Origin of the sequence: Aquabacter sp. (assembly GCF_965279295.1) — a bacterium.
Taxonomy (GTDB): Bacteria; Pseudomonadota; Alphaproteobacteria; order Rhizobiales; family Xanthobacteraceae; genus Aquabacter.
Genome location: NZ_CBDIHQ010000017.1, coordinates 57,672 through 113,185, shown reverse-complemented (window position 1 = coordinate 113,185; position 55,514 = coordinate 57,672). Strand labels below are relative to the sequence as shown.

Sequence of the window (55,514 nt, the reverse complement as noted above, 5' to 3'; positions counted from 1 at the left end):
CCATCGACGTCGGCCTGTTCGTCCTGCGCGGATAGCGGGCGCTACTGCACCCGAGACCAGTCGGTTTCCTTGCAGATCATGCCGCTGATGACGCAGCCGCGCGTCTTGAGCCGGTCCTTCTCCACGGTCATTTCCATGGAATAGGTGAGGTTGCGCTTGGCATCGAAGGCGGTGCCGGTGAGCAGTCCGTAGGCCTTGGGCTTGATCTTCATCACCAGTTTGTCGCCCACAGCCTCGCTGCTGGAACTGTCCTTGATCCAGATGTTGGTGGCGCACACATCCGGACCGCAGGGGGCGATCAGGACGCGGGCGGTCCCGTCTCCGCGCATCCAGGTCCCGCTGGGATCGAGCGCGGCGACAGCGGTGGTGATGGTTGCGGTCATGGAAAGCGCAGACAGGGCGAAGATTGCCGGAAGCACGCGTCGCATGGGACACCTCGCAAATCTGAGACATATAAGGGGTCTACGGAGCCTACGCCGGTTTGGATCTGTATCACCGCGAAAGGGCGCCGTAGCGGAAGCGGGGCAGCGTGGAGCGCCGAAACTTGCCGCCCGCCGCCCGGTCCTCTAAGGGGTGCCGCTTGCAGAACGTGCAGACGCGACACAGGCGCAGCTTCGATATGGCCAACGAGAACAAACCCAAGGCTCGGCTCCCGCGTGGTCTCGCAGACCGCCACGGCGGCGAACTGGCCGCCACCCGCGCCATGTTGGAGAAGATCCGCGCCGTCTACGCGCTCTATGGGTTCGAGGCGCTGGAAACCCCGGCGTTCGAATATACCGACGCGCTGGGCAAGTTCCTGCCCGACCAGGACCGGCCGAACGAAGGCGTGTTTTCGTTCCAGGACGACGACGAGCAGTGGCTGTCGCTGCGCTATGACCTGACCGCGCCGCTCGCCCGCTATGTCGCCGAGCATTTCGACGCCCTACCCAAGCCGTATCGCTCGTATCGCTCGGGCTATGTGTTCCGCAATGAAAAGCCCGGCCCGGGCCGGTTCCGCCAGTTCATGCAGTTCGACGCCGACACGGTGGGCGCGCCCTCTGTCGCGGCCGATGCCGAGATCTGCATGATGGCCGCCGACACGCTGGAAGCGGTCGGCATCAAGCGCGGCGACTATGTGATCAAGGTCAACAACCGCAAGGTTTTGGACGGCATGTTGGAGGTCATCGGCCTCGGCGGTGCGGCCAATGCCGGGCGCCGCCTGACGGTGCTACGGGCCATCGATAAGTTGGATAAGGTCGGCGTCGAGGGGGTGCGTGATTTGCTGGGCAAGGGGCGTTGGGAAGACCCTGCTGCCAAAAGTGGAGATTTCACTAAGGGCGCAGACCTGGGAGTAGATGCCGTCAATCATCTCCTCCAATTCATTCAGTCTATGGAAAATGCGGGTAAATCGCACGATACGAATTTGGTTAATTCCATTTTTGACGGAATAAAGTATGAGACAGATATTAGAACTCATATGATATTTTGTTATTTCAATAATATTATTTCAACCGATCGACCAATATTAACTGACGGTGTTAGAGAATTATTCGATATAATGTTGCTTTGCCAATCAAATGGTTACGGTCCGGACCGCATCCAAATTGACCCATCCGTCGTCCGCGGCCTCGAATACTACACCGGCCCAGTCTATGAGGCCGAACTGACCTTCCAGGTGGAGGACGAAAAAGGGCGTCCGGTTCGCTTCGGCTCGGTGGCGGGCGGTGGGCGCTATGACGGCCTGGTGGCGCGTTTCCGCAATGAGCCGGTGCCGGCCACCGGCTTTTCCATCGGCGTCTCGCGCCTGCTCCATGCCCTGGCGCACCTCGGCAAGATGGAAAGCGAAGTCGAGATCGGCCCGGTGGTGGTGCTCGTCATGGACAAGCAGCCCGAGCGCATCGCCGACTACATGCGATTCGTGGACATGCTGCGAAAAGCAGAACCGCCAATCCGCGCCGAAATGTATCTCGGGGGCGCCGGCATGAAGGCGCAGATGAAATATGCCGACAAGCGCAATGCGCCGGCGGTCATCATCCAGGGCTCCAACGAGAAGGAGACCGGCGAGGTGCAGGTGAAGGATCTGGTCGAAGGCGCACGCATCGCCGCCGGCATCACCGACAATGCCGAATACCGCGCCGCCCGCCCCGCCCAGTTCGCGGTGAAGGAAAGCGAACTGGTGGACGCCATCCGCGGCATTCTGGAACGCCGCGCCGCGCCGAGCTTGGGGCTGGCGGACTGAGGCTGGGCATTCGGCTTGGGGAAGAGGGTGGATCTGGCATCGCCGCTGTGCCCTCGGCACGCGGCGGGCCTGTTCGCGGCTGCGGTCTACGCGCACCCACCGGCGGCGGAGCGAAATCGCAGGGAAGGGTCGGCCTTACGGAACCTTGCCCTGTGTCCGTCCGCTCAAAAGATAAAAGATTTCACCCGCAGCCGAAGCGTCCTCCCGAAACAACGCGCCCTTTATGTAGACGAGGCCATCGAAGTGACCGCTTCGATTGACCCTACGGCATGCCACGATATCTTCCCAATCCAACAGACCGGGTTGCGATAATTCCTGTTCGTTGAAGGCAATTTTTGCAGCTTTATTATCTCCAACCGTGAAGTTGTGGCGTCCCTTCGGCATGATGAAGGCGCCTTCGACATGGCATGCATACACCCATCCCGACCTCAACGGCGGCTCACCAGTCGTCCCTGAAGCAACAGTTCCATTGACGTTTGTCGCAAACGCCTTCGCGATGCTGTATGATTTCGATACAGAATTATACCCGCCATACTTCTGATCGCCGATGAATTTCACAAGGTCCAAAGCCTGATCGTCGCGAATAAGATCGCTCTCTTTGAAATTACTTTGCAGGCGGGCATTTGTGTTGAAATCTTCGACCTCCTTAATATGATCCGGTCGGGTATAGTTTGGAAGAAAGCCGCCCGCGTCCTTTATTTGGCTGGGCGGACGGGAATCGCCTCGGAATCCGTAACCGATCACACGCGGTAGCTTGATGTGCGCGGTCTCCTCCGCATAGGCGAACTTGCCGCTATGGCCGTGTTCCTTCCGGCTCTGGATATGCCTGAGATCGCGTCGGTCGCCGTTGCCGATTGACTTGACCGGCTTGTCTTCATCCTCCTGCCCTTGAGGATCCGCGCCGAACGCCAGGAACTCCTCGAGGCCGGAATCGGCGAAATATGCGGGCTTGATGTGCTTGCGCGCTTCGAGGTATCCGAGGATGTCGCCCACGGTAAACCCGTGCAGCCGCATCCCGTCGCCGGCCGGAGTGGAAACACCGACGGCGTCGAACCCCGTCTTCAGCGCCTTCATGACGAAGCTGGCGGACGACATGTCCCGTCCGAAACTCAATCCTTTCGCAAAGCGCTCTGCCGTACCCGGCGTGAAGCTCTGCCAATCGCTGCAGATCGCCCGCTGAAACCTCGGGACATTCTGGATCGTGTCGCCGAATGCCCTGCGCTCGAACCGCAGTGCATTCGCGAGGCGCTGATCGATCGCCTTCCATCCGGTCGGCGTTTTCACGGCACCGATGAAGGCCGTCACGAAACCCCTGTCGTGCCCGCCCACCATCCATTTGGTGTTGGTCAATTCGAGCCAGACGCTGGTTCGGGGCTGGTCGTAGCAGACCATCACGCGCTCTCTGGCTTCGACGAGATGGCCAAGCGGGCGCGTGAACGAATTATAAGGCATGACCGACCCTGTAGAAGCCTCGCTCAAGCAAAAAAAACAGAAGTCCTCTCCGACTGCAAATCTCTATCGAGGTGGGTACCGAAGCGCAGCCGCGATCAGGCGGCGGGTGCGGGCACCACCGCAACCTTGGCGCGCTGGCCGAGCGCAACCGTCGCCATCACCGCCGCCATGAAAAGGTAGGTCTCGGGGTCCGGGGCCTCGCCGTTGATCGGCCAGGACAGCGTCACGATCAGGAAGGTCTGGAGCAGTTGGATTTGCCCGACACGGGCAATGCCGCCCATGGCGAGGCCGGCGTTCCAGAAGAAAAAGCCGACAAGCTGGCTGAACACGGCGACATATCCGAGTGCCAGCCAGGCCCCGGTCGGTACCGCGCCGAGGCCGGAAGGCATCAGCAGCGCTGTCATCGGAAGCGCAAAAGGCAGCCCGAGGGTGAGCGCCCAGCAAATCACCTCCCAGCCGCCGATCTGCCGCGCCAGCCGCCCGCTCACGGCATAGCCGACGGAGCAGACCACCGCCGAGAGGCCCAGCAGCAGGTCCCCGGCACCGAACTCGGACGCGCCGCCGTTGCGCAGCGCGAATGCCACGACGAGGCCGCAGCCGAGGCACGACACGGCGAAGAAGGCGAGGCTCGGGCGCTCACCCGCCAGCAATGTCGCGGCAAAAGTGGTGGCCAGCGGCATGATGCCCAGCACCACCCCGGCGTGGGAGGAGGGAACGGTGACGGTGCCGTAGGCCATCAGCAGCGGGAAGCCCACCATCAGGCAGGCCGCGACCACAAGGAAATCCCAGGTCCGCAGCCCCCGGCGCCAGGGCGGCACGGAGCGCATCACCAGCAGGACGGCCGCCGCCAGCAGCCCCGCCACGCTGGCGCGGGCGAAGGTGAAGAAGGTCGGATCCAGCCAGTGGACTGCGTAGCGGGTGGCGGGGATCGTGGCGCCGAAAAACGTGACGCCGGTAAAGCCGAGCAACAAACCCAGAGACGTGCGGCGATTCATGAAACAAACTTTGCTGTGAAGCGGCCTGCTTAGACCTTCGGCGGCAAAGCGGGAAATAAAAGAAACGAATGGACGCCATCACTTTGCGTTGCAAAACTTGACCCGCGCGGCGCCGGGCACACGCCTGTGCGCGGCGAAATTGTCATGGACGTGTGTGCTCCAGGAGTTAAACTGGAACGCATCGCGCTAGGCGAAATTCAAACGCGGGCGTTTATGTCGGCGCCTGCGCCAGAGGACCGAGAAGATGACGCAGCCGAACCGGCCCGGCCACGAGGTCGATCCCAAGCTCCTCGAACTCCTGGTCTGCCCGCTCACCAAGGGGCCCCTGGTCTATGACAAGGGGCGCCAGGAACTGATATCGCGCGGCGCCCGGCTCGCCTTCCCGATCCGCGACGGCATCCCGATCATGCTGGCCGACGAAGCCCGCCGCCTGGACGACGCCGAACTGAATAGCTGAAGCGATCTGCCAGTCCTCGTCCGCATGATCGCCGCGTCGGGGTGAAGCGATATTGCTTGCAATAAATGCAAGCATATCTATTTTATCCTCATGAACAGCCGGCACCGGAAGACCCTCGCTGCCGTATTCAGGGAGCCTGCTGCAAGCACCTTGGAGTGGGCGGCGATAGAGGCGCTTCTTCTGGCGGCGGGGTGCGTCCTCGTCGAGGGCAGCGGCTCCCGCGTGAAATTCGCGAAGGACGGGGCGATCGCCACCTTCCATCGCCCACACCCGGCGAAAGAAGCGAAGAGATATCAGGTCCGCGACGCACGCGCGTTCCTGGTCCAGATCGGAGTGGTCCCGTGAGCGCGATGGATTACAGGGGCTATCATGCCCGCGTGGAATACGACGACGCGGATGAGATTTTCGTGGGGCGGATCGCGGGTGTCACCGACGTGGTGGGGTTTCACGCCGACAGCGTGGCGGAGTTGAAGAAGGCGTTTCATGAGGCCGTCGACGACTACATCGCCACCTGCGCGGCGATCGGGAAAACCCCGCAGAAGCCGTTCTCGGGCAAGATGATGTTCCGGGTCGACCCGGAGGTTCACCGCAAGGCGGCGCTCGCGGCGGAACTGGCCGGCAAGAGCCTGAACCAATGGGCCGAAGACGTCCTCGCCCTCGCCGCTGAACACCGCGACCGCTGACCGCCCTAAAGCGCCTCGCCCCGCAACAGACGGGGCACGGCGCCGGTGAGGCCGGCGGCGTCCTTGATGAACAGGCTTTTCAGGCGCGGCAGGCGATCGACCAGGCCGAGGCCGACATCGCGCACCAAGCGCAGGGCGTCGGAATGGTTTGAGAACAGCCGGTTCAGGCCATCGGTCGCGACACCCATGGCGAGGGTGTCGAAGCGGCGCCAGCGCTGGTAACGCTCCAGCACGTCCGGCCCGGCGAAATCGAGCCCGACCCGCGCCGCATCGGTGATCGCCTCGGACAGCGCCGCCACGTCGCGCAAGCCCATGTTGAGCCCCTGCCCGGCGATGGGATGGATCACATGCGCCGCATCCCCCACCAAGGCGAAACGTTCGGCGATGAAGCTACGCGCCATGGCGAAGCCGAGTGGGTGGACCTGCGGCTTCGACACCGCCCGCACCCAGCCATAGCCGAGCCCAAACCGCTTCTCCAATTCCTCCTGGAACAGGAAATCCGGCTGGGCGACCATGCGCTGCGCGTCCGCTGTCCGCTCTGTCCATACGATGGAGCAGCGGTTGCCCGGCAGCGGCAGGGTTGCGAACGGCCCGCCGGGGAGGAAATGCTCGTCCGCCCGCCCCTCGTGGGGGCGCTCGTGCTCCACCGTGAAGGTGATGGCGGATTGGTCATAGGTCCAGGCGACGTTGCGGATGCCGGCCATCTCGCGCAGGCGCGAGCGCGCCCCGTCACATGCCACCAGCAGCGATGCGCGCAGGTGCTCACCCGCGCCATAGGACACATCCACGCCGCTTCGGCTGGTGGTGAAGCCATCCACCGGCGCAGCCAGGAGCGTGACCCCGGCCCGCGCGGCGGCTTCCCCGAGGGCCGCCTGAAGCTTGGTATTGGGGACCATGTAGGCGAACGCCTCTCCCGGCTCCACTTCGCCGTCGAAGGTGAGGAACACCGGCCGCGCCACGTCGCGGGTGCGGCTGTCCGTCACCACCATGGAGCGGATCGGCTGCGCTTCCGCGCCAAGCCCGTCCCATACGCCGAGCACGGTGAGCAGGCGGCGGGCACCGGCGGCGATGGCCGAGGCGCGCCCGTCGGTGGAGGCATCGCGGGCAAGGCCCGGATCGAGCACGGCAATGCGTGCGCCTGCACCAAGACCGTCCTTCAGCGCCAGGGCGAGACTCAGCCCGGCAAGCCCGGCACCGGCGATCGCAACATCCACCTCCAGAGCGCGTGCGCCCGCAGGATTGGAATTCTGGTCCATCGCATCCTCCCGACGCGGTACCGCGCCACCTGATCTGGCGCGCCACCCGATCTTGACTGTGCTGCACCTGCGTGGCTCGTGTCTGGAAGGGGATGTTCCCGCCAGCTTGTCGAGCCTGCCGCATGAACAACGACGTCGCGAAACTTCTGGACATCCTCGACCTGGAGCCCCTCGAAATCAATTTGTTCCGGGGTCGCAGCATCGCCCCCACAGGTGGCAGGGTGTTTGGCGGGCAGGTGATCAGCCAAGCTTTGACGGCGGCGCGCCGCACCGTGCCGGCGGATCGCATAGCCCATTCCATGCACGCTTACTTCCTACTTCCTGGCGACCCCTCCATTCCCATCATCTATGAGGTGGAGCGCATCCGCGACGGCCGCAGCTTCACCACGCGCCGCGTGGTGGCGATCCAGCACGGCAAGGCGATCTTCTTCACCTCGGTGTCGTTTCAGGTTGAGGAAGAGGGCCTCGTCCATCAGGCCTCGATGCCCCATGTGCCCATGCCCGAGGATCTCCCCTCCGACGAGATGTGGCGGAACCGACTGGTGGAACGCTATCCCCGCGCCGCCGTCCGCGACTGGATGGCGCTGCGCCCGTTGGAGATAAAGCCGGCCGGCTTCGACAGCGCGTTCATCGGCGGCCAGGACAAGACACCGCTGCCGGCGTTGTGGCTGCGCACGCGTGACCGGCTGCCAGACGATTTGGCCGTTCATCAAGCGGTGGTGGCCTATGCCTCGGATTTGTCGCTGCTACAGGCGGCGCTCTTGCCCCACGGCAAAAGCGTGCTCGACCCCGACATGCAATGCGCCAGCCTGGACCACGGGCTGTGGTTTCATCGTCGCTTTCGCGCCGACGAATGGTTGCTCTATGTCCAGGACAGCCCGGCGGCGTTCGGCAGCCGCGGATTCTGCCGGGGTCAGTTGTTCACCCGCGATGGGGTGCTGGTCGCTTCCGCCACCCAGGAAGGCCTTATGCGGCAAATCTTGCCGACTTGATCGTTCAGCGAGCATTCCGCCTAAAAAACAGGCTGAAATTTCGGCAGACTTGCGACGCTGACGCGGCGGCAATAGTCATGGCGAGAAAATAAGCAGGCCAAACGCGGACTTTTCCGTCTGGCACGGTAATTGATTCCCCCTGTCGCAGGCATGGCAGCCGAAGCGTGGATTTCCCCGTCCCATTCGGCCCAGCCGCGATAAAACGCCCGCGATCCGCATCCAGCGGTGGGCCACACGGGGACAGGGACCGATCCATGAAGATCGTCATGGCGATTATCAAGCCGTTCAAGCTGGAAGAGGTGCGTGATGCCCTCACCGGTATCGGGGTCCACGGGCTGACCGTGACCGAAGTGAAGGGATACGGCCGGCAGAAAGGCCACACCGAAATCTATCGCGGCGCAGAATACGCCGTCAGCTTCCTGCCGAAGCTGAAGATCGAAGTGGCCGTGTCGACCGACCAGGTTACCAAGGTTGTGGAGGCGATTACCGGCGCCGCCAAGACCGGCCAGATCGGCGACGGCAAGATCTTTGTTTTCCAGATTGATCACGCCGTGCGCATCCGTACCGGCGAAACCGACGCCGACGCGCTTTGAGCTTTCCTCATTTGACGGAGCCTTCTTCCATGACGTTCAAGACTTGGTCCCGCGTGGGACTGCCTACCCTTCTGACGGCGGCGGCCTTCGCCCTGCCGGTATTGGCGCAGACCGCCACGCCAGCACCTGACGCGGCCCCGGCTGCTGCCGCCGCCGCCGCGGTGGTGATCAACAAGGGCGATACCGCCTGGATGCTGACGTCGGCCCTTCTGGTGCTGATGATGTCGGTGCCGGGCTTGGCCCTGTTCTACGGCGGCCTCGTCCGCGGCAAGAACATGCTCTCGGTTCTGATGCAGGTGTTCTACACCGTCTGCATCGTCGGCATCATCTGGGTGCTCTACGGCTACTCCCTCGCCTTCACCGGCGGCTCGGACTTCATCGGCGGCTTCTCCAAGGCCTTCATGAAGGGCATCACGACGGAATCCGCCGGCGGTACCTTCTCGGTTGGCGTTGCCATTCCCGAGCTGGCGTTCGTCGCCTTCCAGATGACCTTCGCCATGATTACGCCCGCGCTTATTTTCGGCGCGTTCGCGGAACGGGTGAAGTTCTCGGCCATCGTTCTGTTCGTCCCCCTATGGGTGACGCTCATCTATTTCCCGATGGCGCACATGGTGTGGTACTGGGCCGGCCCGGACGCGGTTGACGCTGCCGCCAAGGCTCTGGCCGCTGCCGCCGATGGCGCTGCCAAGACCGCCGCTCAGGAAGCGCTCGACGCGGTGCTCGCTGACGCCGGTTACATCTACAAGCTCGGCGCCCTCGACTTCGCCGGCGGCACCGTGGTGCACATCAACGCTGGTATCGCCGCTCTCGTGGGCTGCCTCATCATCGGCAAGCGCACCGGCTACGGCAAGGAAGCCTTCTCCCCCCACTCCCTGACGCTCACCCTGGTCGGCGCCGGTCTTCTGTGGGTCGGCTGGTTCGGCTTCAACGCCGGCTCCAACCTGGAAGCCAACGGCCTCACCGCTCTCGCCATGATGAACACCTTCATCGCGACCTGCGCGGCGGCTCTGTCCTGGATGATCATCGAGTGGCTCGCCAAGGGTAAGCCGTCCATGCTCGGTGTCGTCTCGGGCGCCATCGCCGGCCTCGTTGCCGTCACCCCGATGGCCGGCTTCGCCGGTATCATGGGCGCTCTCGTCTCCGGCCTCATCGTCGGCGTCATCTGCTACTTCTTCTGCACCACGGTGAAGAATGCGTTTGGCTATGACGACTCGCTCGATGTGTTCGGCGTCCACGGCGTCGGCGGCATCTTCGGCGCCATTGCCACCGGTATCGTCGTCAGCCCCGCCCTCGGCGGCACGGGCGTGTTCGACTACGTCACCGGCAAGGTTGCGGATTACGACATGGCGACCCAGGTGCTCGCGCAGCTCAAGGCTGTCGGCGTGACCCTGGTGCTCTCCGGCGTCGGCTCCGCGATCCTGTTCTTCATCGTCAACGCGGTCGTCGGGCTGCGGGTGTCGGTGGAGAAGGAGCGCGAAGGTCTCGACATCACCGAGCACGGCGAGCGCGCCTACCACAGCTGAGCCTGGTTTCTGGAGCAAGAGCGGGGGTTTTCGCTCCGGACACCGGCTTCTCAGGCGGGCTACGGCCCGCCTGACAGAACAAGCGTCGGACGCTGCGCCCCTCAGGGGCGGATATTCCGGCCCACCCGCCCGGCAACCCGCGCCGGACGTGAAAATAACAGAGGGGAAGATGAAGCCCTGGCCTCGCGGCCAGGGCTTCATTTGTTTTTGAGGAGGCTTGGCCCTAGCCGAAAAGGCCGGGGCTTCCTTTGTTTCAGGGGTTGGCGCCGCCGCAGACGATTGGGCGGCGTGCCGATGCTGCGGGCTTTTCGCCGCCGCCGCCGCCTGCTAGAAGCCGCCCATGGCATTCTCGCTCTCAATGGCGCGCGCCGCGGCGTCGCGAATTACCGGCCCGGCACCCCGCCGGCGCGCCTGAGCGCGCGGGGTTCACCGGGCATTGCGCGACAGCGACCAGCACCCCGACGAAATTCCCTTATCGAGCCTCAGATCCATGACCGACAAGACGCCGACCCAGAAGCCGCAGAGCGACGCCGTGGACTATTCCGCCACCCTGTTCCTGCCCCAGACCGCTTTCCCCATGCGGGGCGGCCTGCCGCAGAAGGAACCGGAGCTGCTGGAGCGTTGGGCGCGCCTCGACCTGTACAGCCGCCTGCGCGAGGCCGGGCGCGGCCGAGCGCGCTTCGTGCTGCACGACGGCCCGCCCTATGCCAACGGCAACATCCATATCGGCCACGCGCTCAACAAGATCCTGAAGGACGTGGTGACGCGCTCGCAGCAGATGCTGGGCTACGATTCCAACTACGTGCCCGGCTGGGACTGCCACGGCCTGCCCATCGAGTGGAAGATCGAGGAAGAGAACTACCGCAAGAAGGGCAAATCCAAGCCCGACCTCGCCGACAGCGCCGCCATGATCGCGTTCCGCCAGGAATGCCGCGCCTATGCCGAGCATTGGCTGGGCGAGCAGCGCCGCGAGTTCAAGCGGCTCGGCGTCGAGGGCGACTGGGACCACCCCTACACCACCATGAGCTTCCTCGGCGAGGCGCAGATCGCCCGCGAGATCATCAAGTTCGCCGAGAATGGCCTGCTCTATCGCGGCTCCAAGCCGGTCATGTGGTCGGTGGTGGAAAAGACCGCCTTGGCCGAAGCCGAGGTGGAATATCACGACCACACCTCGGATACGGTGTGGGTGAAGTTTCCGGTTAATCCGCAATTCCCTCCCGTTCCGGGTCCGGTTGTTTCTGGAACAGCGGCCGACGCCAAAGGTTTTCTGGACGGAATTTTATCTGCCTCCATTGTCATCTGGACCACCACCCCCTGGACCATGCCGGGCAACCGCGCGATCGCGTTCTCGGCCAAGATTTCCTACGGCCTGTATGAAGTGACCGAGGCGACCGACGCCTGGGCAAAGCCCGGCGACCGGGTGGTGCTCGCCGACAAGCTGGCGGAAGACGTGTTCAAGTCCGCCCGCGTGGCCGGCTTCACGCGGCTGGGGGACGTGCCGGCCTCGGTTCTCGCGGACGTGGTGTGCACCCACCCCCTCGCCGATCTTGGCTACGACTTCCTCGTCCCCCTGCTTGAAGGCGACCATGTCACCGACGAGGCGGGCACCGGCTTCGTGCACACCGCGCCGGGCCACGGCCGTGAGGATTTCGAGCTTTGGACCTCCAACCGCCGCTGGCTGGAAGAACACGGCATCAATCCCGCCATTCCCTACACGGTGGATGCCGACAGCTTCTATACCGTTCAGGCGCCCGGCTTCGCGGGCAAGCGGGTGATCACCGAAAAGGGAGAGAAGGGCGATGCCAACCAGGCCGTCATCGACGCCCTGGTGGCGGCCGGCAACCTCTTGGCGCGCGGCCGGGTGAAGCATCAATACCCGCATTCCTGGCGCTCCAAGAAGCCGGTGATCTTCCGCAACACCCCGCAATGGTTCATCGCCATGGACCAGGACATCCGCAACCCGGACGGCACCGCCGCCCCGCGTCCCGCAACGCTGGCGGGCAATGAGCCAGACACCCTGCGCGCGCGGGCGCTGGCGGGCATCAAAACCGTGGAATGGGTACCGGCGGCGGGTGAGAACCGCATCAACGGCATGATCGAGAGCCGCCCCGACTGGGTGGTCTCGCGCCAGCGCGCCTGGGGCGTGCCCATCGCCGTGTTCGTCAGGGAAAAGGGCGACGGCGAGGTCGAGATCCTCAAGGACGACGCGGTGAACGCCCGGATCACCGAGGCCTTCGAGGTGGAAGGCGCCGACGCCTGGTACAAGGAGGGGGCGCGGGAGCGGTTCCTCGGCGCGCGCGCGTCCGAGGATTGGAGCAAGGTGGGCGACATCCTCGACGTTTGGTTCGACTCTGGATCGACCCATGCATTCACGCTTGAAGTGCGTCCAGATCTTGCGACGAACAGGCCTCCATCGGGTCCAGATCGGGTGATGTATCTTGAAGGGTCGGACCAGCATCGCGGCTGGTTCCACTCCTCGCTGCTGGAGAGCTGCGGCACCCGCGGGCGCCCCCCCTATGACGCGGTGCTGACCCATGGCTTCGTGCTCGACGAGGACGGGCGCAAGATGTCCAAGTCGCTGGGAAATGTGGTTTCCCCGCAAGAGGTGATCAAGAATTCCGGCGCCGATATCCTGCGCTTGTGGGTGTGCGCCTCCGACTATGCGGACGACCTGCGCATCGGCCCGGAAATCCTCAAGACCACCGCCGATACCTACCGCAAGCTGCGCAACACCCTGCGCTGGCTGCTCGGTTCCCTGCACCACTACCACCCCGCCGACCGCATCCCATTCGCCGAGATGCCCGACCTGGAACGCTTGGTCCTGCACAAGCTTCAGGAATTGGACGTGCAGGTGCGCGCGGCCTATTCCGCCTTTGATTACAAGCGGGTAAACGCCCTGCTCACCGCCTTCATGACATCGGAGTTGTCGGCGTTCTATTTCGACGTGCGCAAGGATACGCTCTATTGCGATCCGATCTCCTCGCACACCCGCCGCGCCTGCCTCACCGTGCTGGACGAGACCTTCAACCGCCTCGTCACCTGGCTCGCTCCCATCCTGCCCTTCACCTCCGAGGAGGCGTACATCGCCCGGACGGGGACGCAGGAGGGCTCGGTTCATCTCCTCGCCTTCCCGCAAACCCCGGCGAACTGGCGCGATGAAACCCTCGCCGAAAAATGGCGGAAGATCAGGCTGGTCAGGCGTGTCGTGCTGGGCGCGCTGGAAGTCGAGCGCACGGCCAAGCGCATCGGCTCCTCGCTTGAGGCCGCGCCGGTCATCCATGTCGCCAACCCGGACCTTGCTGCCGCGCTCGCCGGCGTGGACATCGCGGAGGTCTGCATCACCAGCGGCGCAACCCTGCGTACCGACGAGGGTCCAGAAGACGCGTTCCGGCTCGAAGAGGTGCCGGGCGTTTCAGTGGTGCCGGCACGGGCGAGCGGGCGCAAGTGCGCGCGCTCCTGGAAGCTGTCGGACGATGTCGGCCTCGACGCGGACTATCCTGACGTGACGCCGCGCGACGCCGCAGCATTGCGCGAACTCGCGGTTGCCCGCGCGGCGGCGGAGTGACGGCATGAACCCGCTGCGCCTCGGCATCGTCGTGGCTTTCCTGGCCCTTGTCCTGGACCAGGGCAGCAAGACGGCCGTGCTCCACTGGTCCGACAATTGGACGGAACCCAGCCGGCAGATCCTGCCGTTCTTGGATTTCGTCTATCTCTGGAACACGGGCATCAGCTATGGCCTGTTCCCCCAGGGCGACACCGGGCGGTGGGTGCTGGTGGCCATAAAGGTGGTGGCGGCGGTGCTGTTCGCCGCGTGGCTGGCACGGACCTCGCGCCGGCTGGAGGCGTTCGCGCTCGGTCTTCTGATCGGCGGGGCGATCGGCAATGCGGTGGACCGGCTGGTCTACGGCGCCGTATTCGATTTCATTTCGCTGCACGCATTCGGCTACCACTGGTACGTGTTCAACCTCGCCGATGTGGCGGTCGTTGTGGGAGTTGCTCTGCTCCTTTATGATGCCGTCTTTGTACGTGCCTCAAAAACGCCGCCCTCGGGCGTCAGCCCTAAAGGCTGACTGGCGCCGGAAGCCCGCTCTGCGGCTTCGGTGGCAAAGGCGAGAGGGCGAGGCGCAGTGCTGAGGAAAAGGCCCATGCGGACGAACACACACTGGCGCGATATCCTGGGCGGGCGGATTCTGTCCGCACTTCCAAAGGCGGCGCTTGGCCTGAGCCTGGCCGGCGGAATGGCGCTGGCTCCCGTTTCGGCCCACGCGGCGGACGGCGACTTCTTCCAGAACATCATGGGTGCCATCGGCCTCGTGAACGAGGAGAAGCCCGATATCAAGTATCGCGAGCGGGCGCCTCTGGTGATTCCGCCCTCGACGGTCGCAACAACGCTGCCTTCTCCCAAGGCAGGCGCCGAGGCGACCAATCCGAACTGGCCGAAGGACCCGGACGTGCTGCGCGCCCGCGCCGCCAATAGCGAGGACCGGACCCCCGTTGGCCTCAATGGCATCGACCAACGCGGCAACCCGCTTTTGCCCTCTCAGCTCAACAATGTGCGGCACAAGCCCACTGCCAGCGCCACAAGCGGTGGTCCGGTCGGCGCAGGTCAGCGCGGACGCGACGAGCTTATGCCCAGCGAACTCGGCTTTACCGGCTGGTTCAAGGGGATGAATGGCGCATTCGGCGATGAGAAGCCGATCGCGTTCAACGGCGAGCCGGAACGTGAAAGCCTCACGGCTCCCCCGCCCGGCTACCAGACGCCTGCGCCCAACGCGCCGTATGGCGTGGTGGAAAAGAAGCAGGACACATGGAAGCTGCCGAGCCTCTTCGATATGCACCAGTGAGCCTCGCGCCTCGCTAAGCTCGGCACGCTGTGCCGGACTTTATTCCGAGGCGTGCGACGGCCCCTTGCGCCGGAAAATGTGAAGCCGAACTCGGACCATCCGAGCCCGAGAGTATGGGTAAACCGGTTTCAGGCTCATTCCTGACAACATCCCGTTCCAGCGTCCCGCCACCTTGGCGCGCCCGTGCCTCGTTTGTGGAAGAACCAACGTGAATTTGAGAACCCTCGCCATGGCTGCCATCATTGCCGGGACCGCCGCGTCCGCCGCCTTTTCCGACGCGCGCGCCGCTGGTCCCCAGATCAGCCAGTTCGAGCTTCCCAACGGCCTGAAGATCATGGTGATTCCGGATCACCGGACCCCCGTTGTGACCCACATGGTCTGGTATCAGGTGGGCTCGGCCGATGAGCAGCCGGGAAAGTCGGGCATCGCCCATTTCCTTGAACATCTGATGTTCAAGGGCACCGAAAACACGCCTCCGGGCAAGTTCTCGGCCGAGGTGTCGCGCCTGGGCGGCCAGGAAAACGCCTTCACCTCGTATGATTACACCTCCTATTACCAGCGGGTCGCCAAGGAGCACCTGGAGAAGGTGATGGCGTTCGAGGCCGACCGCATGACCGGCCTCAAGCTGACCGACGAAGTGGTCCTGCCCGAGCGCGACGTCGTGCTGGAGGAGCGCCGCATGCGCACCGACAATGATCCCGGTGCCCGTCTGGCCGAGGCCCTTCAGGCCGCCACTTATGTGAACCACCCCTACCAGCACCCCATCATCGGCTGGGAGCACGAGATCAAACAGCTCAACCGGGAGGATGCGCTGGCCTTCTACCGGCGCTTCTATGCCCCCAACAACGCCGTGCTTGTGGTCGCCGGTGATGTCGATCCGGAAGCCGTGAAGGCGCTGGCGGAGAAGACCTACGGCAAGGTCGCCCGTGCAGATACGCCACCGCGCAATCGCCCGCAGGAGCCGGAGCCCGAGGCGCACCGCCGCGTGTCGCTGTCCGACCCCCGCGTGGCGCAGCCGAGCGTGCAACGCTCCTACCTCGTGCCCTCCTATCGCACCGGCAAGGACCGGGAGGCGGAAGCCCTTGATCTCGCAGCGCAAATCCTCGGCGGCGGCCAGACTGGCCGGCTCTACCGGGCGCTCGTGGTGGACAAGGGCATCGCGGCCGGTGCCGGCGCCTGGTACCAGGGCACGTCCTATGACGCGACCCGCTTCGGCGTCTCTGCCTCGCCCCGCCCCGGCGTCACGCTTGAACAGCTTGAAGCCGCCATGGATGCCGTGGTGACCAAGTTCGCCGAGGAAGGCCCGGACGAGGTGGAGCTTGCCCGCGCCAAGACCCGGATGACCGCCGACGCCATTTATGCCCGCGACAACCAGGCGACGCTGGCCCGCATTTACGGCGCGGCCTGGGCCACCGGCGTGTCGGTGGACGACGTCAACAAGTGGCCGGACCGGGTGAAGGCCGTCACTGCCGATGAGATCAAGGAAGCGACCAAGCGGTATCTCACGCTCAATCGCGCCATCACCGGCTATCTCTCCGCGCCCGTCATTCCGACCACGCCCGCCAAGGCCGAGACGCGGGAGAACCGTTCGTGATGGCGTCTCAAGCGCGCGGCGGCACTTCCGCTCGGCCCTTCCTGGGGCATCTTCTTTTGTTGGTGATCATGTCCCTTTCCCTCGTCTCCCCCGCCGCAGCCCAGTCGCAGACCACCCGCATCACGCGTGTGATGAGCCCCGGCGGCATCGAGGCCTGGCTGGTGCACGACACCACGCTTCCGCTGATCGCCATGGAGTTCGCCTTTGTCGGCGGTGCCGCGCAGGACCCGGCCGGCAAGCCCGGCGTCGCCAGCCTCACCGCCTCGCTGCTGGATGAGGGCGCGGGCGATCTCGACGCCGCCGCCTTCCAGCGCGCGGTGGCCGACAAGGCCATGGAAATTTCGTTCGACGCAGGCCGCGACGAACTGCGCGGTTCCCTGCGCACCCTGTCCGAGAACCAGGACACCGCATTCGACCTGCTGCGACTGGCCGTGACCAAGCCGCGCTTCGACGAGGAGGCCGTGGAGCGCATTCGCGCCGCTCAGCTCGCTTCTCTGCGCCGCCGCTCCACCGATCCCAACACCCTGGCGAGCGAACGCTGGTTTGCTCTCGCCTTCCCGGAACATCCCTATGGTCGCCCGGTGGACGGGACGCTTGCGAGCGTGCCCACCATCACCCGCGACGACCTCAAGGCATTCACCACCCGCACCATGGCGCGCGGCAACTTGAAGGTGGCCGTGGTGGGCGACATCAGCCCCGAGGCCCTGGGCCGGGAACTGGACCGGGTGTTCGGCGCCTTGCCCGCCAAGGCCAACCTTACCCCGGTGGCCAATGTGACGCCCAAGGGCATCGGCACCATTGATGTGATCCCGTTGAACGTGCCCCAGTCGGTCGTTCTGATGGGCACCACGGGCCTGGAACGCAAGGACAAGGATTTCATCCCCGCCTTCGTGCTGAACCACATTCTCGGCGGCAGCGCGTTTTCCTCGCGCCTGTTCAAGGAAATCCGCGAGGCACGCGGGCTCGCTTATTCGGTCTATTCCTATCAGGTCGCGCTCGACCACGTAGGCCTGTGGTTCGCAGGCACTGCGACCAAGAACGAGCGGGCGGGCGAATCCATCCGCCTCATTGGCGAGGAGTTCCGCAAGATCCTGAACGAAGGGCCAGCTCAAGACGAACTGGACGAAGCCAGAAGCTACCTTACCGGCAGCTATGCGCTGCGCTTCGACACCTCCTCGAAGGTGGCGGGCCAGTTGCTGCAAATCCAGATCGACAATCTCGGCATCGATTATATCGACCGCAGAAACGCGCTGATCGAGGCGGTCACGCTTGAAGATCTCAAGCGCGTCGCCAAGCGCCTGACCGATTCGGCCACCGCTCTCACGGTGGTGGTCGGGCGGCCCGCCGGCCTCCCGGGCGGCTGAGCCACCTTAACCATGCGCGCGGATTGTACGCCGTCGAAGCGTTGCCGCGTCTGCATCGGGCGTTAACATTCTGTTATAGAAACGCCCGACGCCCCTTTTCCGGAGCCGTGCCATGTCCTTGCCGTTCGCCGCATCCTCGCTCTGCCGCGTGCTGATGCCAGCCGCGCTGGCGATGCTGCTCGCCGGTTGCGGCGGCAACTCCCAGGGACTGTTCGGCGCGCCAGGCACCGACATCGACCCGGCTCTCGGCGGGCAGCGCATTTCCGACCAGGCCGTGGCCGGTGTCGGCGGACGGAGCCCGGCGGCGGTTGCCCCGGCGCCGCTGACCATGGGCTCGGGCCCGGATGCCGTCGAACTCTCCTGCCCGGTGGTGGATGTCCGCTCCGGCGCCGCCACATGGCAGGTGCCCGCTCCAGGCGGCGGCCTGCGCTACCAGGGCTCCATCGGCAACCTTGCCCGCGAATGCGCCATTGTCGGCAACACCATGACCATGAAGGTGGGCATGGAGGGCCGCGTGCTGCTGGGTGACAAGGGGACCGCCGGCGGCGTGAGCGTGCCGATCCGGATCGCCGTGGTGCAGGAAGGCCCGTCGCCCAAGACAATCCTGACCAAGTTCTTCACGGTGCCGCTGAACATACCGGCGGCGGAAGGGCAGACCACCTTCAACGTGGTCGAGGACACCATCTCCTTCCCCATCACCAATCCAGGCGACATCGAGAAGTATGTCGTCTACGTCGGCTTCGACCCCAAGGGCACGCCCGAGGCAAAGCCACGCTCTACGACGCCCGCGCGGCCGCGTCCGCCGGCTGCGGCCAGCGCGCCTGCGGCGGCTGCACCCGCGGCCCCGGCGCCCGCCGCCGCGGCACCTGCCCCGGCAGCTCCTGCTGCCGCATCGGGCGGCACGTTCGGTCCGCCGCCGTCAGCCGGAAGCACCTTTGCCGCGCCGCCGGCGAGCGGAACCTTCGGCCCGCCGCCCGCGACCTTCGGACCGCCCCCCGCGCAATAGCCGTTCTGCCATTGGCTTGAGATCTCATCCCCAGGGGAAACGCGAGAGCCTCCGGGCTCGCGTTGACGGGGCCTAGAGATGTTCTATGCTGCGCTGCGACGGTGGCTTGCTGCTGTCGATCGGACGATCCCTGCGGGAGAGACCGGCTGTTCCAGGCTTCACAAGCTACGGAATGAGGCCGGCGCCGAAGGCGCAACCGCCCCGGAACCGCTCAGGCAAAAGGGCCGCAGGGGGACGAGACTCTGGAAAGAAGCCGCAGAATTGGACGCGGCTCGCCGAAGGAGTAATCCGTGCCCGTTCCACCGGGCGCGGTGAAATCTCTCAGGCTCCGGTGACAGAGGGGGCGCCGACCGGGTCAAAAGCCCGGTGGTTCTGGCGCGACCCTATGGACACCCTATGACCCAATCCCCCGATACCCTGTTGCGCACGCCGCTCTACGCGGCCCACGCGGCGCTTGGCGCACGCCTCGTGCCGTTCGCCGGATATGAGATGCCGGTGCAATATCCTGATGGCATCATTGCCGAGCACAATTGGACCCGCACCCACGCGGGCCTGTTCGATGTCTCGCACATGGGCCAGGCGCTGCTTGTCGGACCGGACCATGAGACCACCGCGCGGGCGCTCGAAGCCCTGTTGCCGGCGGATATCGTGAACCTGAAGCACGGGCAGCAGCGCTACTCCCAGCTTCTCGCCGACGACGGCGGCATCCTCGACGACCTGATGGTCACGCGCCCCTCCAATCCGGAGCTGGACGGCACGCTGATTCTGGTGGTGAACGCCGCCGGCAAGCGCGAGGACTACGCCCATATCGCCGCGCGCCTGCCCGCAGATGTGCGGCTGGACATCCAGGACCATCTCGCGCTGATCGCGATCCAGGGGCCGGAGGCGGCGCACGTCATGGCGCGTCACAGCCCGGAAGCCGCTGCGCTGTTGTTCATGACCGCGAGCCCGACCACGTTCGATGGCGTCTACTGCCACATCTCGCGCTCCGGCTACACCGGGGAGGACGGCTATGAAATTTCGGTGGCGGCGGACGCGGTCGAGAAGATCTGGGCGCATCTCCTGGCCGACCCCGAGGTGAAGCCGATCGGCCTCGGCGCGCGCGATTCTCTGCGCCTCGAAGCGGGTCTGTGCCTCTACGGTCACGACATTGATCCCTCTACCTCGCCGGTGGAGGCCGCATTGGCGTGGTCGATCCAGAAGCGCCGCCGCCTTGAAGGCGGCTTCCCCGGCGCCGCGCGCATCCAACGCGAACTGGCGGACGGCCCGGCCCGTACCCGCATCGGCCTGCGCCTGGAGGGCCGCGCGCCGGCCCGCGAAGGCGCGGACATCGTCAAGGACGGCACGCGCGTCGGCATCGTCACATCAGGCGGCTTCTCGCCGACGCGCGGTGAGCCCATCGCCATGGGCTATGTGCCGCCCGCGCTGGCCGCGCCGGGCACCGCCATCGACATCATGGTCCGCGGCAAGCCGCTGGCGGCGACCATCGTTCAACTGCCGTTCGTGGCCCAGCGCTACGCCCGCAAGACTTCCAAGGGGGACTGAAAATGAGCGACACCCGCTACACCAAGGATCACGAATACGCCCGGATCGACGGCGACGTCGCCACCATCGGCATCTCGGATTATGCCCAGAGTCAGCTTGGCGACGTGGTCTATGTGGAACTTCCCGAGATCGGCACCCACGTCGTCCAGGGCAAGGAAGCCGCAGTGGTCGAGAGCGTGAAGGCCGCAAGCGAGGTCTATGCCCCCATTTCCGGCGAAGTCGTTGAGGTCAATCCCGACCTGGAAGCCACCCCTGCCACCGTCAACGAAGACGCCGAGGGCAAGGGCTGGTTCGTCAAGCTGAGGATCACCGATCCCAAGCAACTCGACGGCCTCATGTCCGCCGAGGATTACGACGCTTTCCTCAAGACCATTTCCTGAGCCGGAGCACAGCCGCATCATGCGCTATCTCCCCCTCACGCCCGAGGACCGCACCGAGATGCTGGCGCGCGTCGGCGTGCCGTCGGTGGACGCGTTGTTCGCCGACATCCCCGCCGACAAGCGTCTCGACGCCCTGCCGGACCTGCCGTTGCGCAAGACCGAAATGGACGTGGAGCGCGCGCTTGCGCGCCTCGCCGCGCGCAACGTCCCGGCGGGGACGGTGCCATTCTTCGTCGGCGCGGGCGCTTATCGCCATCACGTCCCGGCAACCGTCGACCATCTGATCCAGCGCTCGGAGTTCCTCACCTCCTACACCCCCTACCAGCCCGAGATCGCCCAGGGCACGCTGCAATATCTGTTCGAGTTCCAGACCCAGGTTGCCGAACTCACCGGCATGGAGGTGGCCAACGCCTCCATGTATGACGGCTCCACCGCCGCCGCCGAAGCCGTGCTCATGGCGCACCGGATCACCAAGCGGGATCGCTCCGTGCTGGCGGGCAACCTGCACCCGCACTATGCCGAGACCATCGCCACGGTCTCCCACCATGCCGACCTGCCGCTGACCCACCTGCCGCCGGTGCCGGGTGGGAACGAGGACATCCTCTCCGCCATCGACACCACCATCGCCTGCGTAGTGGTGCAGAGTCCGGACGTGTTCGGCAATCTGGTGGACCTCAAGCCGATCGCCGAGAAGGCCCATGCCGCCGGTGCACTGCTTGTGGCGGTGTTTACAGACGCGGTGTCGCTCGGCCTGATCGAGCCGCCGGGCGCCCAGGGCGCTGACATCGTGGTGGGCGAGGGCCAGTCCATCGGCAATGCGCTGAATTTCGGCGGGCCCTATGTCGGGCTGTTCACTACACGGCAGAAATTCGTGCGGCAGATGCCCGGGCGCCTTGCCGGCGAAACCGTTGATGCGGAAGGTCGGCGCGGGTTCGTGCTCACCCTCTCCACCCGCGAGCAGCATATCCGCCGCGAAAAGGCGACCTCCAACATCTGCACCAATTCCGGCCTCTGCGCGCTGGCGTTCACCATCCATCTCTCGCTGCTGGGAGAGGCCGGGCTCACTCGCCTTGCCCGCATCAACCACGCCGCCGCCTGCGACCTCGCGGACAAGCTGGCGACGGTGGACGGCGTGAGCGTGCTCAACGCCAGCTTCTTCAACGAATTCACCATCCGCGTGCCCGGCGATGCGGCGGATGTGGTGGAAAAGCTGGCCGCCAAGGGCATCCTCGGCGGCGTTCCCTATTCCCGCCTCGCGCCCAAAGCCGGGCTCGACGACCTGATCCTGGTGGCGGCGACCGAGACCACCACGGCCGACGACCGTACGGCCTATGCCGCCGTACTGAAGGCGGTGCTGGCATGAGCATGCGCCTCTCCGCCCACGCCATAGCCCCCCTCTCCCGCTGGCGGGGGAGGGTTGGGGAGGGGGCCTGTGAACCAGAGCCATCCTTCGCCATCTCCGCGCCCGGTCCTTTCCCCCTCCCTAGCCCTCCCCCGCAAGCGGGAGAGGGAATGACGCTGCGCCCGCACGGCGCTTTCTTCTTCTGTTGCTTGGAGGCCCGCTCATGAACCGCGAAGGACGCGGCGCGACGGCGCCGAACCCCACCCCATCCGCCACGCCCTCCACATTCACAGGCAACCGCGCGCTGGACCTGGAGGAAGGCCTGCTGTTCGAGATCGGCCGGCAGGACGTCACCGGCGTCGACCTCGACGAGCCGGAAGCCTTCACGCCGCGTCTCGGTGGTTTGGAACGCACGGCGCCATTGGGCCTGCCCGGCCTCGCCGAGCCCGAGGCCATGCGCCATTATGTGCGCCTGTCGCGCATGAACTACGGCATCGACAGCGGCCTGTTCCCGCTCGGCTCCTGCACCATGAAGCACAATCCGCGCCTCAACGAGCGCATGGCGCGGCTTGCCGGCTTCGCCGATCTGCACCCGCTACAGCCGGTCTCCACCGCCCAGGGCGCGCTGACGCTGATCTCAGACCTGTGCCGCTATCTCATGACCCTCACCGGCATGCAGGCGGTGGCGTTCACGCCGAAGGCCGGCGCGCATGGCGAATTGTGCGGCATGATGGCCATCAAGGCGGCTCTGGCCGCGCGGGGCGAGGCGCGCCCCTTGGTCCTGGTGCCGGAAAGCGCCCATGGCACCAATCCCGCCACCGCCGCGCTGCTGGGCTATGAGGTGAAGTCCATTCCAGCCCGGCCCGACGGCACGGTGGATGTTGAAAGCGTGAAGGCGGCGCTCTCCACCGACGTCGCCGCCATCATGCTCACCAACCCCAACACCTGCGGCCTGTTCGAGCGCGACGTGGTGGAAATCGCGGAAGCGGTGCATGCCGCCGGCGCCTACTTCTATGCGGACGGCGCCAACTTCAATGCCATCCTCGGCAAGGTGCGGATCGGTGATCTCGGCGTCGATGCCATGCACATCAACCTGCACAAGACCTTCTCGACGCCCCACGGCGGCGGCGGGCCGGGTGCGGGGCCGGTGGTTCTGTCTGCCGCGCTCGCGCCCTTTGCCCCGGTACCGGCGGTGGTGGCGGACAAGGACGGTTTCCGCCTTCTGGAAGAAGCCGGCAGCGAAGGCACCGAGCAGACGCTGGGACGCATGTGCGCATTCCATGGCCAGATGGGCATGTTCGTGCGCGCCATGGCCTGGATGCTCTCCCACGGCGCCGACGGCATGCGGCAGGCGTCCGAAGATGCCGTGCTCTCCGCCAACTATATCCGCGCCAGCCTGATGGACCTCATGAGCGCCCCGTTCGCGGAGCGCCCGGCGATGCACGAGGCGCTGTTCGACGATGCCTGGCTGGAGGGCACCGGGCTCTCGACCCTCGATATCGCCAAGGCAATGATCGACGAGGGGTATCACCCCATGACGGTCTATTTTCCGCTGGTGGTGCACGGCGCTATGCTGATCGAGCCGACCGAGAGCGAATCCAAGGCGTCTCTCGACCTGTTCATCGGCGCTCTGCGCGATCTCGCCATGGCGGCGAAAGCCGGCGACACGGCACGCTTCCTCGGTGCGCCCTATTATGCGCCGCGCCGGCGGCTGGACGAGACACGGGCGGCTCGCGCGCCCGTGCTGCGCTGGGTGAAGCCGGCGCCGCTGCCGCAGGCGGCGCAATAGCCGCTATTTGGTTGCCCTGCGCCACTTCAGGGGCAGGGCAACCACCAACAGCCCGAGGACGATCAGCCCCATCCCCGCAAGCCGCAAGGGGGGAAACCGCTCTCCCAGCACCAGCGCCGCCGACACCGTGCCGGCGAGCGGCACCAGCAGCGAAAACGGCGCCACAGTGCTGGCGGGGTAAATTTTCAGCAGCCAGCCCCAGATGCCATAACCCAGCAGCGTCGCGGCGACCGCGAGGTAGGCCAGCGCCCCGAAACCCACCCAGGTGGGATGCACCAGGGCAAAGGACACCGCCGGCCATCCTTCCAGCGCCAGCGACAGGGCAAATGCGGGCAACGGCGGCACGAGGCTCAGCCACGCCATCAGCGCGAACATCTCGGTTGGCGGCGCCCGCCGCACCAGCACATTTCCCCACGCCCAGCTCAGCGCCCCGATGAGGGTCAGGACAAGGCCGAGCACCGTCATATCGCCGCCCACCGTGGTCGCGATCAGCAGCAGACCCGCGAAGGCGACGGTGACGCCCGCGATCTGTCGGGCGGAAGGGCGCTCCCCAAGCATGGCGGCGGCGATCAGGATCGTGAAGAACGCCTGCGCCTGGAGCGTCAGCGATGCGAGGCCCGGCGGCATGCCGTTGGCGATGGCGGTGAACAGAAAGCCGAATTGACCCAGGAACCAGGTTGCCCCGATCGCCACCAATTGCCCCAGCGGCATGGTCGGGCGCGGCACGAACGCCACTGGCAGCGCCGCCGCCAGAAACCTCAAGGCTGTGAGCAGCAGGGGCGGATAATGATCCAGCCCGAAGCGCATGACGACGAAATTGAAGCCCCAGATGACCGCGACAAGTACGGCAAGGGCAATGTGGCGGGGCGCCATGTCGGGTCCAGGACGAGTAAACTTACGCGGCCATCTAGTCCCGGACCCGCCCTGGGCACAAACGATTTGCGGTGACATGATCCATCGCCCGGAGCGATGGATCGCGAAGCGGCTGCGCCCTGGCGTCATCTGCGGGCGCATACTGTGCGCCGTCCCACTTCCGGGAAGCGCGCGTTAGATGTCCCGCGAACTGTATGTCGCTGCCATTCAATCGGTGCCCGGCTGGGCCACCGGCAGCGGAATGGTCGAAGGCTGCGGGATCGGGACGGAATAATATTTACGACCCGCGATCACACCGGTCGCGAACGGACCGACACTTTTGTCCGCGGCAACCGAGCCGGTCGCATAAGACATGGGACCGGGCGGACGCAGAAGCGTGGGCTGCGGCACGGCGCCGGGCGGCGTCAGGACCGGCTGGTGCGGATCGCCCTGCCCAGGGTATGCGCGCTGGGGCGCGCCATAGGACGGCGGATAGGCGGGGCTCTGCGCATAGGGCGGCGCTGACGGCTGCGGCTGCTGCACCTGCGGCGGATAACCGCGTGAATACTCCTGCACGCCGTGCTCCGGCGGGTGGGGCATGATGTCGAGCGGCGCACCGGCCGGCGCACTGGCCGGCTGCGGCGGCGCGGGCTGCTGCATCATGGGCTGCTGCATCAATGGCGGTGGACCAGATGCCGGCGCGATCATGGCTCCTCCGGCCGGCGGCCCCGGCTGGCGGGCCATCAGCACCGGCGGCGCCATCGGCTTGGGCGCGGGCTGGCAGATCACACGCCCCTTGGCGTGGCGCATCAGATCCACATGGATATGGTCATAGTGATAAACGTTGGAACCGGGCGCCAGGATGGTGGTGAACACCTCACAGGCACCGGCCTGCACCTGTAGAAGAAAGCCGCGCGTTTCCTGCGGCCCCTTCCAATTGTCCTTGACGGTGATGACACGCCCATCCGCCAGGATGAAGGCACCCACATCCAACGCATTGCCGAAGGCATGCTCGGAAATCTTGGCGGAAGAATCCCCGTTCATGCCACGGCAGGAATAGGAGGACATCTGCTTGATGCCTGCCACCTGCTGCCCCAGCCACGCCACGGCGGCGGGCTGGACCACCTGCTCCAGCCAGACGTTGAGATTGCGAATCATCGGGCAGGCGAGGGTCGCGCGCGGCTCCACCGCGACCAGACCCTCATCAAGCGCCGTGATGCGGAAGGGATGCTCCATGCCGCAGGAGCCGGCGCCGTTGATGGCGCTTATAGGCTCCACATAGGGGGAGACCGTGACGCCTTTCTCGGCGATGCACTGCTCCTCCGCTTCGGCGCGCCAGGGCTCCCGTCGGTCGAACATATCGAAACGACAGCCCGACAGGAGCCCCACGCAGACGAGCGGGGCTACGAAATACCTGAATACTCCGCGCGTCATGAAGCCACGATGCACGGCGGGGGTTGAGATCAGGTTAAAGGCCGACGCCCTACGCCTGCTTCATTGAGCGCGTCACGGCGCCGCCGGGCGCTGGGCAAAAAATGTCTGCTCCAGCAATCCACAGCCCGCCTTGCGCGACGCGAAGCTTGCCGATATAGAGGCGTCCTCCCGGCGGATGGGCGCGTAGCTCAGCGGGAGAGCACTACGTTGACATCGTAGGGGTCACAGGTTCGATCCCTGTCGCGCCCACCATCCGCCTCTCGCACCGTCCGCTCGGTGCACCGCCTCAGATCAGAACACCCGATCCGGACGCGCTCGTGAAATCGAGCTGGACGACGAGGTCGTTGTAGTCGAGGTCGCCCCCGCCATAGAGGTCTTCCCAGCCCCAGGTGTTGAGGCCGTAATTCCACACATGGGTCACCCCGGTGCCGTTCACCTGCTCGTTGGCGGCGGCGAAGGCGTAATAGGTGTGAGCCGCGGAGCCGGGCTGAGCATTGGTGAGGGTCATGGCGATGATGTCGCCCTGATCCACATCCAGCAGACCGGTCTCGGTGAAATTGCCGAAGCCCGGCCCGGCGATCGCCGTACCGCCGCTTGAAAGCTCGTAGGCGCGCCCGGCCACCTCGGCGGCATAGCCCGCCTGCCCCGGCTCAATGCCGTTGATGCTGCCGGTGAGGTCGTCCACCCGATAAAGCGTCAGGGACAGGCCGGTGCTGGCCCCGCTCTGGCGGATGCGCACCACCGCCTCCTGGTCGTCCAGCCCGCCCGCCGTCTCGGCGATGGCCAGAGGCCGGGCCAGTTCCACCGCGCTGTTGGCACCGGCATCGACGAAATCGACAAAGCCGAAGGCGCTTGAGAAGCCGGCCTGAGGTGTCGTCGCCTCGGTGCCGCCGATGGTGACGGAAAGATGCGCGTCCGCGCCTGCGATGATCTCGTGCGGCTGCACCTGGGACAGCCCGTCGAACGCCAGCACCAGGCCGGCATCGAAATCCGACTGCATCACCTGCTGCGCGAATTGACGGGTCCAGGCCTGTGCGTCAGTCGCCTCCTGGCTGGAGATGAAGCCGTGGTCGCCGGCATGCACCGAGATGGCGGTGTCGTTCGCCAGGACCGACTGGGCGAGCAGCGTCTGGAGCACCGTGCTCTCGAGCCCGCTGCCGCTGGCATACGCCAGGGCCGGTGTGTCCGAATACATCTGGGCATGGGCGATGGCGGTCATCGCCCGCGCCAGCAGAACTCCGTTCGGCGTACCGAGGCCGGTGACGAGGTCGTAGCCCGGAGCCGCCGAATAGCCGTAGCCGGTCGGCGTGATGTCGGTGCCATCGTCGCTGTCGATGGTGCCGCCATAGATGAAGCTGGAGATATTGTTGCCGATGGTGATGTCGTTGAACGAGCCCGACGCGATCACCGCCGCCTGATACAGCAGGTCGTTCATGTAGCCGAGGCGCGGCAGGCCCTGGTCCTCGAAGATGGCGCTGAGTTGAATGCCGAGCGAGGCCCAGAGCGGGGTCGCGGCGCTGGTGCCAAAAAATCCGTCGCCGACCGAGGTCCCCTCAGGTCCGAAATAATACATGTTGCCGCCGGCATTGGCCGACACATCGGGAATGCCCCGCCCGATGCCGCCGCCCGGCCCGGCGCTTTGCGGCTGTAGGCCGAACGTTTGCTGGTAGCTCGGCACGTCCTGGGTGAGGTCGACACCCCCGGTGCCGGTCTCGTTCGTGGTGTAGCCGGGGTCGAGCGCGTTGCCCGCAAGCACATACTGGTTCCACACCGTCTCGATGAAGCTGGTGAGACCAGCAGCGTCAGCGGGTAGCGTGCGCATGCCGCCAGCAACCAGCGTGGCGAGGATGGAGAGATTGCCGGCCGACGCGCCGGCGAGATAGGACGCCAGCGTCGGGTCCTGCTCCGCGATTTCGGGAGTGCTCAGCGAGGTGCCGCCGACCACCACCGCATAAGGACTGAGATTGTTCTGCCAGACATTGGTGAGCCCGTTGCCGATCTGCGCGCCCGAGCCGCCGTCGGAGGCATCGTTGAACATGGTGCGGTTCATCAGCACCGCGTCCACGAACAATTCGCGATAGGCAGCCAGGAACGGCGAGCCCGGCGCGGGCGACATGAGATCGGTCCAGGAGGAGGAGATCACGCCGGGATCGTTGAGCGTGTCCCACACCGCGACCTGATAGCCGCTGAAATTGCTCTGCGAGGCAAAGCCGGCGCCGGCGTAGAAGCCGATGGTGGAGCCAGCATTGACGGCAGCGACGATGCCCACGTCCAGATTGCGCTCGCCGACCCGGTCCGACGCCCCGTCCCAGATCTGGTTGCCGACCACATAATAGGGCGCCCCGGCGGCGATGCCGGCGCTGGTGCGGAAATCGTCCAACACGGTCTGGAAATCAAAGGTGTCGGTCGGCGCGAGCGAAGCACCGATGGCCGGCTCCACCAGGCCGATGGTGCCGGTGGGGATGGGACTGTCCGGCAGGAGCGGAAAATTATAGAGCTGGCCCACCTGCCAAGCGTAATAGCTGGGTTCGTCAGTGGAGGAATTGCCGGGGCTTTGCGCGCCCTGCGGCAGGGTCACGCTTGAGGAAACCTGAGCGTCTGAACCAGGCTCGACGAAATTATCGACCCAAAGGCCCTGCACCAGCCCGCCCCAGGCGTCAGGCAGCTTGAGGTTGCCGTCCCAATATGCGGCGTAAGGCGCCTCTGCCGTCCCGCCCACCCAATACAGCCGCTCCCCCGTCAGGTCGAAGAATTGCTGCGGCGTCAGGCTCACCCAGAGGGTGCGGGACTCGGCGCTGGAGACATAGCCGCTGGCAGCGCCCTCCACGGAAATACCGAGCGCCGAAAGCCCGTTCGCGATGGTGTCGTAATCCGTCTGGCTGCCGCCATAGGTGGACCAGAGGGTGCCGGCGGCATCGAGATCGGCCAGCACGGTCTGCCGGTTTGCCCAATCCGTGGCCAACAGGCTGGCGGGATCGGTGACGCGCTCGATGGTGAACGCCAGATTGATATGGACGTCCGCGTCCAGTGCGTAGAGGTGGCCGGAGCTAAACCCGAAGGCCTCTGGAACGGTTGCGGCGTCGTTGTACCGCCAGCTCATGAACTCCTGGTAGGTGGAGTTGGCGATCTCGACCATAAGGCGGCTCCGGGCACACAGGAATACAGCGGGAAAGGTGCCTCCGGTGGGTCCGGGAAGCAAGCGCGAGCGGGGCGGTCACGCCTTGAGGAAGGCGGCGAACGCGTCGCCATAGTCCTTGTGCCAGCGCGACAGCGGCGGACGGTTTTCCGCGATATCGCCCGCCGCCCAGAGTATCCGGCGCGCATCCACGGCGCGCGTCACGTCGTTGTCGGGGCAAAGAATATAGAAGTCGCCTGCGTCCACATGCTCCAGCATGAAGTCCACGGTCTCTTCAGGCGTCCAGGCGCCGGCCGGCTTTTCGCTCCGGTTGCCTGCCGTCAACCCGGTAAAGACGAAGCCGGGAATGAACAGATGCGCACTCACCTGGCAGCCTTCGGTGTTGCGTAATTCGTGCTGCAACGCCTCGGTGAAAACCTTCACACCGGCTTTCGAGACATTGTAGGCGGCATCGCCCGGCGGCGTGGTGATGCCCTGCTTCGAGCCGGTGTTGATGATGAGGCCCGGCGTACCCTGGGCGATCATACCGGGGGCGAACACCTGCGATCCGTGGATGATCCCCCACAGGTTCACATCGATCACGCGGCGCCAGCTTTCCGGGTCCGCGAACATGGGGGCGCCGTGCATGCCGGCATTGTTCATCAGCACATCGACGCGTCCGAACGCCGCGCGCACCTCACGCTCCAGCCGCTCGATATCCTCCCGGCGGCTCACGTCGGCGGCAAACGCCACGCTCTCGCCGCCGATCTCGTCCCGCGCCAGATCGAGCCTATCACCGGGCAGATCGACGATGCAGACCTTCATGCCAAGGGCCGCGAAACGCTTGGCCGCGGCCAGCCCAATGCCTGAGGCGCCGCCCGTTATCACCGCGACGCGACCTGATGTGAGAGCGGGGTGGGAAAACCCATTTGAAGGCATGACGCGCTCCTTGTAGCTCGGCCGGCGCGCGCCGCGCGCCGCGAATGCGGAAACCTTGGGTGCGAAAAAGAGCGCCCTTGCGCGGCCGGCGCAAGGGCGGGATAGACTTGCCCAGACAATAGCGCGCGAGACACGAGCGCGTCAGCGCCACGCGGCGCACGCCCCGGCGTGCAACGAAACGGAGAGACCCCATGTTTGTCGCCATGAACCGCTTCAAGGTGAAAACGGGCTCGGAAGCCGAGTTCGAGCGCATCTGGCGGGAACGCGACAGCCAACTCTCCACCGTTCCCGGCTTCATGACGTTCGATCTCCTGAAGGGCGCTGCGAAGGAGGACCATGTCCTCTACGCCTCCCACACCCTGTGGCGAACCAAAGACGACTTCGAGGCCTGGACCCGTTCCGAGGCGTTCCGCGCCGCCCATCGCGGTGCCGGCAATAACAAGGTCCACTATCTCGGGCATCCCGAGTTCGAGGGCTTTGAATCCGTCCTGTCCCAGAGCGCTTAAGTTGCCTGTGAACGAGGTTTCCATGCTGAAAGCCGCCGACCATTTCCCGCCGGGTCATCCCAAGGTCGCCTTCGGCCGCATCGGCGTGCTGCTGGTCAATCTCGGCACGCCGGAGGCCACCGATTATTGGTCCATGCGCGCCTATCTGAAAGAGTTCCTGTGGGATCGGCGGGTCATCGAGGTCAACCGCGTGGTGTGGTGGCTGATCCTGAACCTGATCGTCCTCACCAAGCGGCCGGGGCCGAAGGGCAAGGACTACGACACGATCTGGAACAAGGCGCTGAACGAGGGGCCGCTCAAGACGACGACCCGCGCCCAGGCGGAAAAGCTCGCCGCAGCCATCGCCCCGGATGACCCGCGCATCGTCGTGGACTGGGCCATGCGCTACGGCAAGCCGCCCATCGCCGAGCGCCTTGAGGCGCTCCAGAAGCAGGGCTGCGAGCGCATATTGATCGTGCCGCTCTACCCGCAATATGCCGCCGCGACGACGGCGACCGTGTGCGACAAGGCGTTCGACGCGCTGAAAACCATGCGCTGGCAACCCATCCTGCGGGTGGCGCCGCCCTGGCACGATGATCCGGTGTATATCGACGCCGTCTGCGCCTCGCTGGAAGCCAGCCTCGCCAAGCTGGATTTCGAGCCCGAGGTCATCCTCGCCTCATTCCACGGCGTGCCGCAATCCTACCTCGCCAAGGGCGATCCCTATCACTGTCAGTGCGTGAAGACCGCGCGGCTCATGCAGGCGCGGCTTGGAATGAGCGCGGAGCGTTTCCGCCTCACCTTCCAGTCGCGCTTCGGCACCGAGGAGTGGCTCCAGCCCTACACCGACAAGACCGTCGAAGCCCTGGCCAAGAGCGGCGTGAAGCGCATCGCCATCGTCAATCCCGGCTTCACCGCAGACTGCCTGGAGACGCTGGAGGAGATCGGCGGCGAGAACCGCGAAATCTTCATGCACAATGGCGGGGAGAAGTTCGCCGCCATCCCCTGCCTCAACGACAGCGTCGAGGGCATGCGGGTGATCGAGCATGTGGTGCGCCGAGAATTGTCGGGCTGGATTGCGTAGGTCGTATTTCCCATTGCGAGACGTCTGCGAAAGCGCGGTGCGGAGCGTCTAGTGGGGCTTTGGGCCCCGCGTAACGCAACACGTCCCTTAAGGGGTCAGCGTCGCGCTGCCCACGCCCAGCAGGCGCAGGGCCTGGGTTGCCGCGCGTTCGCCGGAGGCCCAGGCGCCGTGCACCGTGCCCCATAGGGTTTCGTGGGTGTGCTCGCCCGCGAACAGCAGCCGGCCGGCGACCGTCTCGGTGAAGGCGCGCCGCAGGTTGCCGGCGCCGGGCAGTGCACCGGACCACGCGCCCAGCGCGAACGGCTCCTTGGTCCAGCGGGTGTGATGCACCTTGCCGACCTTGCCGGCGACAGAGGCACCGAACTCGCGGGTCAGCGCCTCCTTCAGGAAGGCCGCGCCGGCCTGGGGCGGCCCGTCCGCAAGCTGCTGGGCAAACTTGCCGCCGACCTCCAGCATGTGGATGTCCGAGCCGCCGAGCCGCGCCACCAGCGCGAACGTGCGGGCGTCCTGCGCCTTGATCTGCACCGTTTCATCATCCGGCAGGCGCAGCGGATTTCCCGGCAGTTCAAAGGCGATGTGATCGTAGGCGCCGAGCGTGATGCGCTCCACCGCCGCGCGATAGCGCATCGGCAGGCCGGGCGAAATGCGCAGCTTCCCAGCGTTGATGATGCTGGGCGGGATCGCGAGGATCACGACGCGTCCGGCGAGCGTGCCCTTGTTCGTGCTCACCTGGACGAGGCGCGGCCCAAGGTCGATCCCGGTCGCCACGGTCTCGAACCGCACGGAAAGCTGGGCGGCCAGCCCCGCGACCAGGGCGCCCACGCCGGTGCGGCTGAACGCGCCCGCGTCCCGTTCCTCGGCGCGCGAGAAATCGACGCTGGAGACCTGGTCCAGATCCTTCGCGCAGATATAGGGCCCCATCACAAAATTGGCGCTCGCCGCCCAGGGGCCGAGATCCGGCAGCACGCGGGCGGCGGGAAGGTCGCGCCCGGCATCGCCGGCGGCGCCGATGGCCCGCTCGCCGCGCCGGACGCTGGAGACGAACTCCTCGTAATCTCCCTCGCGCGCCTCTCGCCCGTTGACATAGAGCCGGGCGGCGCCGGGCGCGGGATAGAGTGGAGCACCGGCCGCGGTGCCCAGTTCCACCAGGGGATTTGCGGTCGGGTTATAAAGGCGGGCGGCGCCGAGATCGAACGGACGGCCGAAGATGGCGGTGTCGGTGATGGCCCGCCCGCCGGGCCGCTTGGTGGCTTCCAGCAGCGCATAGGTCCGGCCGGCCGCCGCCATCCGGCGTGCGGCGGCGATCCCAGCCGCTCCGGCGCCGATGATGACCACATCCACCTGCCCCGATGCCTGTCCGAGCGCCCGGACGGCACTGAGCGAAACCAGCGGCAGCGCGGTCGCGCCGGCCATGAAGGCGCGGCGGCTGATGAGGGAGAGGGGCGGTCGGTGTGTCACAGCGCGGCGAGGCTATCACGGGTGGCGGTGAAGGGCGAAGGGGACAGCATCGAACAGCATCGACGGGAGAGCCAGTCTCAGCTTTTCCGGTCGGCGACGAAATGGGCGGCCTGGGTCAGGATGGCGCCGCGTGGAGCGAACGGCGCGAGAGCGGTTTCAGCCGCGCTCACCAGGGTCCCCAGAAGCGTGCCGGCGGCGTCCCGGCCGAGGGCCGCGACCACGGTTGCCTTTCCGGCCTCCGCATCCTTGCCCACTGCTTTGCCCACCGTCTCCTGCGTCCCCTCCAGGTCGAGAATGTCGTCGGCGATCTGGAATGCGGCGCCCAGAGCCCGTCCATACGCCGCCAGCGCCTCCCGCTGGGCCTCGCTGGCGGCGCCGAGCAGTGCCCCCATGTCCACGGCGGCGGCGAGCAGCGCGCCGGTCTTCATCGCCTGGAGATCGCGGATTTCCGCCAAGGCGAGCGTCAGCGGGGTGCCGCCCGCGAAACGCCCCTCGGCGGCGAGATCCAGCATCTGCCCGCCCACCATGCCGCCGACGCCCGACGCCCGCGCCAGCACGCGCACCATGGCGATGCGCACCGCCGGGTCGGGGTGCGCGTCCTCGGCCGCGAGCAGATCGAAGGCCAGCGTGAGCAGCGCGTCGCCGGCGAGGATCGCCGCCGCCTCGCCGAACGCGGCATGGACTGTGGGGCGGCCGCGCCGCAGCAGGTCGTTATCCATGGCGGGGAGGTCATCGTGGATCAGCGAATAGCAGTGCACGCATTCGATGGCCGCTGCCGCCGTGATGGCGGCTTCCGGAGCAACGCCGAACAGCGCCGCGCTTTCCAGCACCAGGAAGGGCCGCAGCCGCTTGCCGCCGTCCAGGCTGCCATGGCGCATGGCGACCAAAAGCAGATCCGGCCGCAGCCGCTCGCCGGCCAGCGGCAGAGCGCCGAGCGCGCGCTCGAGCCGGACCTCGGTGAGGTCGGCGGCGGCCTTCAGGCGGGTGTGAAACAGAGCCTCGGTCACGGAGCTGCCATTGGAGATTGACCTTGCCCGCTCCGGTGCCTCAATGGGGCGCCCCGGTCAAGCACTTGCCGTCAAACACGCAGGGCGGCTCTTGGAACCGCTTCTTGGAACCGCTTCTTGGAACCACAGCTTCGGCTGGGCCGTTGATGCCGAAAACGATCGGGGTGTGGGGATGCGGCGTCTGAAGATCATTGTCCTGGCGCTGGTTCTCATTGCAGCGATCCCGTTCGCGCTCTCGGTGCTCTACAGCATCGTCAATCCGGTCTCGACCCTGATGCTCTGGCGCTGGGTCACGGGCGAGCGCGTGGAGCGGGTGTGGACGCCCATCTCGCAGATGTCGCCGGTGCTGGTGCGCACCGTCGTCGCCTCGGAGGATGCCAGCTATTGCACCCATTGGGGCGTGGACCTCTCCGAAATCCAGGCCGCTATCGACCGGGCGGACGACGAGATCGGCGAGGCGCGCGGCGCCTCCACCATCCCCATGCAACTCGCCAAGAACCTGTTCCTGTGGAACAGCCGCTCGTTCATCCGCAAGGGCCTGGAACTGCCGCTGGCCCTCTGGCTCGATCTGGTGCTCAGCAAGCGCCGGCTGCTGGAAATCTACCTGAACATCGCCGAGTGGGGGCCGGACGGGGAGTTCGGGGTCGAGGCCGGCGCGCAGCGCGCGTTCCGCATCCCGGCGCGCGCAGTCAACGCCTCCCAGGCCGCGCTGCTGGCGGTGATGCTGCCCAACCCCCACACCCGCGATGCCGGCAAGCCAGGCCCAGGACTGCGGCGTCTCGCCGGGCGGCTGGAGACGCGCACCGTCTCCGAGGGGCCGGATATCGTCGCGTGCCTCGGGCTCGCGCGCTGACCCGCAGAAGCGAAACGCCTTGATCCCGCCGCGCGGGGCCGGCAGAAGGGGCATCAAGAGGATTTCATGACCGACACCGCATCGCCCGCCCGCCGCAAGATGAGCCCCGGCCTCAAGATCGCCTTGGAACTCGGACCTTTGGTCCTGTTCTTCATCGGCAATTCTTACGGTGGCATCTATGTCGCCACAGGCGCCTTCATGGTCGCGACCGTCCTGGCGCTGGGCGCCATGTGGGTTCTGGCGCGGCGCATTGCCGTCATGCCGCTGATCTCGGCGCTTGTGGTTATGGTGTTCGGCACGCTGACTTTGGTGCTCCAGGATGACCATTTCATCAAGATGAAGCCCACTTTGGTGAACGCCCTGTTCGGGATTGCCCTGCTCGGCGGCCTGGTCTTCAAGAAGCCGCTGCTTCCTTACGTGTTCGACGGCATGGTGAGCCTGACCGAAACCGGCTGGCGCCAGTTGACGCTGCGCTGGGGCGTGTTCTTCCTGATCATGGCGGTGGTGAACGAGATCGTGTGGCGCAATTTCTCCACCGATACCTGGGTCAGCTTCAAGACCTTCGGCTACCTGCCGCTCACGGTGGTGTTCGCCTTCGCCCAGGCCCCGCTTATGACCCGTCACGAACTCAAGGCGCCGGAGGCCGATGCGCCGACTACCGCGCCGGAGGCGCCGCGCTGAGTTTCGTCACGAGGGGCAGCAGAACGTCCTTCACCGTCGCCTCATTGAGCGGGCCGACGAATTTGTAGGCGATCGCCCCGTCCGGCCCCACCAGGAAGCTTTCGGGCACGCCATAGACGCCCCAGTCGATGGCCGCCCGCCCGTTGGGGTCGACCCCAACGGCCGAAAAGGGCAGGCCGTATTGGCCGAGGAAGCGCCGCGCATTGTCCGGCGCATCCTTGTAGTTGATGCCGACCATTTGCAGATTCGGATGGCGCGACAGCGCCATCAGCAGGGGGTGCTCCTCCCGGCAGGGGGCGCACCAGGAGGCCCACACATTCACCAATGTCACCTTGCCGGCGAAGGTGGAGGCCGAGAGGCCCGGCAAGGCCACCCCATCGCGGACCAGCCCCGGCAAGGGCGGCAGGCTCGCCGTGGGTGCCGGGCGGCCGATCAGGGCGGAGGGAATCCGGGACGGATCGCCCGCGAACAGCCGCACCAGAAACAGGCCCGCTAAAGCCACGAACAAGATCGCCGGGATCGTCAGCAGCAGCGGAAAGCGGCGGCGTCCCCCCGCCTCGGTCTGGCCGGTCATAGACGGGGCCGATCCGAGCGGCGGCGCACGCCGCGCGCCTCAAGCTCCGCCAGCGCCCGCCGCTGGGCGCGGTTATCAAGCACCAGATGAATGGTCAGAGCCGCAAGCCCAACGGTGGCGACGCCATAGGCTGCGGCGATGAAGGCCAGATGGCTCATCACGCCGTGACCTCCGCCGCCGCCCGCGCTTCCAGCGCCTCGACACGCCGGCGCAGGATTTCCGTGCGCATGGCGTACATATGCAGCGTCAGGAACAGGAAGGTGAAGCCCAGCGCGCAGATCAGCAGCGGGTAGAGCAGCGAGGCATGGATGGTCGGCCCATCCATGCGGAACACCGAGGCCGGCTGGTGCAGCGTATTCCACCAGTCCACCGAGAATTTCACGATCGGCAGGTTCACCACGCCCACCAAGGTGAGCACCGCCGCCGCCCGCCCCGCGCGGCTGGGATCGTCCACCGCCGAGCGCAGTGCGATCAGGCCGAGATACAGCAGCAGCAGCACGAGAACCGAGGTGAGGCGTGCGTCCCACACCCAATAGGTGCCCCACATGGGCCGTCCCCACAGCGAGCCGGTGACGAGGCAGAGAAAGGTGAAGGTGGCGCCGATCGGCGCCGCCGCCTTATGCGCCACGTCCGCCAGGGGATGGCGCCACACCAGGACACCCAGTGCGGACACCGCCATCAGCGAATAGCCGAACATGGCAAGCCACGCGAACGGGACGTGGATGTACATGATCTTCACAGTCTCGCCCTGCTGGTAGTCTCCCGGCGCCAGGAAGGCGAGGCCGAGGCCGAGCGCCAGCAGCACGACCGCCGCGCCCGCCAGCCATGGCAGGATGCGGGCGGACCAGGCGAGAAACCGCGTTGGATTGGCAAGGTCGAGAAAGGCCATGGAGGCGTTCTAGACGATCTTTCGGGCGGCGGGGAGAGGCCGCGCCGGAGGCGTGCGGTCACGCCCCCGCGTGCCGGCCAATTCATCAGGGGAAAGGGTTGGGCGGGTGTCACCTCTCCGAGGGGGCATTGCGCTGTTCCCGGAGAAATAGCCCGATCCCCTTTCGGAGAGACACGGCAAGCGGGAGAGGGCGCAGCGCGTCATCGCGCGCGGGTCCCGCCGAAGGCCGGAAGCATTCGTCTCGCACAGAGTTTTCGTTTCCCCAGCATTACCCATGCGGAACCTTCGCCGTCCTGGCCCGTTGCTATCTCCAGAAACGGAGGATTAAACCATGAAGGCAAAGATTATTGCCGCCATGATTGGCGTTGCCGCTCTCGCGACCACCCCCGTCGCGGCGCAGGGCGTGGTTCGCGGCGCTCAGCAGGGCGCCGCGATGGGTAACGATGTGGCCGGTCCGGTGGGCGGTGCGGTCGGCGGTGCCGTGGGCGCTGTCGGCGGCGGCGTTGCTGGCGGCGTGAAGGGCGTGCTCGGCATTCCGCAGAACACCGGCACCTCCGGCAGCGCCCGCAGCACCCGCACGGCGGAACCCGGCACCACGATGTCCCCGGCCGATCCGCACGGCGGCAACGCCCAGACCAGCGGCGCTCCGGTGCGCGGCAGCAGCAACTGACGCATTTATATCTTTGAGAAACATTCTCGCGTCGATCACCCCCGCCGGCAACGGCGGGGGTGATCGCGTTTGTGCCCGACGCTTCCCGCACCGTTACACCGACGCCCGCGCTTAAGCACTTGAAACCCGGCGCAGTGCGTGTCAGCACCGTTCAACCGGGGAGCGGGACATGAACGCAGGGGCGGATATCCGCATTGGTGAAGGCCGGGCACTGGCGTCGCATCCGCTGCGCGCGTCTGTGCTGGCAGAGCTTCACGCGCGCCCCTTCTTCCCCGCGACAACCCCCCGCCGCTTCCTGCATGTGGCGTTCCTCAGCGATCCGGCAGCGGCTCTGGCCGCCCGCGCCGAGATGGACATATTCTGCACCGAGCGCGGCCTGCCGCCGCCCCTGGCGGGCGCTAAGCACCACAGGGTGGAGTTGGGCGGGGCGACGCTGCGCTGGGAAAGTCACGCAGAATTCATCACCTACACCTGGGATTTCCCCGCCTCCGCGCCCGCCCCCGGCGAACTGCCGTTCTTTCCCCCGGGCTCCGCACTTGCCGGGGTTCTGGCGGAAATCCCACAACCCGGCCCGCTTCTGGTGGCGGTAGATCTGCATCTGGTCGCGGATACCGCCGAGGATTTCCAGCTCAATGCCCTGTTCGACCCCGCGAGCCTTGCCCGTTCGGACGTGAACGACGGGGCCGGCGAGATCGCGACCGACTTTAAGGCGGACCCGGCCGGCTTCGTGCGGGTCCTGATCCGCGACCGGGGCCTGGGGGCGGACGGCGCGGGGGCGCTTGTGCAGCGGGTGCTGGAAACCGAGACCTATCGCCTGCTGGCCTTGCTCGGCCTGCCCGAGGCGCAGCGCCTCTCCCCCGAGATCGCCCGCATCGAGGGGCAGTTGGCGCGGCTCACGGGGGCCATGCGCCGCTCGGAAGGGCTCGCTGCCAACAATCGCATGCTGGACGAACTGGTGGGGCTCTCGGCGGAACTGGAGGCCGGCGCCACCGCCTCGCTGTTCCGCTTCGGCGCCAGCCGGGCCTACCAGGAAATCGTCCGCCTGCGCCTCGCCACCATCCGCGAGAACCCGGTGCCCGGCTTTCCCACCTGGCAGCAATTCCTCGACCGGCGCATGGCGCCCGCCATGCGCACCTGCGCGACGGTGGAGGAGCGGCAAGCCAATATTTCCGCCAAGCTGGCCCGCGCCGCCGACCTGCTGCGCACCCGCGTCGACGTTGAGGTGGAGCAGCAGAACCGCGACCTCCTCGCCTCCATGAACGAGCGCACCCGCCTGCAATTGCGCCTCCAGCGCACGGTTGAAGGGCTCTCCGTCGCGGCCATCAGCTATTATGTCGCCAGCCTCGTGCACCTGACGGCGGAAGGCATCCACCAGGGCGGGCTTGATGCGCGGCTGGGCTTCACGCTCGATCCCGGAGCCATCACGGCGCTCGCGGTGCCGGTGGCCGTGCTCATGGTCTGGTGGATGGTCCGGCGCATCCGGAACGCCCACGGCGACCACGATTAGGGGACCCGATCTCCCCCTCACATCGTTTCACCTAGCAAGACAGAACGGCCGATGGCCGGGGAGGACGCCCTTTGGATTACGAAAGTGAATACAACAATCGCGCCCGTGTGCCTGAATGGAGCGAGATTTTTGAGGATTGGAAGACGCGCTCCGCGACCCTGCGCGGTCAGGCGGCCGCCGCCGATCTCGGTGTGCCGCACGGCCCCACCCCGCGCCTGATCCTGGATATTCTCTGGCCCGACACCAGCCGCACCGCGCCGGTGGTGCTCTATATCCACGGCGGCTATTGGCAATATTCCCACCCGCGCGACGTATCGTTCGTCGCCCAAGGCCTGCTGGAAAACGGCGTCGCCGTTGCCCTCGCCGGCTATGATCTCGCGCCGGACGCGCCGCTCGCTACCATCATCAACCAGGTGCGCGGCGCAGCAGTGACCCTCTACCACCGCATCAATCGGCGTGTCGCCGTGGCCGGGCATTCGGCCGGCGGCCATCTGGCAGCAGCCCTCACCGCGACCCGATGGCACGAACTCGACGTGCGCGGCCCGGACGATATCGTCACCGCCGGTGTCGGGATATCAGGCGTGTATGAGGTGGCGCCGCTGGTGCAGACCAGCATGAACGACAAGCTGCGCCTGTCCCAGGATGAAGCCGAGCGCCTGTCGCCCGTGTTTTGGGATGTGCCGAAGGATCGCGTGTTCGAGGCTTATGTCGGTGGAGAGGAAAGCGCGGAACTGCGCCGCCAGGCCCATGACCTTGCAGCGACATGGGCCGCCAAGGGCGTTGAAACGTCGTACCACGCGATCGAGGGGGCGAACCATTTCACCGTGGTCGAGCAGATGGCGGATCCGCGGTCCGCACTGGTCACCACCCTCGCCGCCCAGGCGCGAGATGCAGCTGCGCGGGGCTGATGTCAGTCGCGTTCCCTCTCCCGCTTGCAAGCGGGAGAGGACGTGACCGCGCATAACGACACCTTCCCCTTCAAGGGGCAGCACGACGTGCAGCGTTCCGGCGCCATGGAGCGGAGGCTTGCGGATGTGATATGGCTCACCGCACTGATTTCGGCGGTTCGTTCGTCTCGAAGGCCTATGAAATGGCGAATTGGGGAACGTGGGGTGCCATGAAAGAGCCTTCGACAGAGCAAAAGCTTCAGAGCCTCCTGGCACTCGTGAAGGGGGACGGAAGCCCGAACATCAACGCGCTCTGGGGCATCGCCAAGGACTTGGAGGGCATCAAGCTCAGCCTCAAGTTCTTCGGCTACGACCTCGCCCGGCGCCTTTACGACGAGCGCCGCCGGGTCGCGCCTGATGAGCCCGGCCTCACCGCGCTGCGCTCCAAGCCCTCGACCCAGAGCGACCTCGAATCCCAATGGGTCGCCTATTGGTGCGGCAAACTCGGTATCGCCCCGGTCTATCACCGCAAGGTGTGGGAGCTATGTTACGCCCTTCAGGCGTTCCACGAACACGGCCTTCTCAAACCCGGCGCGCGCGGCCTGGGCTTCGGCTGCGGCGAGGAGCCCCTCCCGAGCCTGATGGCGGCGATGGGCGTGGACGTCACCGTCACCGACCTCGACCCTGCGGAAGCCGCCAAGCGCGGCTGGGTCAGCAGCACCCAGCACACCTCAACCCTCGACAAGGCCTACATGGCCCACATTGTCGACCGCGCGACCTTCGACCGCCACGTGGCCCTGAAGTTCGTCGACATGAACGCCATCGACAAGACCCTGGCCGGCTATGATTTCTGCTGGTCGATCTGCGCGCTGGAACATCTCGGCAGCATCGGCCACGGCCTGCGCTTCATCGAGAATTCGCTTGCGACGGTCCGGCCCGGCGGGCTCGCGGTCCACACCACCGAGTTCAATTTCCTGCGCGACGACGCGACCATCGACAACTGGCCGACGGTGCTGTTCCAGCGCCGTCACTTCATGGAACTCACTGAGCGCCTGACCGCCGCAGGCCACGCCGTGGCCCCTCTGGATTTCGATGTGGGGGATGGCCCGCTCGACAAGTTCATCGACCTTCCCCCGTTCGCCGGGGATATGCCCGATACGGTGGAATCGTGGAAGGCCGGGTCCAACCATATCAAGCTGATGGTCGACGGCTTCGCCTCCACCTGCTTCGGCCTCATCGTCAAGAAGGCCGGCTGACCGCGCGGTCTTCTTATCCCTCGAGCGGAATTCCCATGCTGCCCCTCCAGATCGCCATCGTGCCCGTCACGCCGTTCCAGCAGAACTGCTCCATCCTGTGGTGCACCGCCACCATGAAGGGCGCGGTGATCGATCCTGGCGGCGACCTGCCGCGCATCCGCTCGGCGCTGGCGGAAACCGGCGTGACAATCGAAAAAATCCTGCTCACCCACGGCCATGTCGACCATGCGGCCGGGGCCGCCGAGTTGGCGGACGATCTCGGCGTCGCGATCGAGGGCCCGCACGCGGCGGACCAGTTCCTGATCGACGGCCTGCCCGCCATGGCGGCGCAATACGGCTTCCCGGAAGCCCGCGCCTTTGTGCCGGCGCGCACCCTGACCGAGGGCGAAACCGTGACCGTGGGCGATCTGACACTCGACGTGCTCCACGTGCCCGGCCACACGCCGGGCCATATCGTGTTTGTCCATCCGCCGAGCGGCGTCGCCATCGTCGGCGACACCCTGTTCAAGGGGTCGGTGGGCCGCACCGATTTTCCCTATGGCAGTTCCGACCAGCTGATCGCAGCGATCACCGCCAAGCTGCTGCCGCTGGGCGACAATATGGTTTGCGTGCCAGGGCACGGGCCGATCACCAGCATCGGCGATGAGAAAGCGACAAATCCTTTCCTGCCGCGCTGACGCTGGGCTCTTGCGCCGGCCTCGCACGTCCCCATCTGAATTTTCATGAGCAGGACACACGAAAATTCAGGTTGGGAATCCCTCGACGCGCAAGCGCGCGGCCAGGCGGAGCGGGACGAGACGACGGTCAAGCGCCGCTTCTGGAGCAAGCTCAAGCGCCACGCGGCAGGCGTGCCGTTCGCCGAGGATGCGACCGCCGCCTATTTCGCGGCGTTCGACCGCGCCACCCCGCTGAAGGTGCGCGCCGCGCTCCTGGGCGCCCTCGCCTATTTCCTGATGCCTGCCGACGCGATGCCCGACATCCTGCCGCTCATCGGCTTCGGCGACGATGCGGCGGTGCTGTTCGGGGCGATCCGGCTGCTGGGCGCCCACATCCAGCCGCACCACCACGACGCGGCGCGCTCCGCCCTCGACACCATGCGCGCCGAAGACGCTTGAGCCTCAGCGCCCGGTGGTGAGCACCAGCTTGCCCTTGGCGCGGCGGCCGGCGATCTCAAGCAGCGCCTCGGCGCACTCCTCCAGGGGGAAGGTCGCGTCCACATGGGCGGAGATCTGCCCGGAGCGGGCGTAGCCGATCAGCTCCTGCGTGGCGGAGCGTGCCCAGTCCGCGTCCTTGCGCACCTGGTTTCCGAACGCGACGCCGCGCGCGTCGCAATTCTTCAGCAGCAGCAGATTGAGCGGCAGCTTGGGAATGGCGCCGGCGGCAAAGCCGATCACCATCAGCCGCCCGCCCCAGCCCAGCGCCCGCAGCGCCTGCTCGGACTGCTCGCCGCCGACGGGATCGAACACCATGTCGATGCCCTTTTCCCCGCCCAGCTCCTTGAGCCGCGTCTTCAGGTCCTCGGTCGTGTAATCGATGCCCGCGTCGGCGCCGTGCGCCCGCGCGAAGTCCAGCTTGTCCTGCGAGGACGCGCAGGCGATGACGCGGGCACCCAGCACCTTGCCGAGTTCCACCGCCGCGAGCCCCACCCCGCCGGCGGCGCCGAGAACCGCGAGCGTCTCCCCCGCCTTCAGCCCGCCCCGGTCGCGCAGGGCGTAGAGCGCGGTGCCATAGGTGACGATCACAGCCGCCGCCTTGATCAAATCCAGATCATCGGGCACCACAGCCAGCCGTTCGGCCGCGACCACCACCCGCTCGCGTGCCGCACCGGACGTCATATAGCCGGCCACGCGGTCGCCGACGGAAAGGCCCGTGACACCGGGTCCCACCGTCAGCACATGGCCGGAAAATTCGGCGCCAGGGGAAAACGGCAGCGGCGGCTTCACCTGGTAGAGGTCGCGGATGATCAATGTGTCGAAAAAATTAAGGCCTATCGCCGCAACATCCACCACCACTTCGCCCGGTCCGGCCACCGGCTCGGGCAAATCCCGCACGGACAGGGTCTCGGGAGGGCCATGACGCTCGCACAGGACAGCCTTCATCGCACTTCCTCATGTTTTGGGTGAAACCGGCGCATCCTGTGGGCGGTTGAAACCCCCGGGTGCGGTGTAAGCCGCGACCTGTGTTAAGGAAACCGAAACGCGTCTGTGTGCCATTTTTTTGTCTGCGTCCACCTTTAGGGGCATGCGCAGACGCTGCTGACACATTCTTGGCCGAGCGGTCGTTGCCGCCGCCCACCCAATAGGAGAAGCCATGGCTCCGTTCCGCGCAAGCTCCGCCCTCCTCGGCGCCGCGCTCGTCGTGCTTGCCGCGGGAGCATCCCACGCACAGGGCCAGGCCCAGCCGAAGCCCGTCGCCCAGTTCGGGGACTGGGGCGTCTACAGCGGCGGTTCGGGAAACTCCAAGGTCTGCTACGCCTTGTCCCAGCCAAAGGACCGCTTGCCGGGCGGCCTCAATCGCGATCCCGCCTATTTCTTCGTGAGCACCCGCCCCGGCGAGAAGGTGCTGAACGAGGTCAGCATCACCATGGGCTTCGGGCTCAAGGACGGCAGCGAATCGAAGCTGACCATCGGCTCGCAGTCATTCCAGCTCTACACCAAGGACCAGGGCGCCTGGGTGCGCAACGTGGCCGAGGAGGGCAAGCTGGTCGACGCCATGCGCAAGGGCAAGGACCTGACGATCGCCTCCACCTCCACGCGCGGCAACGTCACCACCGACAAATATTCCCTCAGCGGCATCGGCCAAGCGCTCGACCGGGCGACGCAGGAGTGCAAGTAAAGCTGAGATAGAGGCCGGCAGGCACCGCCTCGGCCCGAACGTCGCCGCAATTTAGCTGTTCTGAAGGGGCCAACCCTTCAGAACTGAGGCGCATCGCGCTCCCGCTGTGGCGGAGAGGCCGCGAAATCGCTATGTGTGGCCCATGACGCTCGTTATCGACACCCTTCCGGCCCCCGCTCTTTCTGCGGGGACGCCGCTGCCCAGCCTCGTCGGCCTCGACCGGGCGAAGCTCGGCGATGCCCTGGTGGCCGCTGGCGTGCCGGAGCGCGAGCGCCGCATGCGCACGGGTCAGCTCTGGCACTGGATCTATCTGCGCGGCGCCACCTCGTTCGACGAGATGACCAACGTCTCCAAGCACCTGCGGGCGCGCCTCGTCGAGGTGTATTCGCTCGCCCGCCCGGAAATCGTGGTGGAGCAGGTGTCGCAGGACGGCACCCGCAAATGGCTGCTGCGCATGCCGGCGGACACGCCCGGCGAGAAGCCGCACGAAATCGAGACCGTCTATATCCCGGAGCGGGATCGCGGAACGCTCTGCGTCTCCAGCCAGGTGGGCTGCACGCTCAACTGCTCGTTCTGCCACACCGGCACCCAGCGTCTGGTGCGCAACCTCACCGCCGCCGAGATCGTCGCGCAGGTGATGGTGGCGCGCGACCAGCTCGGCGATTATCCCGGCCGCGACCGCGCGGTCGGCCCCGGCTTGCCCACCGAGGGCGAGCGCCTTGTCACCAACATCGTCTTCATGGGCATGGGCGAGCCGCTCTACGCCTATGATTCGGTGGCCGAGGCGATCGAGACCCTCTCGGACGGCGACGGCCTGGGCCTCGGCAAGCGGCGCATCACGGTGTCCACCTCCGGCATCGTGCCGGAAATCGAGAAGCTCGGCCGCGAGGTCGGGCCGATGCTCGCCATCTCGCTGCACGCGGTGCGCGACGAGTTGCGCGACGTGCTGGTGCCGATCAACAAGAAATACCCCATCGCCCAGTTGATCGAGGCGTGCCGCACCTATCCGCCCGCCTCCAACGCCAAGCGCATCACCTTCGAGTACGTCATGCTGAAGGGCGTCAACGACAGCCCGGCGGATGCCCGCGCTCTGGTGAAGCTGCTGGAAGGCGTGCCGGCGAAGATCAACCTGATCCCGTTCAATCCCTGGCCCGGCACCAAATACGAATGCTCGGATTGGGAGACCATCGAGCGGTTCTCCGACATCGTGTTCCGTGCCGGTTATGCCAGCCCTGTGCGCACGCCGCGCGGGCGCGACATCCTCGCGGCTTGCGGCCAGCTCAAGAGCGAGACCGAAAAGCTCTCGGCCCGCGAGCGCCTCGCCTTGCGCGCCATGGCCGCGGCGGCGGAATAGGCTGGGGGCGCGCCATGCTGGATCACCTGAGCTTTCCCGTTGCCGACTTTCAACGCTCTCGCGCATTCTACACGGCTGCGCTCGCGCCGCTGGGCATTTCCGTCCTCATGGAACGGATCGATGCCGAGGCCGGGCCGCAGTCGCATGCCGGGTTCGGGTCGGACCGAAAGCCGTATTTCTGGATCGCTTCGGGCCGCGCGATCTCCGGCAGCCTGCACATTGCCTTCGCCGCTGACAAACGCGCCCTGGTGGATGCCTTCCATGCCGCAGCCCTCTCGGCCGGCGGGCGCGACAATGGCGCACCGGGCCTGCGGCCGCATTACCACGCCAATTATTACGGCGCGTTCGTGCTCGATCCTGACGGGCACAATATCGAAGCCGTCTGCCACGGTCCGGCCTGATCGATGGATTCGGTTTTCCGCCTGATCCTGCGGCTGCTGCTCATTCCCACCGCCGTGATGATCGCGGCGACGGTGCAGGCGGGCGTGATCCTGTTCGGGCAATGGCGGCTCGATACCGTCGTTGCCGCCACAGCCAGCAACCCCAGCGCCGGCCCCGAGGTGTTCGGCGCTATCCTTCTCGCCGGCTTCAGCACCGTGGCCTTGCTCGGCATCATCTGGACGTTGGCGGCCATCGGCATTCTGTTTTCGGAAGCCTTTGCGGTGCGCTCATGGCTCTTCCACCTCGCCAACGGGGTGGTGGCGGCCTTCCTTGCCGTGCAACTCTTCCCGCTGCTGCTGGGCGAAGACGCCCCGCTCACCGAGCCCTTCTACATCCTCGCCACCGGCCTTGCGGGCGGGCTGGTCTATTGGCTGATCGCAGGCTGGGGCGCCGGCTTCTGGAAGCCGGTTCGGCGCCCTGTGGCCGAGCGGGCGACGATCCTGCCACCCCGCGCGCCACCGCCGGCCTCGCTGCCGCCGGCTTGATCCCCTGGCAAACGTCAGGCGCGTGCCTCGTTTGAACGCCTCGTTTGAACTCGCGGGCAACTTATATTATGTTTCTGGAGTGGAGAGAGAGGGTTTCCCCTCTCTCCCCTTTTTATCAGCCGAGAGCCAAGCGGAAGGTGAGGGTCCATCTCACCTTCCGCACTCGTCGGATGCTGATAGACACGCGAATCCGCGGCAAAAGCCACATCATCATAATGCCCTCCAGTGATCGAGCGAGGCTGTCGCCCGCAGGTGCCGAGAGCCAACCTCGACACGGGGCGCTGGCCCACCCTGGCATTTTGCCCGATCAGCTCATATTCTAGAATTTTCGAGGTCACTGGTCGAGCCGTAGGCGTCGTCAAAGATTACCCGGCCGCCGCATGCGCCAGGGCCATCTCCATACGGTCATTGCCCCAGAACAACTCGCCGTCCGACGTGATGAATGTCGGCGCACCGAACACCCCGGCGATGCGGGCCTGCTCGGTCTGGGCGCGCAGCTTGTCCTTGTTGGCCTGGGTTTCCGCCTGCGCGATCACGTCGTCGCAAAAATGGCCCAAGCCGGCGAGAACCTGTCGGACGATCTCCCGATCGCCAATGTCCTGGCCCTGCGCGAAAGACCGGTTGAACACTGCGCGTGAGAATGCCGGGCGGGAGGCATCGTTGAGATGGACCGCCACGCGCGCCGCCAGCAGGCCATTGGCCGGGAACGGCTGCGGCCGCACGATCGGCGGCAGCACATAGCTCGCCGCGAGGCGCTCAAGGTCGCGCCACATATGCTTGCCCTTCTCGGGGTAGACGTTGAAGGGGGAGGAGGAGAGCCCCTGGGCGGCAAAGATCGGCCCCAGCAGGAACGGCCGCCAGTTCACGACAACGCGCGCGGCCTCGGCCAGCGGACCCATGCGCGCGACCGCGAGATAGGAATAGGTCGAGGCGAACTCATAGTAGAAATCGATGCTGGCCCTGGCCATCATGCACTCCGCACGCTAAATCGGGGCGATAGTGGAACGGGCGCTCGCCTCCCTGCAAGCGCCCCGCTCAACCCGTGAGGCGGACGCACCCTTGAAGCTGGCCGTGTTTTTCGCCCTTGTGACCGGCGCGGCGGTGGCGATCCTCTTCACCGTCTTCCCCGAATGGGACCTCGCCATCACGGCCTCGTTCTGGGATGCGGGCACCCGCAGCTTCCATCTCTCCGGCTTCTCGTGGAGCCGCGCGTTCCGCACCGCCGCCAACGTCATCCCTTGGATTTTCGCCGGCCCGGCCTTCGCTGCGGTGATCCTCAAGCTCTTGTTTCCCGGCCGGCGCATGTTCATGCCGGCACGCGCCGCCGTGCTGCTCGCCGTGACCATGGCGCTGGGACCGGGCCTGATCGTCAACAGCCTGCTGAAAGAGCATTGGGGCCGCCCCCGGCCGGTGCACCTGGAAACCTTCGGCGGCAAGGACGTGTTCAATCCCTGGTATTCGACCGAGGGCAAATGCCCCGGCAATTGCTCGTTCGTCTCCGGCGAGGGGTCGCTCGGCTTCTGGCTCATCGCCCCCGCCAGCCTCGTGCCGGCGCCCTATACCGGCCTCGCCATCGGCGCCGCTGCGCTGTTCGGCGCCACGGCGGGCGGGTTGCGCATCGCCTTTGGCGGGCATTTCTTCACCGACGTGGTGTTTTCGGCGGTTCTCACCATCATGATCATCGCCGGGACGCGCTTCTTGCTGTTCGACCGAAAGAACGCCCCGAGCGACGCCGCGACCGAGCAGGTGCTCGCGCGGCTGGGCCGCGCGCTCCACGCTCTGGTCGGGTTCCTGTGGCGCAGCCTCCTTTGGGGCCTGTGCACATGCGTGCGTGCGGTCACCTCCACCATCCGAACCCTTGCCCGCGCGCTTCGCACGCACTTGTCACGGCGCGGCTCGGGCCTATAGTCCGCGCCGAAATTCAGAACCTTTGAGAGATCCGATGGCCCGCGACGTGAAGAAGGTGGTGCTTGCTTATTCCGGCGGGCTCGACACCTCGGTGATCCTCAAATGGCTCCAGACCACCTATGGCTGCGAGGTGGTGACGTTCACCGCCGATCTCGGCCAGGGCGAGGAACTGGCCCCGGCCCGCGACAAGGCGCTCCTGCTCGGCATCAAGCCGGAAAACATCTTCATCGAGGACGTGCGCGAGGAATTCGTGCGGGACTATGTGTTCCCCATGTTCCGCGCCAATGCGGTCTATGAGGGCCAGTATCTGCTCGGCACCTCGATCGCCCGCCCGCTGATCGCCAAGAAGCAGATCGAGATCGCCCGCAAGGTCGGCGCCGATGCGGTGTCCCACGGCGCCACCGGCAAGGGCAACGACCAGGTGCGCTTCGAGTTGGGCTATTACGCCCTCGAACCCGAGATCACGGTCATCGCGCCCTGGCGTGAATGGGACCTCACCTCGCGCACCCGGCTGCTGGAATTCGCCGAGAGCCACCAGATCCCCATTTCCAAGGACAAGCGTGGCGAAGCGCCGTTCTCGGTCGATGCCAATCTTCTGCACTCCTCATCCGAGGGCAAAGTGCTGGAAGACCCGGCCGACGAGGCGCCGGAATATGTCTACCAGCGCACCATTTCCCCCGAGGACGCGCCGGACCGTGCCACCATCGTCGAGGTCGGCTTCCAGCAGGGCGACGCGGTCTCCATCGACGGCGAATTGCTGAGCCCGGCGACGCTGCTCGCCAAGCTCAACGAACTGGGCAAGGCCAACGGCATCGGCCGGCTCGATCTGGTGGAGAACCGCTTCGTCGGCATGAAGTCGCGCGGCGTCTACGAGACCCCCGGCGGCACCATCCTGCTGGTGGCCCATCGCGGCATCGAGAGCATCACGCTCGATCGCGGCGCGGCGCACCTGAAGGACGAGCTGATGCCGCGCTATGCGGAGCTGATCTACAACGGCTTCTGGTTCGCCCCCGAGCGCGAAATGCTCCAGGCCGCCATCGACCATTCCCAGCGCTACGTCTCCGGCAGCGTGAAGCTGAAGCTCTACAAGGGCAATGTCAGCGTCATCGGCCGCGAGAGCCCCTATTCGCTCTACAACCAAGACCTCGTGACCTTCGAGGAAGGCGCGGTCGCCTACGACCATCGCGACGCCGCCGGCTTCATCAAGCTGAACGCGCTGCGCCTGCGCACCTATGGCGCGCGCGCCCGCAAGTCGACCTGAGACTAAAGCCGTCTCAGGCCGATTTGCGAAACACCCGCCCCTCGGCCTCCTCGCCCGTCGCACCGATCAGGCCGGCGGGGTCGGTGGCGATCTCGATGTCGGCTTCGTCCACGCTCGCCTCATCGACGCCCTGCGCCGGTGGGGCATTGCCCGACCCGAGCAGCGTATAGGACAGCGCCGCCAGCACGCCCATGGCGGGAATGACCGCCCCCAGGGCATCGGCGGGATCATGGAACAGGCTCGACACCGCAGAGCCGATGAACCCGCCGCCGATCTGCATGCAGCCCATCAGCGCCGCCGCCGAGCCGGCCATGGTGGGAAAGCCGGACAGGGCGGTCGTCGTGCATCCCGGAATCACCCAGGATATCCCGAACGCCCAGATCCCAACCGGGATCATGACCGTCAGGAAGGCGATCTCCGCGAAAAACGGCAGCGTCGTCAGCAGCACGCAAGACAGCAGCATGAGACAGATGCCGACAGGAATGAGCCGGTTGGCGTCCAGTTTGCGCATCAGGCGGCCCGCGACCAGCGTGCCGGCGATGAACGAGCCGGTCTGGAACATCATCCCGAACCCGAACTGGGTCGGGGAGAGTTGGACCCGTTCGATCAGCACGAACGGCAGGATCGAAGCCAGCGAATAGATGCCGCCGACGCCGAAGCCGATCAGCAGGCTGGTGCGCATGAAGCGCACATCGCGCAGCAGAACGCCGTAATTGTGCAGCACCCGGCCGGGGCGCGCTTGGGCTGGATCCGGCTTGGGATTGGTCTCCGGCACCCCGAACCCCAGCAGCGCCAGAACCATGAAGCCCCAGAGCACCATGACGTAGAACAGCGGCTGCCAGCCGGCGACCCCGAGGATCAACCCGCCGATGCTCGGCGCCAGTGCCGGGCCGACCGCCTGCATGGAGCCGATCAGGTTGAGAATGCGGGAGGAGGATTGCCCGGTGAACTGGTCGCGCACGATCGCCCGCGCGATCGCCGGCCCCGCCGCGACGCCGATGCCCTGGAGCGCGCGCCCGACGATCAGCCAATGGATGTCCCCGGCGAATGCCGCCACCAGGCTTCCCACCACATAGAGCGTGAAGAAGCCGAGCGCGGTGGGGCGGCGTCCGAAGGCGTCGGAGAGCGGGCCGCAGACCAGTTGGGAAAAGGCGAAACCGCCGAAATACACGCTGAGCGTCAGCTTCATGACCGACGAGGTGGTGCCGAACGCCTGCACCAGCGTCGGCATCGCCGGGGTGTACAGCGCCATGCTCATGGGTCCGAGAACGATGATGACCGCACCGATGATCGCGGTGCGGCGCTCGGACATGAGCTGAGTCATTTCTCGTCGACCCGCTGCCCCATGCAGAGATTTTTTCGGATCAGCTCCAAAGCCGCACGGAACGCGGCGCGATCCTCTTCGCTCAGCCCGTCCAACGCCTCTTCCCGTGCATGGGCGGCGGCGGAAACCACCCGCTCCAGCAGCGGGGCGGCGGTCTCGGTGAGGCGAACGATCTTGGCGCGACGGTCGGTGGGGTCGGCGTCGCGAACGATCAGGCCCTGGGTCTCCAGGCGATCCAGGAAACCGACCAGGGTCATCGGCTCGACGTTCATGCGCACGGCCAACGCCGTCTGCCGCAAGCCGGGATTGATGTTCACATGCGCCAGGGTGCGCGCTTCGCCAGCGGTCAGGCCGAGGCCTGCCTGCTCAAAGGCGCGATCGATGCTGGCCCGATAAAGCCGGGCGGCATCAACAAGGAGAAAACCGAGGGGCGCTTCATTCATGATCGGATCGCAATACTATATGCAAACCTTATTATCAATAAGAAGATATATCCTTTCAACGCGACGCGTTGGCACATCTGCTCTCTTCCCTTGATGACAGCCCCGTTGGGACCAATACTTGGCTTTACGAAGCGGTGCGCTTCGCAGCGGAGGCGTTGCATTGCTGAGCGGAATTCGTGAGCGCCTTCATCGGCTTCAGGATCGCATGTCGATCGCGCAGCAGATGAGTATCGTGACCTCGCTGGTCTCGCTGGCCGGCATCATGGCGCTGGCGCTGATCGCCGCGAGCCTCAGCCGCCAGGAAATGATCAGCCGCATCAAGTCGGACACCACCAGTTCCGCGCGGACGCTGGCCAGGCAGCTCGACAGCGATATGTCGGAGCGCTTCAACGACGTGAAGCAGCTCGCCGGCATGGAGGCGCTGAGCCCGTTCTGGGAGGGCGATCCCAATGCCATCCGAACACTGCTGAGCCAGCTTCAGGCGACGCTGCCCTATTATGCCTGGATCGGCTTCGCCCTCCCCGACGGGCGGGTCGAGGCGGCAACCCGCGGCATGCTGGAGGGCGCCTCGGTTGCCGCCCGGCCCTGGTTCCAGGGCGGCCTGAAGGGGCCGTTCGTCGGCGACGTTCACGAGGCCGTGCTGCTGGCGCGGCTGCTCGAAGCGCCGACCTCCGGTGAGCCGGCGCGGTTCGTCGACGTGGCATTTCCGGTCTATTCCAAGGACAAGCGCCTGCTCGGCGTGCTCGGCGCCCATCTTGCGTTCGAGTGGGCGGAGAAGCTGCGCCAGGGCGCGCTCGGTGGGCAGAGCGAAAAAGAGGTGTGGGTGCTTTCCACCGACGGCACCATGCTGCTCGGCCCGAAGCTTGCCGCCCCGCCCTTTCCCGCCGCGCGCATTGCCGAGATGAACCGCGAGAAATCCGGCGCCTTCGAGGACAAGCGGCCGGGCGAGGAATACCTCACCGCCTTCGCGGTCGCCGGCGGCGGGCAGGATTATCCCGGTCTCGGCTGGATCGTGGTGGCGCGGCAGACCTCCGCCATGGCGTTCGAGATTCCAAGCCGCATCGGCGCGACCATCGTCGGGGTCGGCGCGATCGTGCTGCTGTTCACCGTGGTCCTGACGATCTGGATCGCCCGGCGGATCTCTCAGCCGCTCTCCACATTGACGCTGGCGGCGGGCGAAGTGGGGCGCAACCCACAGGTCAACATGCTCCCGCGCATTCGCGGCACGGTCGAGGTGATGCAGCTTTCCGGCGCCCTGCGCGCGCTCATGCGGCGTCTCGGCAGCGTGGAGTTGCGCTTTGTCCAGCATCTTCAGCAGCATGAGGAAGACCTCGCGGCCCTGCGCCAGATCGCCGACAGCGACCCGCTCACCGGACTGCTCAACCGCCGCTCGTTCCTCAGCGTGGCGGAAACCGCGCTGCGCGGAACCCGCAGCACCGACAGCCTCGGCATCCTCATGGCCGATATCGATCACTTCAAGCGGGTCAACGACACCTACGGCCATCCGGCGGGCGATGCGGTGATCCGGTACGTCGGCGCCTGCATCAGCGCCGGCCTGCGCCAGCAGGACCGAGTGGCGCGGTTCGGCGGCGAGGAGTTCGTGGTCCTGCTTCTCGACATCAACGAGAAGGACATGATGATGCTCGCCGAACGCATCCGGGCCTCGATCGCCGAGGCGCCCGTGACGTTCGAGGGGCACGCCATCAAGATCACGGTGAGTTTCGGGGCGGCCATCGCCCGCACCGGCGATCGGGACGTGGACGCCGTGATCGAGCGGGCCGACTTTGCCCTCTATGAAGCCAAGACGGGCGGGCGCAACCGCGTGGCCCTCGCCGGCATCACCGACCGTGCCGCGTGAGGTTCCGCCTTCAACTTTCAGGAAACTTGCTCTAGTTGAAGGCGGATGACCCAGGCATCCAAAATCTCGCCGTCCCGCCCCGAGGTTCTCGAAGCCGCGCGCGCCGCGCTCGACACCGAGATCAAGGGCATGGTCGCACTGCGCGAAGCCCTTGAAGGGGAACTCGGCGCGCGCCTCGAAGCCGCCGTGCGCACGATCCAGGCGGCCCAGGGCCGCGCGGGACGCGTGATCGTCACCGGCGTCGGCAAATCCGGCCATGTCGGACGCAAGATCGCCTCGACCCTCGCCTCCACCGGAACGCCGGCTCATTTCGTCCACGCGGGCGAAGCCAGCCATGGCGATCTCGGCATGATCGCGGCCGACGACGTGGTGCTGGCTCTGTCCTGGTCCGGCGAAGCCGCCGAACTCTCCAACATCATCGCCTATACCCGCCGGTTCCGCATTCCTCTCATCGCGCTGACTGCCCAGGCGGACGCGGCGCTGGCGAGTGCGGCGGACATCGCCCTGGTGCTTCCCGCCATGCCGGAGGCCTGCCCCAACGGGCTCGCGCCCACCACCTCCACCACCATGCAGATGGCTTTGGGCGATGCGCTGGCGGTCACGCTCTTGTCCATGAGCGGGTTCACGGCGCGCTCGTTCCAGGATTTCCACCCCGGCGGCAAGCTGGGCGCGCAATTGCGCAAGGCCACGGACCTCATGCATTCCGGCGACGGCATGCCGCTGGTGGGCGACGACGTTCCACTCTCGCGGGCGATTGTGGAAATGACCTCGAAGGGCTTCGGCATCACCGGCGTCGCCGATGCGGAAGGCCGCCTGGTGGGCGCCGTCACCGACGGCGACCTGCGCCGCGCCTTCCAGAACGGCTTCGTCGACCGCCCGGTGCGGGAGATCATGACCCGCGCGCCCCGCGGCATTCCACCCGACGCACTCGCCCTTGAGGCCCTGGCCGTCCTGAACGAGGCTTCGATCACCTCACTGTTCGTGCTCGACGACGGCAAGCCCCTGGGTATCCTCCACATTCACGACCTGCTCCGCGCCGGCGTGGTCTGAGACCCGCCACCTGCTTTTTCTCCCGAGAAGTTTACCGACCGCTTCGCGCGATGCGTGTGGGGGCCTTGATTATGAAGCCCGCCGCTCGGTATGATCGTAGGGTCGTTGTTTTCTTTTTGCCATTTGCACCGCTGCGAACACGGGTCAGCCAGCCAAACCAGCCGCCTCCGTTTCGGGGCGCGGCGCACCAGGCCAGGCCCCACCGGACGCGATTTGCTTCCGGGGTCCCAGCCGCGTACGTGGCCGCTAACTTTGCGGTGTCAGGCGATGGCCACGGGTCGTTCGACCAAACTGATTGAAGAGATCGCCGACAAGATCCGGCAGAACATCGTCTCCGGCGCCTATCCGCCAGGAAAACGCCTGAAGCAGGAAGAACTTGCGCAGGCGTTCGCGATCAGCCGCACGCCGATCCGCGAGGCCCTGTCCCGCCTTGAGGCACAGGGATTGGTCACCCAGGAGCAAGGCCGCAGCGCCGTGGTCAGCGGCCCCTCTTCCCGCGACATTGCCGAGATGTATCTGATCCGAGCGGAGATGGAGGGGCTTGCGGCCTCTCTCGCCGCCCGCTGGATCACTGACCGTGATCTGGCCCAGCTGCGCGCGACCCATGAGCGCGCTGCCGCTGCCGTGGCCGCGCGGGCGTCCAAAAGCGGCCCGTCAAAGAGCGGCAGCACCAAGCCCGGCACGACCCGCTCGCGGCGCCCCGCAAAGGACGCGGGCGCCTGGGCAGCGATGAACGCGGAATTTCACGCGATCATCGCCAGTGCATCAAACAACCGGAACCTTGAGCGTATTCTCGCCGAGTTTCGCTCTGGTTCCACGCGCGCGGTGATC

General features: G+C 66.2%; 54 protein-coding genes, 1 tRNA gene and 2 riboswitches (2 of these 57 cut by a window edge). Of the genes, 38 read left to right on the top strand and 17 right to left on the bottom strand.

Annotation, left to right across the window (positions count from 1 at the left end):
* Positions 1-35 carry the 3' portion of a class I SAM-dependent methyltransferase gene (locus ADADO0_RS15230; RefSeq protein ID WP_511306024.1) on the top strand. 1,192 nt of this gene lie to the left of the window's left edge, so the window shows 35 of its 1,227 coding nt (coding positions 1,193-1,227); its start codon lies off the left edge, out of view; its stop codon occupies positions 33-35.
* A gap of 6 nt (positions 36-41) precedes the next feature.
* On the opposite strand, the gene ADADO0_RS15225 is transcribed toward ADADO0_RS15230, so the two are convergent.
* Positions 42-428 (bottom strand): DUF2147 domain-containing protein, encoded by a 387-nt coding sequence (locus ADADO0_RS15225; protein WP_511306023.1) that lies wholly within the window; start codon positions 426-428, stop codon positions 42-44.
* Positions 429-619: 191 nt separating this feature from the next.
* On the opposite strand from ADADO0_RS15225, the gene hisS reads away from it, so the two are divergent.
* Positions 620-2,218: a histidine--tRNA ligase gene (gene hisS / locus ADADO0_RS15220; RefSeq protein WP_511306022.1), complete on the top strand. Its 1,599-nt coding sequence runs from the start codon at positions 620-622 to the stop codon at positions 2,216-2,218.
* Between the two features lie 135 nt (positions 2,219-2,353).
* On the opposite strand, the gene ADADO0_RS15215 is transcribed toward hisS, so the two are convergent.
* The gene (locus ADADO0_RS15215) at positions 2,354-3,670 is read right to left on the bottom strand and encodes a hypothetical protein (protein WP_511306021.1); all 1,317 of its coding nucleotides are present in this window, start codon (positions 3,668-3,670) and stop codon (positions 2,354-2,356) included.
* A gap of 95 nt (positions 3,671-3,765) precedes the next feature.
* Entirely contained in the window at positions 3,766-4,665 is a 900-nt protein-coding gene (locus ADADO0_RS15210) for a DMT family transporter (RefSeq protein ID WP_511306020.1), read from the bottom strand.
* Between the two features lie 244 nt (positions 4,666-4,909).
* Between ADADO0_RS15210 and ADADO0_RS15205 the strand changes: the two genes are divergently transcribed.
* From ADADO0_RS15205 to ADADO0_RS15195, 3 genes are all read left to right on the top strand, one after another.
* Positions 4,910-5,122 (top strand): Trm112 family protein, encoded by a 213-nt coding sequence (locus ADADO0_RS15205; protein WP_511306019.1) that lies wholly within the window; start codon positions 4,910-4,912, stop codon positions 5,120-5,122.
* Between the two features lie 90 nt (positions 5,123-5,212).
* Positions 5,213-5,467 carry a type II toxin-antitoxin system HicA family toxin gene (locus ADADO0_RS15200; protein WP_511306018.1) on the top strand — a complete coding sequence of 85 codons (255 nt, stop codon included), beginning with the start codon at positions 5,213-5,215 and terminating at the stop codon, positions 5,465-5,467.
* Between the two features lie 5 nt (positions 5,468-5,472).
* A complete protein-coding gene (locus ADADO0_RS15195) occupies positions 5,473-5,805 on the top strand; it encodes a type II toxin-antitoxin system HicB family antitoxin (RefSeq protein ID WP_511306540.1) in 333 nt (110 codons plus the stop codon).
* Positions 5,806-5,810: 5 nt separating this feature from the next.
* Here ADADO0_RS15195 and ADADO0_RS15190 read toward each other — a convergent pair whose 3' ends face one another.
* Positions 5,811-7,061: a ubiquinone biosynthesis hydroxylase gene (locus ADADO0_RS15190; RefSeq protein ID WP_511306017.1), complete on the bottom strand. Its 1,251-nt coding sequence runs from the start codon at positions 7,059-7,061 to the stop codon at positions 5,811-5,813.
* 122 nt (positions 7,062-7,183) lie between these two features.
* Between ADADO0_RS15190 and tesB the strand changes: the two genes are divergently transcribed.
* From tesB to gcvPB, 13 genes are all read left to right on the top strand, one after another.
* The gene (gene tesB, locus ADADO0_RS15185) at positions 7,184-8,053 is read left to right on the top strand and encodes an acyl-CoA thioesterase II (protein ID WP_511306016.1); all 870 of its coding nucleotides are present in this window, start codon (positions 7,184-7,186) and stop codon (positions 8,051-8,053) included.
* Between the two features lie 254 nt (positions 8,054-8,307).
* Positions 8,308-8,646 (top strand): P-II family nitrogen regulator, encoded by a 339-nt coding sequence (locus tag ADADO0_RS15180; RefSeq protein WP_511306015.1) that lies wholly within the window; start codon positions 8,308-8,310, stop codon positions 8,644-8,646.
* Positions 8,647-8,675: 29 nt separating this feature from the next.
* The gene (locus ADADO0_RS15175) at positions 8,676-10,169 is read left to right on the top strand and encodes an ammonium transporter (RefSeq protein ID WP_511306014.1); all 1,494 of its coding nucleotides are present in this window, start codon (positions 8,676-8,678) and stop codon (positions 10,167-10,169) included.
* A 490-nt stretch (positions 10,170-10,659) separates the two neighbouring features.
* A complete protein-coding gene (gene ileS / locus ADADO0_RS15170; RefSeq protein WP_511306013.1) occupies positions 10,660-13,734 on the top strand; it encodes an isoleucine--tRNA ligase in 3,075 nt (1,024 codons plus the stop codon).
* Between the two features lie 4 nt (positions 13,735-13,738).
* Entirely contained in the window at positions 13,739-14,239 is a 501-nt protein-coding gene (gene lspA, locus ADADO0_RS15165; RefSeq protein ID WP_511306012.1) for a signal peptidase II, read from the top strand.
* A 75-nt stretch (positions 14,240-14,314) separates the two neighbouring features.
* A complete protein-coding gene (locus tag ADADO0_RS15160; protein WP_511306011.1) occupies positions 14,315-15,013 on the top strand; it encodes a hypothetical protein in 699 nt (232 codons plus the stop codon).
* Positions 15,014-15,242: 229 nt separating this feature from the next.
* Entirely contained in the window at positions 15,243-16,607 is a 1,365-nt protein-coding gene (locus ADADO0_RS15155; RefSeq protein ID WP_511306539.1) for a M16 family metallopeptidase, read from the top strand.
* Complete coding sequence (locus ADADO0_RS15150) at positions 16,607-17,971, top strand: M16 family metallopeptidase (protein ID WP_511306538.1); 1,365 nt, start codon at positions 16,607-16,609, stop codon at positions 17,969-17,971. The genes ADADO0_RS15155 and ADADO0_RS15150 overlap by 1 nt, the downstream gene beginning before the upstream one ends.
* Before the next feature lie 112 nt (positions 17,972-18,083).
* On the top strand, positions 18,084-18,977 hold the full coding sequence (locus ADADO0_RS15145) for a hypothetical protein (protein ID WP_511306010.1): 894 nt from the start codon (positions 18,084-18,086) through the stop codon (positions 18,975-18,977).
* Positions 18,978-19,100: 123 nt separating this feature from the next.
* Positions 19,101-19,214, top strand: a riboswitch (glycine riboswitch).
* A 3-nt stretch (positions 19,215-19,217) separates the two neighbouring features.
* A riboswitch (glycine riboswitch) is annotated at positions 19,218-19,317 on the top strand.
* Positions 19,318-19,373: 56 nt separating this feature from the next.
* On the top strand, positions 19,374-20,522 hold the full coding sequence (gene gcvT, locus ADADO0_RS15140; protein ID WP_511306009.1) for a glycine cleavage system aminomethyltransferase GcvT: 1,149 nt from the start codon (positions 19,374-19,376) through the stop codon (positions 20,520-20,522).
* Between the two features lie 2 nt (positions 20,523-20,524).
* Positions 20,525-20,902 carry a glycine cleavage system protein GcvH gene (gene gcvH / locus ADADO0_RS15135; protein ID WP_511306008.1) on the top strand — a complete coding sequence of 126 codons (378 nt, stop codon included), beginning with the start codon at positions 20,525-20,527 and terminating at the stop codon, positions 20,900-20,902.
* A 19-nt stretch (positions 20,903-20,921) separates the two neighbouring features.
* The gene (gene gcvPA / locus ADADO0_RS15130; protein WP_511306007.1) at positions 20,922-22,265 is read left to right on the top strand and encodes an aminomethyl-transferring glycine dehydrogenase subunit GcvPA; all 1,344 of its coding nucleotides are present in this window, start codon (positions 20,922-20,924) and stop codon (positions 22,263-22,265) included.
* A gap of 202 nt (positions 22,266-22,467) precedes the next feature.
* Positions 22,468-24,033 (top strand): aminomethyl-transferring glycine dehydrogenase subunit GcvPB, encoded by a 1,566-nt coding sequence (gene gcvPB / locus ADADO0_RS15125; protein WP_511306006.1) that lies wholly within the window; start codon positions 22,468-22,470, stop codon positions 24,031-24,033.
* A 3-nt stretch (positions 24,034-24,036) separates the two neighbouring features.
* Here the strand turns inward: gcvPB and ADADO0_RS15120 are convergent, their stop codons facing one another.
* Both ADADO0_RS15120 and ADADO0_RS15115 read right to left on the bottom strand, forming a co-directional pair.
* Positions 24,037-24,906, bottom strand: a complete 870-nt coding sequence (locus ADADO0_RS15120) for an EamA family transporter (RefSeq protein ID WP_511306005.1) — start codon at positions 24,904-24,906, stop codon at positions 24,037-24,039.
* A gap of 207 nt (positions 24,907-25,113) precedes the next feature.
* Complete coding sequence (locus ADADO0_RS15115) at positions 25,114-26,244, bottom strand: extensin-like domain-containing protein (RefSeq protein ID WP_511306004.1); 1,131 nt, start codon at positions 26,242-26,244, stop codon at positions 25,114-25,116.
* A gap of 252 nt (positions 26,245-26,496) precedes the next feature.
* Here ADADO0_RS15115 and ADADO0_RS15110 point away from each other — a divergent pair.
* A tRNA-Val gene (locus tag ADADO0_RS15110) sits at positions 26,497-26,571 on the top strand.
* Between the two features lie 34 nt (positions 26,572-26,605).
* On the opposite strand, the gene ADADO0_RS15105 is transcribed toward ADADO0_RS15110, so the two are convergent.
* Together ADADO0_RS15105 and ADADO0_RS15100 are read right to left on the bottom strand one after the other, a co-directional pair.
* Positions 26,606-29,455, bottom strand: a complete 2,850-nt coding sequence (locus ADADO0_RS15105; protein ID WP_511306003.1) for a DUF4114 domain-containing protein — start codon at positions 29,453-29,455, stop codon at positions 26,606-26,608.
* Between the two features lie 78 nt (positions 29,456-29,533).
* Positions 29,534-30,373, bottom strand: coding sequence for an SDR family NAD(P)-dependent oxidoreductase (locus ADADO0_RS15100; protein WP_511306002.1), 840 nt, complete (start codon positions 30,371-30,373; stop codon positions 29,534-29,536).
* Positions 30,374-30,564: 191 nt separating this feature from the next.
* Here ADADO0_RS15100 and hmuQ point away from each other — a divergent pair, with 191 nt between their 5' ends.
* Positions 30,565-30,879: a heme-degrading protein HmuQ gene (gene hmuQ, locus ADADO0_RS15095; protein WP_511306001.1), complete on the top strand. Its 315-nt coding sequence runs from the start codon at positions 30,565-30,567 to the stop codon at positions 30,877-30,879.
* A 22-nt stretch (positions 30,880-30,901) separates the two neighbouring features.
* Positions 30,902-31,942: a ferrochelatase gene (gene hemH / locus ADADO0_RS15090; protein WP_511305999.1), complete on the top strand. Its 1,041-nt coding sequence runs from the start codon at positions 30,902-30,904 to the stop codon at positions 31,940-31,942.
* Positions 31,943-32,029: 87 nt separating this feature from the next.
* Here hemH and ADADO0_RS15085 read toward each other — a convergent pair whose 3' ends face one another.
* Both ADADO0_RS15085 and ADADO0_RS15080 read right to left on the bottom strand, forming a co-directional pair.
* The gene (locus ADADO0_RS15085; protein WP_511305998.1) at positions 32,030-33,400 is read right to left on the bottom strand and encodes a flavin monoamine oxidase family protein; all 1,371 of its coding nucleotides are present in this window, start codon (positions 33,398-33,400) and stop codon (positions 32,030-32,032) included.
* A 77-nt stretch (positions 33,401-33,477) separates the two neighbouring features.
* Entirely contained in the window at positions 33,478-34,407 is a 930-nt protein-coding gene (locus ADADO0_RS15080; protein WP_511305996.1) for a polyprenyl synthetase family protein, read from the bottom strand.
* Between the two features lie 172 nt (positions 34,408-34,579).
* On the opposite strand from ADADO0_RS15080, the gene ADADO0_RS15075 reads away from it, so the two are divergent.
* The gene (locus ADADO0_RS15075; RefSeq protein ID WP_511305995.1) at positions 34,580-35,260 is read left to right on the top strand and encodes a transglycosylase domain-containing protein; all 681 of its coding nucleotides are present in this window, start codon (positions 34,580-34,582) and stop codon (positions 35,258-35,260) included.
* Between the two features lie 66 nt (positions 35,261-35,326).
* On the top strand, positions 35,327-35,941 hold the full coding sequence (locus ADADO0_RS15070) for a septation protein A (protein WP_511305994.1): 615 nt from the start codon (positions 35,327-35,329) through the stop codon (positions 35,939-35,941).
* Here ADADO0_RS15070 and ADADO0_RS15065 read toward each other — a convergent pair.
* The 3 genes from ADADO0_RS15065 to ADADO0_RS15055 are packed head-to-tail and all read right to left on the bottom strand — an operon-like array spanning position 35,916 to position 37,404.
* Positions 35,916-36,515: a DsbE family thiol:disulfide interchange protein gene (locus ADADO0_RS15065; protein WP_511305993.1), complete on the bottom strand. Its 600-nt coding sequence runs from the start codon at positions 36,513-36,515 to the stop codon at positions 35,916-35,918. The two genes, ADADO0_RS15070 and ADADO0_RS15065, sit on opposite strands and share 26 nt — an antisense overlap.
* On the bottom strand, positions 36,512-36,673 hold the full coding sequence (ccmD, locus tag ADADO0_RS15060; protein WP_511305992.1) for a heme exporter protein CcmD: 162 nt from the start codon (positions 36,671-36,673) through the stop codon (positions 36,512-36,514). Before ccmD ends, ADADO0_RS15065 begins: the two co-directional genes overlap by 4 nt.
* Positions 36,673-37,404, bottom strand: coding sequence for a heme ABC transporter permease (locus ADADO0_RS15055; protein WP_511305991.1), 732 nt, complete (start codon positions 37,402-37,404; stop codon positions 36,673-36,675). Before ADADO0_RS15055 ends, ccmD begins: the two co-directional genes overlap by 1 nt.
* A gap of 331 nt (positions 37,405-37,735) precedes the next feature.
* Here ADADO0_RS15055 and ADADO0_RS15050 point away from each other — a divergent pair, with 331 nt between their 5' ends.
* The 6 genes from ADADO0_RS15050 to ADADO0_RS15025 all read left to right on the top strand — a co-directional run bounded on the left by ADADO0_RS15050 (position 37,736) and on the right by ADADO0_RS15025 (position 42,839).
* Entirely contained in the window at positions 37,736-38,074 is a 339-nt protein-coding gene (locus tag ADADO0_RS15050) for a hypothetical protein (protein ID WP_511305990.1), read from the top strand.
* Between the two features lie 169 nt (positions 38,075-38,243).
* Positions 38,244-39,581 (top strand): DUF3422 family protein, encoded by a 1,338-nt coding sequence (locus ADADO0_RS15045; protein WP_511305989.1) that lies wholly within the window; start codon positions 38,244-38,246, stop codon positions 39,579-39,581.
* 71 nt (positions 39,582-39,652) lie between these two features.
* A complete protein-coding gene (locus tag ADADO0_RS15040) occupies positions 39,653-40,489 on the top strand; it encodes an alpha/beta hydrolase (RefSeq protein WP_511305987.1) in 837 nt (278 codons plus the stop codon).
* Positions 40,490-40,620: 131 nt separating this feature from the next.
* Positions 40,621-41,724: an SAM-dependent methyltransferase gene (locus ADADO0_RS15035; protein WP_511305985.1), complete on the top strand. Its 1,104-nt coding sequence runs from the start codon at positions 40,621-40,623 to the stop codon at positions 41,722-41,724.
* Between the two features lie 29 nt (positions 41,725-41,753).
* Positions 41,754-42,401, top strand: coding sequence for an MBL fold metallo-hydrolase (locus tag ADADO0_RS15030; RefSeq protein WP_511306537.1), 648 nt, complete (start codon positions 41,754-41,756; stop codon positions 42,399-42,401).
* A gap of 45 nt (positions 42,402-42,446) precedes the next feature.
* Positions 42,447-42,839: a YkvA family protein gene (locus ADADO0_RS15025; protein ID WP_511305984.1), complete on the top strand. Its 393-nt coding sequence runs from the start codon at positions 42,447-42,449 to the stop codon at positions 42,837-42,839.
* Positions 42,840-42,842: 3 nt separating this feature from the next.
* Here the strand turns inward: ADADO0_RS15025 and ADADO0_RS15020 are convergent, their stop codons facing one another.
* Complete coding sequence (locus tag ADADO0_RS15020) at positions 42,843-43,823, bottom strand: NADPH:quinone oxidoreductase family protein (RefSeq protein WP_511305982.1); 981 nt, start codon at positions 43,821-43,823, stop codon at positions 42,843-42,845.
* Between the two features lie 211 nt (positions 43,824-44,034).
* On the opposite strand from ADADO0_RS15020, the gene ADADO0_RS15015 reads away from it, so the two are divergent.
* The 4 genes from ADADO0_RS15015 to ADADO0_RS15000 all read left to right on the top strand — a co-directional run bounded on the left by ADADO0_RS15015 (position 44,035) and on the right by ADADO0_RS15000 (position 46,839).
* On the top strand, positions 44,035-44,559 hold the full coding sequence (locus ADADO0_RS15015) for an invasion associated locus B family protein (protein WP_511305981.1): 525 nt from the start codon (positions 44,035-44,037) through the stop codon (positions 44,557-44,559).
* Positions 44,560-44,701: 142 nt separating this feature from the next.
* Positions 44,702-45,913, top strand: coding sequence for a dual-specificity RNA methyltransferase RlmN (gene rlmN, locus ADADO0_RS15010; protein WP_511305980.1), 1,212 nt, complete (start codon positions 44,702-44,704; stop codon positions 45,911-45,913).
* A gap of 14 nt (positions 45,914-45,927) precedes the next feature.
* The gene (locus ADADO0_RS15005) at positions 45,928-46,314 is read left to right on the top strand and encodes a VOC family protein (protein ID WP_511305979.1); all 387 of its coding nucleotides are present in this window, start codon (positions 45,928-45,930) and stop codon (positions 46,312-46,314) included.
* A 3-nt stretch (positions 46,315-46,317) separates the two neighbouring features.
* A complete protein-coding gene (locus ADADO0_RS15000; RefSeq protein ID WP_511305978.1) occupies positions 46,318-46,839 on the top strand; it encodes a hypothetical protein in 522 nt (173 codons plus the stop codon).
* 365 nt (positions 46,840-47,204) lie between these two features.
* Here ADADO0_RS15000 and ADADO0_RS14995 read toward each other — a convergent pair whose 3' ends face one another.
* Positions 47,205-47,810 carry a 2-hydroxychromene-2-carboxylate isomerase gene (locus ADADO0_RS14995; protein WP_511305977.1) on the bottom strand — a complete coding sequence of 202 codons (606 nt, stop codon included), beginning with the start codon at positions 47,808-47,810 and terminating at the stop codon, positions 47,205-47,207.
* A gap of 88 nt (positions 47,811-47,898) precedes the next feature.
* On the opposite strand from ADADO0_RS14995, the gene ADADO0_RS14990 reads away from it, so the two are divergent.
* Both ADADO0_RS14990 and ADADO0_RS14985 read left to right on the top strand, forming a co-directional pair.
* Positions 47,899-48,747 carry a phosphatase PAP2 family protein gene (locus ADADO0_RS14990; RefSeq protein ID WP_511305976.1) on the top strand — a complete coding sequence of 283 codons (849 nt, stop codon included), beginning with the start codon at positions 47,899-47,901 and terminating at the stop codon, positions 48,745-48,747.
* Positions 48,748-48,781: 34 nt separating this feature from the next.
* Positions 48,782-50,008 (top strand): argininosuccinate synthase, encoded by a 1,227-nt coding sequence (locus ADADO0_RS14985; RefSeq protein ID WP_511305974.1) that lies wholly within the window; start codon positions 48,782-48,784, stop codon positions 50,006-50,008.
* Between the two features lie 13 nt (positions 50,009-50,021).
* On the opposite strand, the gene ADADO0_RS14980 is transcribed toward ADADO0_RS14985, so the two are convergent.
* A complete protein-coding gene (locus tag ADADO0_RS14980) occupies positions 50,022-51,332 on the bottom strand; it encodes a multidrug effflux MFS transporter (RefSeq protein ID WP_511305973.1) in 1,311 nt (436 codons plus the stop codon).
* Entirely contained in the window at positions 51,329-51,775 is a 447-nt protein-coding gene (locus ADADO0_RS14975) for a MarR family winged helix-turn-helix transcriptional regulator (protein ID WP_511305972.1), read from the bottom strand. Before ADADO0_RS14975 ends, ADADO0_RS14980 begins: the two co-directional genes overlap by 4 nt.
* Before the next feature lie 205 nt (positions 51,776-51,980).
* Here ADADO0_RS14975 and ADADO0_RS14970 point away from each other — a divergent pair, with 205 nt between their 5' ends.
* The 3 genes from ADADO0_RS14970 to ADADO0_RS14960 form a co-directional block, all read left to right on the top strand.
* Positions 51,981-53,633, top strand: coding sequence for a sensor domain-containing diguanylate cyclase (locus ADADO0_RS14970; protein ID WP_511305971.1), 1,653 nt, complete (start codon positions 51,981-51,983; stop codon positions 53,631-53,633).
* Between the two features lie 45 nt (positions 53,634-53,678).
* Entirely contained in the window at positions 53,679-54,683 is a 1,005-nt protein-coding gene (locus ADADO0_RS14965) for a KpsF/GutQ family sugar-phosphate isomerase (protein ID WP_511305970.1), read from the top strand.
* A gap of 90 nt (positions 54,684-54,773) precedes the next feature.
* On the top strand, positions 54,774-55,514 hold the 5' portion of the coding sequence (locus tag ADADO0_RS14960; RefSeq protein WP_511305969.1) for a GntR family transcriptional regulator. It continues 180 nt past the right edge of the window; the window shows 741 of its 921 coding nt (coding positions 1-741); its start codon is at positions 54,774-54,776; its stop codon lies beyond the right edge, outside the window.

What these genes read in the sequence shown, in the direction of transcription:
- ADADO0_RS15225 (WP_511306023.1), bottom strand. Translation starts at nt 428, where the DNA reads ATGCGACGCGTGCTTCCGGCAATCTTCGCCCTGTCTGCGCTTTCCATG.
- hisS (WP_511306022.1), top strand. Translation starts at nt 620, where the DNA reads ATGGCCAACGAGAACAAACCCAAGGCTCGGCTCCCGCGTGGTCTCGCA.
- ADADO0_RS15215 (WP_511306021.1), bottom strand. Translation starts at nt 3,670, where the DNA reads ATGCCTTATAATTCGTTCACGCGCCCGCTTGGCCATCTCGTCGAAGCC.
- ADADO0_RS15210 (WP_511306020.1), bottom strand. Translation starts at nt 4,665, where the DNA reads ATGAATCGCCGCACGTCTCTGGGTTTGTTGCTCGGCTTTACCGGCGTC.
- ADADO0_RS15205 (WP_511306019.1), top strand. Translation starts at nt 4,910, where the DNA reads ATGACGCAGCCGAACCGGCCCGGCCACGAGGTCGATCCCAAGCTCCTC.
- ADADO0_RS15200 (WP_511306018.1), top strand. Translation starts at nt 5,213, where the DNA reads ATGAACAGCCGGCACCGGAAGACCCTCGCTGCCGTATTCAGGGAGCCT.
- ADADO0_RS15195 (WP_511306540.1), top strand. Translation starts at nt 5,473, where the DNA reads ATGGATTACAGGGGCTATCATGCCCGCGTGGAATACGACGACGCGGAT.
- ADADO0_RS15190 (WP_511306017.1), bottom strand. Translation starts at nt 7,061, where the DNA reads ATGGACCAGAATTCCAATCCTGCGGGCGCACGCGCTCTGGAGGTGGAT.
- tesB (WP_511306016.1), top strand. Translation starts at nt 7,184, where the DNA reads ATGAACAACGACGTCGCGAAACTTCTGGACATCCTCGACCTGGAGCCC.
- ADADO0_RS15180 (WP_511306015.1), top strand. Translation starts at nt 8,308, where the DNA reads ATGAAGATCGTCATGGCGATTATCAAGCCGTTCAAGCTGGAAGAGGTG.
- ADADO0_RS15175 (WP_511306014.1), top strand. Translation starts at nt 8,676, where the DNA reads ATGACGTTCAAGACTTGGTCCCGCGTGGGACTGCCTACCCTTCTGACG.
- ileS (WP_511306013.1), top strand. Translation starts at nt 10,660, where the DNA reads ATGACCGACAAGACGCCGACCCAGAAGCCGCAGAGCGACGCCGTGGAC.
- lspA (WP_511306012.1), top strand. Translation starts at nt 13,739, where the DNA reads ATGAACCCGCTGCGCCTCGGCATCGTCGTGGCTTTCCTGGCCCTTGTC.
- ADADO0_RS15160 (WP_511306011.1), top strand. Translation starts at nt 14,315, where the DNA reads ATGCGGACGAACACACACTGGCGCGATATCCTGGGCGGGCGGATTCTG.
- ADADO0_RS15155 (WP_511306539.1), top strand. Translation starts at nt 15,243, where the DNA reads ATGGCTGCCATCATTGCCGGGACCGCCGCGTCCGCCGCCTTTTCCGAC.
- ADADO0_RS15150 (WP_511306538.1), top strand. Translation starts at nt 16,607, where the DNA reads ATGGCGTCTCAAGCGCGCGGCGGCACTTCCGCTCGGCCCTTCCTGGGG.
- ADADO0_RS15145 (WP_511306010.1), top strand. Translation starts at nt 18,084, where the DNA reads ATGTCCTTGCCGTTCGCCGCATCCTCGCTCTGCCGCGTGCTGATGCCA.
- gcvT (WP_511306009.1), top strand. Translation starts at nt 19,374, where the DNA reads ATGACCCAATCCCCCGATACCCTGTTGCGCACGCCGCTCTACGCGGCC.
- gcvH (WP_511306008.1), top strand. Translation starts at nt 20,525, where the DNA reads ATGAGCGACACCCGCTACACCAAGGATCACGAATACGCCCGGATCGAC.
- gcvPA (WP_511306007.1), top strand. Translation starts at nt 20,922, where the DNA reads ATGCGCTATCTCCCCCTCACGCCCGAGGACCGCACCGAGATGCTGGCG.
- gcvPB (WP_511306006.1), top strand. Translation starts at nt 22,468, where the DNA reads ATGAACCGCGAAGGACGCGGCGCGACGGCGCCGAACCCCACCCCATCC.
- ADADO0_RS15120 (WP_511306005.1), bottom strand. Translation starts at nt 24,906, where the DNA reads ATGGCGCCCCGCCACATTGCCCTTGCCGTACTTGTCGCGGTCATCTGG.
- ADADO0_RS15115 (WP_511306004.1), bottom strand. Translation starts at nt 26,244, where the DNA reads ATGTTCGACCGACGGGAGCCCTGGCGCGCCGAAGCGGAGGAGCAGTGC.
- ADADO0_RS15105 (WP_511306003.1), bottom strand. Translation starts at nt 29,455, where the DNA reads ATGGTCGAGATCGCCAACTCCACCTACCAGGAGTTCATGAGCTGGCGG.
- ADADO0_RS15100 (WP_511306002.1), bottom strand. Translation starts at nt 30,373, where the DNA reads ATGCCTTCAAATGGGTTTTCCCACCCCGCTCTCACATCAGGTCGCGTC.
- hmuQ (WP_511306001.1), top strand. Translation starts at nt 30,565, where the DNA reads ATGTTTGTCGCCATGAACCGCTTCAAGGTGAAAACGGGCTCGGAAGCC.
- hemH (WP_511305999.1), top strand. Translation starts at nt 30,902, where the DNA reads ATGCTGAAAGCCGCCGACCATTTCCCGCCGGGTCATCCCAAGGTCGCC.
- ADADO0_RS15075 (WP_511305995.1), top strand. Translation starts at nt 34,580, where the DNA reads ATGCGGCGTCTGAAGATCATTGTCCTGGCGCTGGTTCTCATTGCAGCG.
- ADADO0_RS15070 (WP_511305994.1), top strand. Translation starts at nt 35,327, where the DNA reads ATGACCGACACCGCATCGCCCGCCCGCCGCAAGATGAGCCCCGGCCTC.
- ADADO0_RS15065 (WP_511305993.1), bottom strand. Translation starts at nt 36,515, where the DNA reads ATGACCGGCCAGACCGAGGCGGGGGGACGCCGCCGCTTTCCGCTGCTG.
- ccmD (WP_511305992.1), bottom strand. Translation starts at nt 36,673, where the DNA reads ATGAGCCATCTGGCCTTCATCGCCGCAGCCTATGGCGTCGCCACCGTT.
- ADADO0_RS15055 (WP_511305991.1), bottom strand. Translation starts at nt 37,404, where the DNA reads ATGGCCTTTCTCGACCTTGCCAATCCAACGCGGTTTCTCGCCTGGTCC.
- ADADO0_RS15050 (WP_511305990.1), top strand. Translation starts at nt 37,736, where the DNA reads ATGAAGGCAAAGATTATTGCCGCCATGATTGGCGTTGCCGCTCTCGCG.
- ADADO0_RS15045 (WP_511305989.1), top strand. Translation starts at nt 38,244, where the DNA reads ATGAACGCAGGGGCGGATATCCGCATTGGTGAAGGCCGGGCACTGGCG.
- ADADO0_RS15035 (WP_511305985.1), top strand. Translation starts at nt 40,621, where the DNA reads ATGGCTCACCGCACTGATTTCGGCGGTTCGTTCGTCTCGAAGGCCTAT.
- ADADO0_RS15025 (WP_511305984.1), top strand. Translation starts at nt 42,447, where the DNA reads ATGAGCAGGACACACGAAAATTCAGGTTGGGAATCCCTCGACGCGCAA.
- ADADO0_RS15020 (WP_511305982.1), bottom strand. Translation starts at nt 43,823, where the DNA reads ATGAAGGCTGTCCTGTGCGAGCGTCATGGCCCTCCCGAGACCCTGTCC.
- ADADO0_RS15015 (WP_511305981.1), top strand. Translation starts at nt 44,035, where the DNA reads ATGGCTCCGTTCCGCGCAAGCTCCGCCCTCCTCGGCGCCGCGCTCGTC.
- rlmN (WP_511305980.1), top strand. Translation starts at nt 44,702, where the DNA reads ATGACGCTCGTTATCGACACCCTTCCGGCCCCCGCTCTTTCTGCGGGG.
- ADADO0_RS15005 (WP_511305979.1), top strand. Translation starts at nt 45,928, where the DNA reads ATGCTGGATCACCTGAGCTTTCCCGTTGCCGACTTTCAACGCTCTCGC.
- ADADO0_RS15000 (WP_511305978.1), top strand. Translation starts at nt 46,318, where the DNA reads ATGGATTCGGTTTTCCGCCTGATCCTGCGGCTGCTGCTCATTCCCACC.
- ADADO0_RS14995 (WP_511305977.1), bottom strand. Translation starts at nt 47,810, where the DNA reads ATGATGGCCAGGGCCAGCATCGATTTCTACTATGAGTTCGCCTCGACC.
- ADADO0_RS14985 (WP_511305974.1), top strand. Translation starts at nt 48,782, where the DNA reads ATGGCCCGCGACGTGAAGAAGGTGGTGCTTGCTTATTCCGGCGGGCTC.
- ADADO0_RS14980 (WP_511305973.1), bottom strand. Translation starts at nt 51,332, where the DNA reads ATGACTCAGCTCATGTCCGAGCGCCGCACCGCGATCATCGGTGCGGTC.
- ADADO0_RS14975 (WP_511305972.1), bottom strand. Translation starts at nt 51,775, where the DNA reads ATGAATGAAGCGCCCCTCGGTTTTCTCCTTGTTGATGCCGCCCGGCTT.
- ADADO0_RS14970 (WP_511305971.1), top strand. Translation starts at nt 51,981, where the DNA reads ATGTCGATCGCGCAGCAGATGAGTATCGTGACCTCGCTGGTCTCGCTG.
- ADADO0_RS14965 (WP_511305970.1), top strand. Translation starts at nt 53,679, where the DNA reads ATGACCCAGGCATCCAAAATCTCGCCGTCCCGCCCCGAGGTTCTCGAA.